Source organism: Methylobacterium sp. NPDC080182, assembly GCF_050281105.1.
In the GTDB taxonomy this organism is placed as follows: Bacteria; Pseudomonadota; Alphaproteobacteria; order Rhizobiales; family Beijerinckiaceae; genus Methylobacterium.
In genome coordinates this window covers 437,833-492,396 of sequence record NZ_JBNNWO010000001.1, presented here as the reverse complement: position 1 = coordinate 492,396, position 54,564 = coordinate 437,833, and the positions used below count along the sequence as shown (strand labels likewise).

Genomic DNA, 54,564 nt, shown 5'->3' with positions numbered 1-54,564 from the left:
ACCGCCCCGCTCTCCTCGTCCCAGCGCAGGATGCGGTCGTTGGGGATGTCGCTCCAGAGCAGGTAGCGTCCGTCGCCGAACCAGACCGGCCCCTCGCACCAGCGGAAGCCGGTCGCGAGGCGCTCGACCGCCGCGTTGAACACCCGGTAGCGGGCGAAGGCGGCGTCGAGAATCTCGACCGCCGGGTCCGGGTAGCGCGGGCTCGGTGTCCACACGGGCAGGTCCCTGTCACTCGCGGCGATCGTCACCGTTCCGGCGCGGGCCGGCAAGGCCCGCCGCGCGGACGCGGGCGCAGCACCGCGGCGGCGCTGCGGCGACGAGGGCCGGAAGCGCCCGGCACGGCGATCCGGGCGCACCATCCTCCACCCCCCAGTGATGGCAGGCGCCGGTTCGACAGCGGGGCGGCCCGGCCCTCGTCCCGGCCCGAACGCTACCGCGCCCCGATTTGTCTGACAAGTGGTACGCGACGGCCAGGCCGCCGCGAAGGGCCGATCCCGGAAGCGTCGGCGCGCACCGCGCCGCGCCTTGCGGGGGAACGGCGGAACCGCTACGGCATTGAGGCCGTGTGGCAGTCGGGGTGTGGCGCAGTCTGGTAGCGCACCTGGTTTGGGACCAGGGGGTCGTAGGTTCGAATCCTATCGCCCCGACCATTCGATCAGGAGCTTGTCGAGTCAGATGCCGAGCGCCCGCATCTTCCGTCCGTCTCGGGACGCCACGCAGTCGGGCCTCGCCCGGACCAAGCAGTGGATCCTGGAGTTCGACCGGACCAGCCCGCGCGAGATCGATCCGCTGATGGGGTGGAACGGGTCCTCGGACATGCTCCAGCAAGTGCGCCTGGAATTCGACACCGAGGAGGAGGCCGTGGCCTACGCGAAGCGCGAGGGGATCGCCTACCGCGTCGAGCAGCCGGCCAAGCCCGTCCAGCGCAAGGGCCTGTCCTACTCGGACAATTTCAAGTTCAACCGCACGGCGCCCTGGACCCATTGAGGCCGTCGCCGCCGCGTCAGGCCTCGCGGCGCGCCTTCCACGCCGGGTAGGGCGAATCGCCCGGCGGACGCAGCTGCGTGACGCGCATCGGCTGCGCATCGAGGGGCTGGCAGAGCTCGGCGTAGATCGACGCGCTGCCGGCGCCGTAGGTCTCGGCCTCCTCGGCCGAGAAGGCGAAGTAGCCCTCCTTGAAGCCGGCCAGGCGCATCGCGGCGTGGCACATCGGGCACGGTCGGCCGCTCGCGTACATCACGCAGTCGCCGAGGTCGCGGCGGCCGAGGAGGCGGCTGGCCTCGCGCAGCGCCACCATCTCGGCATGGGCGCTGGGGTCGTTGGTCGCGTGCACGGTGTTGGCCGCGCGGACCAGCACGGTCCCCTCCCGCACGATGACCGCGCCGTAGGGCGCACCGCCCGCCTCGACATTGGCGGCGGCGAGGGCCACCGCCTCGCCGATATGGTCCTCGTGCGTCGACATGGATGGGCTCGACATGGACGGGCTCGACATGGCTGAGCTTTCCTCCGCTGGCGCGCCAACGCCGCGCGCGGCCGGAAGTTCAGCGCTCCGCGCTCAGAACGCGTAGCGCACCGTGCAGTAGGGCATCGTCTCGGCGAGCAGGGCCTTGAAGCGGGTGAGCCAGCGGCCCTTCCAGCCGGCCCGGTAGCGCAGGTTGGTGCCCCCGCCCTCCGAGACCTTCGCCTCCTGGATGTCCGGCCGCCAGAGCAGGTCCTCGGCCTTCGGGTGCCAGCCGAGATTGACCGCGTGCAGATCCGCGTTGTGGGTCAGCATGATGATCTCGCACTTGAGCTGCGCCTTGGCGGCGTCGGACAGCGTCGCGTCGATCTCGGCGAACAGCGCCCGCCAGTCGGCCTCCCAGCCCTCGTAGAGGATCACGGGCGAGAAGTTGGCGTGGACCTCGTAGCCGGCGGCCACGAACTCGTCGATGGCGGCGATCCGCTCGGCGATCGGGGCGGTGCGCACGTCCACGATCCGGGCGATCCGCGCCGGCATGAGCGAGAAGCGGACGCGCGTCTTGCCCTGCGGATCGTAGGCGAGGAGGTCGCGGTTGACGGCCTTGGTGGCGAAGGAGGCCTTGGCGTTGGGCAGGGTGCGGAACAGCGCGACCAGGGCGCGGACTCCGTCGCTGACCGCCGCGTCGACCGAGAGGTCGCCGTTCTCGCCGATATCGTAGACCCAGTGCTCCGGATCGATCGGGTCCGGCTCCGGCAGGCGCCCCTGGCGGCCGGCGTGGCGGGCGATCGCCGCGCAGGCCTGCTCGAGGTTCACGAACAGCGAGATCGGGTTGGAGAAGCCCTTGCGGCGCGGCACGTAACAGTAGGCGCAGGCCATGGCGCAGCCGTTGGAGGTCGAGGGCGCGATGAAGTGGGCGCTGCGGCCGTTGGGGCGCATGGCGAGGCCCTTCTTCACGCCGAGGACCAGCGTCGAGCGCTTGATCCGCACCCAATCCTCCACCGAGCCGGCGTTGCCGTGGAGTTCCGGGATGTTCCAGTGCGACGGCACGACGATGCGCGCGGCGTCGGGAAAGCGCGCCAGGATGTCCCGGCCCAGCGGGAAGTCGCCGACGGTGGGCTCGTGATAGATCGTCCGGATATCGAGCAGGTCGCGGGTCAGGGCCATGGACGATCCGGGGCCCGGAAGCGGCCCGCGACCCGATATGGTGCGCGGCGACGCGGCCGGAATGCCTTGCGACCCGGAGTCTCTCTTCGCGCGGCGCGCGAAAAGCTCGGGATCGGGCGCGGCGCGCGTTGATCGTTCAACGATATCTTACGATTCGGTGCCATGAGTCCCTCATCTTCGAGTGGACGTGCGATGATCGTTCGGGACCAGGAGAGATCCGAGCCGGGCTCACCCGGCTCCGGTGAATCTCTCGACCCTGCAGATCCGAGGTGGGGCGCGCTGATCCGGCGGGATCAGCTGGAGGCCATGCGCGGGAGCGTGCTGGCGGCCATCCCGGTCAACATGCTGCTCGGCGTGGCGAGCATGCTCGTCGCCTACAGGAGCGGGCACGGCACCGTGGGGGCCATCTGGTTCGCGGCGTCGACCAGCGTCAACCTCCTGCGAATCGCCCTCTGCCGGATCCCCTGCCTCGGCCTGGCGCTGACCGCCGACATGACGCCGAGCCTCGCCGCGGCCGCCGCGCGCTCCGTCGACCGGCACCTGCGCGTCTTCACGGTCGCGGCGTTCCTCTCCGGACTGGTCTGGGCCTGCCAGCCGCTCCTGTGCGACGGCTACACGACCGCCGAGACCCTGTTCTACCTGACCATCACCTGCGGCGTGACCGCGGGGGCGGTGACGCACGGGATCGCGTACGCGCGCATCCCCCTCGCCTTCATCGCCCTGCCGCTGCTGTCCGTCGTGGCCTGCCTCGCCTATGCCGGCGACTTCGACCGGAACTGCCTCGCGGCCTGCGTGCTGCTCTACTTCCTCGCCCTGACGCACACGGCGTTCCGCAGCGAGTCCGTGTTTCGCGAGGCGAGCCGGCTCAAGAACGAGGCTCACGCCCTCGCCCGGTCCCGTGCCGAGGCCCATGCCAGCGCCAGCGCCCTCGTGGACGAGATGCGGTGGCGCGCCACGCACGACGATCTCACCGGCCTGCTGAACCGCGCGGGCTTCCTCCAGGCGACGGAGAACCGGCTCCGCACCGGGACCCTCAGCCTGCTGATGCTCGACCTCGACGGGTTCAAGTTCGTCAACGACGTCTACGGCCACAAGGCGGGCGACCGGGTGCTCGTCGAGGTGGCGCGCCGGCTGAAGGACGCGCTGCCGGAGAACGGTCTCGCGGCCCGGCTGGGCGGCGACGAGTTCGCGGTGCTGTACGATCCCGTGACGTCGGGCGTGCCCGACGACGTCATGGCGGCGAACCTCATCGCCGCGGTGTCCCAGCCGTTCGACGGCTTCGACGCGGGCCGCCTCGGGGTCAGCATCGGCGTCCACGCGAGCGCGGAGCCGAGCTTCACCGAGATGCTGAGCTGCGCCGACGAGGCGCTCTACGCCGCGAAGGCCGCCGGGCGGAACCGCTACCGGGTGTTCGATTCGGGCCTGCGCGAGGGGCTGCAGATGCGGCGGGACCTGGAGCGCGACCTGTCGCAGGCCCTGGTCGAGAACGCCCCGAAGGTCTGGTTCCAGCCGATCTACGCGGCCGATGGCCGGACCCTGGTCGGGCTGGAAGCCCTGATCCGCTGGGAGCATCCGCGGCTCGGCTGGATCGCGCCCCCGGACCTGATCGCCGCCGCCGCGATGGCCGGCCTGACCGAATCGCTGCTCCGCTACATCCTCGAGCAGGTCTGCGCGATGCTGGAGATCCTGCATCGCCGCGGCCTGAGCGGCGTGCGCGTGGCGATGAACGTCTCACCCCGGGAGATGGCGCAGGTCCCCGTGGACGAGATCGTCATCGGGCGCCTGAACCTCCTCGGCCTGCCGCCCACCCTGCTGGAGATCGAGATCACCGAGGAGACGGCCCTCGACATCGGCGCGGTGCAGGGCAAGCTGCAGGCGCTGTCCCGCGCCGGCATCCGGGTCGCCCTGGACGATTTCGGCATCGGCTACTCGTCGCTCTCCTCGCTGCGCCAGCTCAAGGCGGACCGGATCAAGATCGACCGGAGCTTCGTGACCGGCCTCGGGGCGAGCGACGACAAGCGCGGGCTCGTCCTCGCCGTCCTCGGCCTCGGCCGGCTGCTCGGGCTCGACGTGGTGGCGGAAGGCGTCGAATCGGCCGAGGACCTGAACATCCTGCAGGCGATGGGCTGCCCGTTCCTGCAGGGCTACCATCTCGGCCGCCCGATGCCGGTGGAAGATCTGGAAGCCACCCTGCTCAGCACGCGCATCGCCGCGGCCTGAGCCGGTGCCGGCGCGCGGAGCCGTCAGGCCCGCGCGCGCGGCTCAGAACCGCCCGGCATCCGCCGGATCGCGGCACATCAGCCGGCGCGCCGCCGCGCGCCACAGGCGGTCCGGCATCCCGTAGAGCCACACGAGCGCCGCGCACCCGGCGATCGCCAGCAGGAACAGCCAGGCCAGCGCCTCGAGGATGGGCCCCGGCGGCGTTCCGGACTCGGTCCGGTCGTACCAGAGCGGGTCCGTGTCCCAGGGCGGATCGTCGTTGTCCACGGCAGAACCCTCCACCGCGGGTCCGAATGCGGCCCGGGGCGCTCGCGCGGCGGTGACCGGTGAATCGGTCCGCGTCACTCCTCTGCCGGCCCGGTCCGCACACGCCTGACCGGGTCCAGCGCGGTCACGCTACAGGCCCCGCCGCGCGCCCTTCGAATACCCATTTCGGACTACGGCCTTCGACCGGCCGCGCTTTTCCACATCCAACTTTCTCCGCAATTTATTGCTTAGTTTGCGGGCTATGGCATTCTGACCGTCTAAAAGACTGCGTGACCTGCCATGAGATCTGCCAAACGCCTGTGGCGCGAGCGCTGGGCGCTGTGTTCGATGCTGGCCCTGTCGGCCGCCTGCGGGCTGCCGGCGCGGGCGGCGGACATGCGCATCGAGGCCGCCAAGATCACCGGCGGTGATCTCTGGATCATCGGTTACGCCGACGATCCGGGGGTGGAGATCACGCTCGACGGCCAGTTCCCCCACCGGACCGACAGCCGCGGCTATTTCGAGTTTCGCGTCGTCTATCATCCGGCCACCTGCATCGCGACGCTGCGGACGCCGAAACAGACCCGCAGCATCGTGGTCGGCGAGTGCGGCCAGCAGGGGCCGCAGGCGCCCGGGCTCGCCGGCCCGGCCGGCCCGCGCGGCGAGACGGGTCCGCGGGGCGAGGCCGGGCCTCCCGGCGAGCGGGGCGCGATGGGACCGCCCGGGCCGCCCGGACCCCAGGGGCCAGCCGGCGCGGAGGGCGTCGCCGGACCGCCGGGCCCGCCGGGCGAGCGCGGCCCCATCGGCATGGCCGGCGCACCGGGGCTGATGGGTGCCATGGGCCCGCCCGGCCCGCCCGGGCCGCCCGGCGGCACCCGCGGGCAGCCGGCTTCCCCGAGCGCCGCGCCGAAACCGAACCCGTCGGCCGCGCTGGCAGGGCCGGCGCCGAAGCCGCGGCCGCCGGCGCGGGCGCGCCGCGCACCCGAGCCGGAATCCGCGCCCGAGGGACCGCTGGATCTGGAGCCCGACGCCGGCGGCGGCGGGATGGACCGCTACTAGGCGCGGACCGGTGTCGACCGCAGGGCCAGCCGCGGAACGGGCCACCCTGCCCGGCCGGGGGCGACGCGTCGGCTCCCAAGTCTCGCGTGGCTGCACGCCGGCAATAGTCTTTGGAAGAGCGTATTTATGCGACTTAACAACTCAATTCGCTCGCGTGCCGCGCTGTCCGCGCCGGGTGTGTCACCTTAATGCCCCAACGCCGCACATTCCGCCGCCAGACCCGCACCGAGGCGAGCCAAAGCGCCCGGTTTGCGCTAAGCGTGACGGTGGGGCGGGCTTGATCGGAGACGAGCGAAACGCCGTACCTTGGCCGTTTTCGTCTCGGACTTCCGGACCGAAAGAGACCGCAAGGGCTTGTTCATCGTGACACGACGTCCACCAGCGAGTTGCCCGACGTTCCGCCTGGCCGGGATGGTGTCCGGACTCGCGATGCTGGCTGCCATGCCGGCATCGGCCGAGACTCTGGAGAGCGCTCTCGCGAAGGCCTATCAGGGCAATCCGAGCCTGAACGCCAGCCGTGCGGGCGTGCGCGCTATCGACGAGAACGTGGCGATCGCGCAGTCGGGCTACCGGCCGACCGTCAACGTCAACGCCGCGATCGGCGTCCAGTACCTTCAGACGCGCTCGTCCAGCACGGTCGCGACGGCGGCCACCGGCGGCACGGCCGCGACCACCGCCGGATCGGCCCTCGGGACAACGGGCGGCGGCCTGGGCGGAACGGCGGGCGCCGGGACGACCGGGACCGGAACGACCACGGGGATCGGGACGACGGGGATCGGGACCGCGGGCGGCACCACCGGCATCGGAACCTCAGGTGCCGGGGCGGCGGGATCCGCGACCGGCGGCGAGGGCCTGTCCGGCGGCGCGACCTCCGACATCGCGAGCCAGGTCATCACCTCCCGGCGGACGACGCGCACCACCTACCTGCCGAGCTCCGCCAGCCTCAACGTCACGCAGACGATCTTCAACGGTTTCCAGACCGACAACACGGTCCGGCGCGCGGAGTCGCAGGTCTACAGCCAGCGCGAGAGCCTGCGCTTCACCGAGCTGTCGGTTCTGTACAGCGCCGTCCAGGCGTACATGAACGTGCTCAGCAACACGGCGACGCTGGAGCTGAACCGGAACAACGTCGAGGTTCTGGAAGAGCAGCTCCGCCAGACCCGGGACCGCTTCAACGTCGGCGAGGTGACCCGGACCGACGTCGCGCAGGCCGAGGCCCGACTGGCCGGCGCGCGATCGCAGGTCGCCCAGGCCGAATCGACCCTCCGCACGAGCATCGGCGTCTACCGGCAGAACATCGGCGTCGAGCCGCGCCAGCTCGCGCCGGGTCGGCCGCTGGACCGGTTCGTGCCGCGCAGCCTCGATCAGGCGATCGCCGTCGGCCTGCGCGAGCACCCGCAGGTCGTCTCGGCCATCCACAACGTCGACGCGAGCGAGGCCCAGGTGAAAGTCCTGGAAGGCCAGCTCGCCCCGCAGCTCAGCCTGCAGGGCTCGCTCAGCCAGCTCTACGACCAGAACGGACCGAACCAGAGCTTCTTCGTCGGCTTCGTCGGCGGACGGCTCTCGATCCCGATCTACGAGGGCGGCCAGACCTACGCGCAGATCCGGCAGGCCAAGGAGTCGGTCGGCCAGGCCCGCATCCAGGTCGACCAGATCCGCGATCAGGTCCGCGCCCAGATCGTCGATTTCTGGGGCCGGCTCGAGGCCGCCAAGGCGCAGGTCATCGCCGCCCAGGCCCAGGTCCAGGCCAACGAGGTGGCGCTGAACGGCGTGCGCGAGGAAGCGCGCGTCGGCCAGCGCACGACCCTCGACGTGCTCAACGCGCAGCAGGAACTGCTGAACTCCCGGGTGAACCTCATCGTCGCCCAGCGTGACCGGGTCATCTTCTCCTACGGGGTGGTCCAGGCGATCGGACAGTTGACCGCGCGCTTCACGGCGCTCCCGGTCGAATACTACAGCGCCAAGGTTCACTACGATCAGGTCAAGGATCTCTGGTTCGGCCTGCGCACCCCGGACGGTCGCTGACGGCTTTTCCACGGGGAGTGTGTTGTGGGCGCGCTTGCCGTCACGAAACGGCATGGAATACTGATTGAACATCGATCCATTCGGGTCGCTTTCCAGTCTCCCATGCCCGAGTGCGCCTGCCGATGAGTGCAGCAAGCCCCAAGATCCCGGACTCGAAATTCCAGGACAAGGCTGCCGATAAGGCGCACGAGCCTTCGATGGAAGAGATCCTCGCGTCGATCCGGAGGATCATCGCCGACGATCAGGCCGCCAAGCCGGCCGAGGTCGCGGCGCCCGCTCCGGAGCCCGACGACGTGCTCGACCTCGCGGAGGTCGCCGAGCCGGTGATGCGCCCGCGCGTCGTCGAGCCGGAGCCGGAACCCGAGCCGGCCCCGGACCTGCTCGACTTCGACGCGATCGACTTCGAGGACCCGGTGATTGCCGCGCCCGAACCGGAGCCCGAGCCCGAGCCCGAGCCGGCCCCGGAGCCGCCGCCCCCACCGCCTCCGCCCCCGCAGCCCGTGCTCCAGGCCGCCCGCGCGCCCGAGCCGGAGCCCGAGGCCCTGGTCTCTCCGGCCACGGATGCCAGCGTCAGCGGCGCGTTCAACCTGCTGGCCCACACCGTGCTGACGCAGAACGCCCGGACCCTGGAGGATCTCGTCAAGGAGATGCTCCGGCCGATGCTGAAATCCTGGCTCGACGACAACCTCCCGGCCGTGGTCGAGCGCCTCGTGCGCGCCGAGATCGAGCGGGTGTCGCGCGGCCGCTGAGCCGGCGGCCTGGGTACGGCGGCCGCGGGCCGCCGTCCGCGTGTTGACGGGAGCGGCGTGACGGTCGAAAGCGGGGCCACCCCCGTTTGGACAAGCGCCGGCCCGTACCCGCGATGATGGACAAGACCTTCGAGCCCACCTCCGTCGAGGCGCGGATCTCCGCCGCCTGGGCCGAGGCGGACGCCTTCCGTGCCGGCCGGCCCGAGCGCGCCGGGGCCCCGCCGTACTGCATCGTGATCCCGCCGCCGAACGTGACGGGCTCCCTGCACATGGGCCACGCCCTCAACAACACGCTGCAGGACATCCTCTGCCGCTTCGAGCGCATGCGCGGCCGGGACGTGCTCTGGCAGCCGGGGACGGACCATGCCGGCATCGCCACCCAGATGGTGGTCGAGCGGCGGATGATGGAGCGTCAGGAGCCCGGCCGCCGCGAGATCGGCCGCGCGGCCTTCGTCGAGAAGGTCTGGGCCTGGAAGGCGGAATCCGGCGGCGCGATCGTCAACCAGCTGAAGCGTCTCGGCGCCTCCTGCGACTGGTCCCGCGAGCGTTTCACCATGGACGAGGGGCTGAGCCGGGCCGTGCTCAAGACCTTCGTCGACCTGCATCGGCAGGGCCTGATCTATCGCGACAAGCGGCTGGTGAACTGGGACCCGAAGTTCCAGACCGCGATCTCGGACCTGGAGGTCCAGCAGGTCGAGACCAGGGGCCATCTCTGGCACTTCGACTACCCGGTGGTGGACGAGGCCGGCAACGAGACCGGCGCCGTCATCACGGTGGCCACCACCCGCCCCGAGACGATGCTGGGCGACACCGGCATCGCGGTCCATCCCGAGGACGCGCGCTACACCGCGCTCGTCGGCCAGCGCGTGCGCCTGCCGCTGGTCGGGCGGCTGATCCCGATCGTGGCCGACACCTACTCGGATCCCGAGAAGGGCACGGGCGCGGTCAAGATCACGCCCGCCCACGATTTCAACGACTTCGACGTCGGCCGCCGCCACGGGCTCGGCCTGATCAACGTCCTCGACCCCGAGGGCCGGATGCTGCTCGACGGCAACGCCGATTTCCTCGACAGCGTCGCGCCCGAGCCGGAGGCCCTGGCGCTCCACGGCCTCGACCGGGCGCAGGCCCGCAAGGAGGTGGTGGCGCTGATGGAGGCGCGCGGTTGGCTGCGCGCGATCGAGCCGAACACCCACGCGGTCCCGCACGGCGACCGCTCGGGCGTGGTCATCGAGCCCTACCTGACCGACCAGTGGTACGTGAACGTCAAGCCGCTCGCGGAGCGCGCCCTCCAGGCGGTGCGCGACGGGCAGACCAAGTTCGTGCCGGAGAACTACGAGAAGATCTTCTTCCAGTGGCTCACCAACATCGAGCCGTGGTGCATCTCGCGCCAGCTCTGGTGGGGCCACCAGATCCCGGTCTGGTACGACGACGCCGGCGGCATCTTCGTCGCCGAGAGCGAGGCCGAGGCGCAGGCGGCGGCCGACGCGCAGCACGGCCGGCCGGTCGCGCTCACCCGCGACGCGGACGTCCTCGACACGTGGTTCTCCTCGGCGCTCTGGCCGTTCTCGACGCTGGGCTGGCCGGACACGACCCCGGAACTCGCGCGCTTCTACCCGACCAACACCCTGGTGACCGGCAAGGACATCCTGTTCTTCTGGGTCGCCCGGATGATGATGATGGGCCTGCACCTCACCGACCGGGCGCCCTTCGACACGGTCTACCTGCACACCCTGGTGCGGGACGCGTCGGGCGCGAAGATGTCGAAGTCGAAGGGGAACGTCGTCGATCCGCTGGAACTGATCGATCAGGTCGGCGCCGACGTCCTGCGCTTCACCCTCTGCGCGCTGGCCGTCCAGGGCCGCGACATCAAGCTGTCCACCGACCGTGTCCAGGGCTACCGCAACTTCGCGACCAAGCTCTGGAACGCCGCCCGCTTCGCCGAGCTGAACGGCTGCCGCCTGGACCCGGCCTTCGACCCGCGCTCCGCCACCGGCGCGATCAACCGCTGGGCGCTCACCGAGGCGGCCCGCGCGGTCGACGAGGTCGCGGGCGCCCTCGAGGCCTTCCGCTTCAACGACGCGGCGGCGGTGGCCTACCGCTTCGTCTGGAACATCTTCTGCGACTGGTATCTCGAGCTCGCCAAGCCGGTTCTTCAGGGCGAGGGCGTCGATCCGGCGATCCGGGCCGAGACGCAGGCGAGCGTGGCGTTCCTGATCGATCAGGTCGCCAAGCTGCTGCACCCGTTCATGCCGTTCCTCACGGAGGAGCTGTGGGCGATCAAGGGCGCCGACCTGCCGGAGCGCGGCCTGCTGACCCTGGCCGCATGGCCGGACCTCGGCGGCCTCGCCGACGCGGCCGCGGAGGCCGAGGTCGGGTTCGTGGTCGATCTCGTCAGCCAGATCCGCTCGGCGCGGTCCGAGACCAATGTCCCGGCCGGCGCGCAGATCCCGCTGGTCATGGTCGGCGCCGCCCCGGAGGTGAGAGCGCGGGTTGAGGCGTGGCGCGACACGCTCCTGCGCCTCGCCCGGCTGTCGGAGATCACCTTCGCGGAGGCGCCGCCGAAGAACTCGGTGCAGCTCCTGGTGCGCGGCAGCGTCGCCGCGCTGCCCCTTGAAGGCGTGGTTGACCTCGCGGCCGAGGTCGCGCGCCTGAAGAAGGAGCAGGGCAAGGCGCAGGGAGAGATCAAGAAGATCGACGCCAAGCTCGGCAACGCCGACTTCGTGGCCCGGGCGCCCGAGGAGATCATCGAGGAGAACCGGGAGCGCCGCGAGAGCGAGTCGGCGCGGCTGGCGAAGATCGAGGAAGCTCTGGTCCGGCTCAGCGGGGACTGAGCGCCCGTCCGGGAGCGCTCCGACGTGTCAGGCCCGCCCCGGGGGTGACCCGGCCCCGGAGGCTCGCCCGTCAGCGTCGGGTGCCGAGGGTTCCGGTGAACGCCCGCGGCCCGCCCCAACTGGCGGCGGACGCGTCGTTCGGGGTCCAGAAGCCGTCCTGCGACGCGCCCCGCGGATGCAGGGAATAGTCCGGTGGAACGTAGCCGCCCGACTGGTTCCAGTAGCCGGGCCGGAAGTTGGCCGCCGATTTCGCAACGCGCTCATCTCCGGGGCGGCGCGTATCGACGCTGTACGTTCTCTCGGAAACGCTGTGCGGCGCGCGACTTGCGACGACGGGCTTCGCGTCGAAGTAATCACGGTAATCTGCGTACGACTCGACCGCCAGCGCGCCGACAGTCGACCCGAAGACCATGGCGGCCGCCAGCAGCACCTTCATTGTCAATTCCTCTGCCTACACACTCAAATCTGGCGGCACCGAGATTGCGCCGGCCCGCCGAACTGAGCGGTATTTAAGATCGACTCCCGGAAACGGCGGTGCCGGACAGCACGAGCCTGGATCCGGCCCAACCCGCGCCGGGTCGTCGGACCTCCGGTCTCGGTCACGCGCCGCGATCGCGCTGGGGCTCCGCGAGCGCTCGGCTACCTGTCCAAACGGTAATTTGATCGCCACGCCCGGGTCAGGCGCCGCCCCTTAGACAGATCCCATCGACGGCCGCGACCGCCGGCGTCGTCCCGATCAGTCCCGAGAGGTTGAGACCCCCCATGACCGAGACCCGTCCCACTGGCCGCACCTCGCGCCGCGCCCTCGCCTCCGTGGCGGCCGCAGCGCTGATCGCCGGCGGTGCCATCGGCAGCGGCTATCTGCCGGCCGCGACCCCGGCCTACGCGCAGGCTCTGCCCAAGTCGCCGATCGAGGCGCCCGAGCACCCGCCGGGCTCGTTCGCCGGCATCGTCAACAAGGTGAAGCCGGGCGTGGTCTCGGTGAAGGTGAAGCTCGACGACTCGGCGAGCAGCGACGACGACGATGGCCCGAGCCAGGGGCGCAACCTCCAGAACGTGCCGCCGCAGCTGCGCGAGTTCTTCAAGCGATTCGGCCAGAACGGTCCCGGCGGCATGCAGCCCCAGCATCAGGGCCCGCGCGGCGCGGTGGGATCCGGCTTCATCATCTCGGCCGACGGCTACGTGGTCACCAACAACCACGTGGTCGACCATGCCAAGACCGTGCAGGTGACGCTGGACGACGGGCGCACTCTCGACGCCAAGGTCATCGGCAAGGATTCCAAGACGGACGTCGCCCTGCTGAAGATCACCGAGGGCTCGAACTTCCCGTACGTCCAGTTCGGCAAGGCCGCGCCGCAGGTCGGCGACTGGGTGGTGGCGATCGGTAACCCGTTCGGCCTCGGCGGAACCGTGACCGCCGGCATCGTCTCGGCCCGCGGCCGCGACATCGGCGCCGGTCCCTACGACGACTTCCTGCAGATCGACGCGCCCATCAACAAGGGCAACTCGGGCGGCCCGACCTTCAACGTCAACGGCGAGGTGGTCGGCATGAACACCGCCATCGCGTCCCCGTCGGGCGGCAGCGTCGGCCTCGCCTTCGCGATCCCCGCCGAGACCGTTCAGGCGGTGGTCGACCAGCTCCGGACCGACGGCAAGGTCGCCCGCGGCTACCTGGGCGTCCAGATCCAGCCCGTGACGCAGGACATCGCCGAGGGCCTGGGCCTCGACAAGGCCAAGGGCGCCCTCGTCGACCACGCCGAGAACGGCACCCCGGCGGCCAAGGCCGGCCTGAAGGCGGGCGACGTGATCGAGAAGGTCAACGGCGACACGGTGGACAGCGCCCGCGAGCTGTCGCGCAAGATCGCCGGCCTGAAGCCGGGCGCCAAGGTCGAGCTGAGCTACCTTCGCGGCGGCAAGACCGACACCGCCACGGTGACGCTGGGCACGATGCCGACCGACGGCACCAAGATGGCGAGCCGCGACGACGACTCGGGCAACGGCCAGCCGCGGCTCGGCCTGCAGCTCGCCCCGGCCGGCGATGTCGGCCTGTCGGATCAGGGCGTCGCGGTGGTCCAGGTCGATCCCGACGGCCCGGCGGCCGCCAAGGGTATCGAGGCGGGCGACGTGATCCTCGACGTCGGCGGCCAGAGCGTGGCCCGTCCGTCGGATGTGGCGACGCAGATCCGGGCGGCCGAGTCGAGCGGGCGCAAGGCCGTGCTGATGCGGGTGAAGAGCGGCAAGGGCCAGACCCGGTTCGTGGCGGTCTCGCTCAACAAGAAGGCCGGCTGAGGCCGGTTTCTCCCGGCGCGGGGTCCGCCCCGCGCCGTCTCGTGGTGACCTCCGACTCGCGCCGGCCGTACAGGCCGGCGCTTTTTCGTGGCTCGCCTGACCGCGTTCGCGGGTCTCAGCGACCCGGGACCGGTATGCCCAGTCCCGGCCCGAGCCGCGTCCGGCACCGTCCCAGCGCCGCGAAGGCGGCGTTCGAGTCCCGGGCGAGGCGCATCAGGTCTCCCAGCCGCGCCCGGCCGCGCGCGAAGGCGAAGAACACCGCGGCGATGTCGGGTTCGCCGTCCGGCGTGAGCGCCGAGGCCGCGAAAGCCGGGAGGGCCTGGTCGGCCGGATCGCAGATCACCCGCACGGCCGCGAAGGGCAGGCCGTGCCGGCCCGCGAAGGACGCGGCCACGTGCGATTCCATGTCGACGGCCGCGGCGCCGGTGGTGGTCCGCAGGTCCGTCTTGCCGTCGACCGCGAGCACCGCCGTGTCGACGCCCGCCAGATCCGCCGGGATCACCCGCGGCCCGACGCCGGACAGGAGGTTGAGCAGCGTGGCCGACAGGTCGAGATCGGCGGCGCGCCGCCCCTCCTCGCTCACCACGCCGGTGCCCACCACGACGTCGCCTGGCCGGAGCGAGGGATCGAGGCCGCCCGCGATGCCGAAGCTGACAACCGCCCGGCAGCCGGGCTGGCCGCGGGCCTCCAGGAGCTGGCGGAGCCGGTGGGGATTGCCGCCGGCTCCCACGGCCTCGACCCCCGCCCCCGCCGCCATGCGGCGCTCGCGGGCGAGGCCGGTAACGGCCAGGACGGGCGCGGCGGGATCGATCATGGCGCGCTCGTGGACGAGTCCGGCGAGGTCCGCAAGAAGGCGCGAGCGCCGAGGCGGGGTCCGGGCCGGATCCGACGCGGGGGGCGGTTCGTCCGGTCCCGCGGGATCGCTGTCTGAGGAGGCCACGTGTCTCGTACCGGGGCTCGCGGATCGGCTGTCGGGACGGTCGAGCGCGCCGCGATCCGGCGGAGCGGAGCCGGCCCGCCGGGCCGGCCCCAGGACGTCGGCGGACGTCACATGCCGAACTGGACGCGCCGGCTGTTGCCACGCTTGAGGTTGCGGAAGCGCGCCATCGCCCAGAGCGGGAAGAACTTCGGGTAACCATGGTACCGCAGGTAGAAGACCCGCGGGAAGCCCGTGGCGGTGTAGCGCTCCTCCTTCCAGAACCCGTCCGCGCCCTGCGTGCGGGTCAGGAAGTTGATGCCCCGGGTCACGGCCGGGTCGTCGACCGCGCCGGCCGCCATCAGGGCGAGGAGCGCCCAGGCGGTCTGCGAGGCGGTGGACGAGCCGGGCTCGAAGGCCGGGTCGATCTTGTACGAGGAGGCGTCCTCGCCCCAGCCGCCATCCGGGTTCTGGATCCGGATCAGCCAGGACACAGCCTTCTGGATGCGCGGATCGGCGGAGTCGACCCCGGCGGCGTTGAGGGCGCAGAGCACCGACCACGTGCCGTAGATGAAGTTCATGCCCCAGCGGCCGTACCACGAGCCGTCCTCCTCCTGATCATTCAGGAGGTAGTTCACGCCGCGGTCGAGGGCGCGGGAGGTCTCCCGGGTCTCGCCGAGCTGGGACAGCATCCCGACCACGCGGGCGGTCACGTCCGCGGTCGGCGGGTCGAGCAGCGCGCCGTGATCCGAGAACGGGATGTGGTTAAGGTACATGTGGTTGTTGTCGGCGTCGAACGCCGCCCAGCCACCGTCCTCGGATTGCAGACCCTCGACCCATTCCCGGGCGCGGGCGATCGCGGCCTTGTAGTCCGGCATGCCGGCGACGAGGCCGTGCTGATGCATGGCCCGGTCCATCGCCATCACCACCACGGCGGTGTCGTCGAGGTCGGGATAGTGCGCGTTGGCGTACTGGAACGCCCAGCCGCCCGGCCGGACCTTCGGCTTGCGCGCCGCCCAGTCGCCGACGATGTCGAGCACCTGCCGGGGCTTCAGCCAGTCCAGACCGGCGCGGGCCTGGGCCTCGGCCTCGGGGCCGCCGGCCTCGAGCAGCGCGTGGCTCGCGAGCGCCGTGTCCCAGACCGGTGAGACGCAGGGCTGGACGTAGGCCTCGTCGGCCTTCTCGACCACGAGCTTCTCGATGGCGTCGCAGGCCACGCGGACCTGCGGGTGATCGGGCCGGTAGCCCATCACCTCGTACATCAGCACCGAGTTGACCATGGCGGGGAAGATGGCGCCCAGGCCGTCCTCGCCGTTGAGGCGCTCGCTCACCCAGGCGCGGGCCATCTCCATGGCGCGCTGCCGGCTCTTGCGCGGCAGGTGGTTCTCGACCCGCTGCAGCACCCGGTCGATGAAGCCGAAGATCGGCGTCCAGGGCCAGGTGGCGTGGGGCGAGCCCGGCCAGGAGCGGACGCTCTCCGGCGGGGTGACGAACAGCTCCTGCACGCTGATGCCGCGGGGATTGCGCGCCCGGGGCTTGGTCGCCTGGAGCACGAACAGCGGCACCACGGTGGTGCGGGCCCAGTAGCTGATCTTGTCGAGGTGGAACGGGAACCACTTCGGCAGGAACATCACCTCGACGGGCATCACCGGCACGGCGCGCCACGGCACCTCGCCGTAGAGGGCCAGCATGAAGCGGGTGAACACGTTGGCGTTGGCCGCGCCGCCGCGGGACAGGATGCCCTCGCGCGCCCGGCGCATGTGCGGCGCCTCGATGTCGTCGCCGATCATCTTGAGGGCGAAATACGCCTTGACCGTGCAGCTCATGTCGAACGGCCCCTCGTGGACGAGGGCCCATCCGCCGTGCCGCCCCTGGGTGCGGCGGAGGTAATTGCCGATCTTGGCCTCGAGGTCGCCGGGGACCCGCGTGCCGCGGAAATGGTGGAACAGGATGTACTCGGACGGGATCGTGGCATCCGCCTCGAGCTCGAAGCAGATGTGCCCGTCGTCGTGCGCCAGGGCGGTCAGCGCGCGCGTCGCCTGCGCCACGCCGCGCTCGACGTCCTCGAGCGAGATCCCCTGAGTCTTCGAGCGCTGCAGCGCCTCGACTTTGCTAACGGCCTCTCTCATAGTCCTCGCCTCGAACGACCGCCTCGCGGCGGACGCCATGCCTCAAGCTGCGCCGCGCACCTGGGTTCCAGCACGCGCGGCAGATCCCGCACGCAAGGAACGTGCGGCCGTCTGGCCAGAGCGGATCGCTCCCTCGATCGTCGACGGCAGGCCGGTGGCGGTCCAATCGCCTGCCAGGACGAGATTGTCGTAGGCGGTTTCGGCCTTCGGGCGCCGCGCGGCTTCCGCCGGCGTCGCCGCAAAGGTCGCACGCTTCTCCTTTACGATCTGCCAGCTGGGCAGGTCGGGTGCAAGGTTGCACAACTGTGCGATCTCGGCCCAGATCTGCCGCGCGAGGTCTTCGCGGGGCACGTCGAGGAGCCGGTCGGCACCGCTGATCGTGACCGAATACCGGTCCGGATAGGCAAAAAGCCACTCCGTGAGGCTGTTGACGACGCCGAGGACGAGCGGGCTGCCGGGCTTCGGCACCAGCGCGAAATGCGCGTTCACGATAGAGCGGAATTCCACCGGTGCGAGGAGACCGGGCAACACCTCCCGGGCGACCCACGGCGGCAGCGCCAGCACGACGCCGTCCTCCGGACCGAGGGTCTCGGCACCGTCCGAGAACACGAGCTGCCCGACGCGGCTGTCCGCGAGGTCGAGGCCGCGCAGGCGCCGGCCGAGGCGGATCTCGCAGCCGCGGCTCGTGAGGTAGCGGATCGCCGGATCCACGAAGGCGTAGGACAGCCCTTCGACGGCCACGAGCGGGCGGCAGGCCTTGCCGCCCGCCCCCAGGGTCTCGCGCAGGATCCGCGCCGCCAGCCCGACGTCGCTGTCGCGGGGCTCGGTGTTGAGGGCCGCGAGCAGCACCGGGTGCCAGAGGCGCCGGTAGAGCGTGCCCTCGCAGGCCATGTGGGCGCCGATCGTGCCGCCCGCACCCTCCGCCTTGCCGGAGGCCGCGCGCAGGATCCCGAGGGGCGCGAGGTAGTCCCGCGCCCGGGTGCCGGGGACGCGGCGGGCCGGGCTCATGACCCACCAGGGCAGCCGCCCGGCGTTGGGCCGAAGCCGCCAGCGCTCGCCGGTCTTCAGGTCGGCGAAGTCGAACTCCGCCACGTCCGGCCCCACCAGGGCGTCGGCCGGCGCGCCGATCGTCCGGAGGAACCCGAGGGAATCGGCGTTGCCGGACAGGAGCAGGTGGTTGCCGTTGTCGATGGTCAGGCCGAGGGCCGGGTCGTAGTACGAGCGGCAGCGGCCGCCGGCCTGCTTGGCGGCCTCGTGCAGGACCACCCGGGCGCCGGATTCGGCGAGCGCGACGGAAGCGGCGAGGCCGGCGAGGCCGGCGCCGACGACGTGGACGGTGCCCATCAGATCAGGCCGTGCCGGACGACGACGCCCAGCAGCGCGAGCTTGCCGGGCTTCACCCGGGCGCGGGGCATCGCCCAGCCGCGCGCGAGGACCGCCTTGAGGTAGAGGTGATAGGCGGCGGCCATCAGCCGGGCGGCCTTGGTCGCCTTGCGGGGGCTGCGCCGGATGATCTCCCAGGTCGCCTGGTAATGGTCCTCGGCCTCGCGGGCGAGGGAGATGCAGACCTCGCCGATGCGGGGGTGGCCGATCGCCTCTGCCGGCGTCGGGTCGGTGAGGCCGATTGCCCGGAGCTTCTCGCGCGGCAGGTAGAGGCGGCCGCGCTCGGCATCCTCGTCGATGTCGCGCAGGATGTTGGTGAGCTGGAGCGCGCGGCCCTGGTGCCACGCCAGCCGGATGCCGTCCGCCTCCGGCATGCCGAAGATCCGCACCGACAGCCGGCCGACCGCGCTGGCGACCCGGTCGCAGTAGAGGTCGAGGGTCTCGGCGTCGGGGGCGACGATGTCCTCGACGGCGTCCATCGCCATGCCGTCGATGACCGCCTGGAAATCCTCGCGCTTCAGGCCGAATCGGCGCACGGGCTCCACGAGGTCGCGCACCCGCGGGGCCGGGCGGCCGGCGTAGAGCGCGTCGATATCGGCCCGCCAGCGGTCGAGCTCGACCTGCCGGACGGCCCGGGTGCCGCCGTCGTCGGCGACGTCGTCGACGGCGCGGCAGAAGGCGTAGACGGCGTACATCGCCTCCCGCCGCTCCTTCGGCAGCAGGCGCATCGCCGTGTAGAAGGAGGAGCCGGCGGCGGGCAGCGCCGGGGCGGCGCTCGCGTGGTCCTGGGCGGGCGTGGCGGTGGCGGTCACGAGCGGATTCCCTGAGCCGCGGCCCGGACGGTCCGGCCGCGGAAGGGCCGGCGCGCCAGGGTGGCGGCGACGCCGCCCAGCGCCGTCAGCGCGAAGGCGGCCTTGCCGTGATGGACTTTCTCCGAGAGCGGGTCGCGCTCCAGCAGGCCCCGGCTCAGCACGACGGCGAGCCGGTGGATGGCAGCGATCTCCAGAGACAGGCGCAGGTCGTCGATCAGGTCCGGCAGGACCGCGCCCTCGTCGAGGAGGTCCAGGCAGCGCTGCGCCAGTTCGCGGATCGCGGCCCGGAGCTGCGGCGGCGCCTCGGCCTCGCCGAGCATCGCCACGGTGGCGCCGTGGCGGTCGAGGCAATCCTGCGGGAGGTAGACCCGGTCGAGCGCCGCGAAGTCCTTGCCGCAATCCTGGAGGTGGTTGATCACCTGGAGCGCCGCGCAGATGGCGTCGGACGCCCGGTAGACCCGGGCCGGGTCTTCGCCGTGCACGTCGAGGACGTAGCGGCCCACCGGCATCGCCGAGTAGCGGCAGTAGTGGATCAGCTCGTCCCAGTCCGCGTAGCGGTTCTTGCGCGCGTCCATGCGGAACGCGTCGAGGAGTTCCAGGGCGTGCCGGGGCGGCAGGCCGCGGGCCGCGAGCTCGCGCTTCAGCGGCTCGGCCTCGGGATCGGACGGCCCGGCGCCGGTGAGCGCGTCGGCGAGGCGATCGAGCAGCTCGATCTTGCGCTCGGGCGACAGGGCGGCGTGATCGGCCACGTCGTCGCCGGCGCGGACGAAGTTGTAGAACGCCAGGATCGCGCCCCGGTGGCGGGGATGGATCAGGTGCGAGGCGACGGGGAAGTTCTCGTCGCGGTGCCCCTTGCCGGAGCGCGTCGCGGTGGCGGAATCGAGGGTGCTCATGCGAGGTAGCCCGCCTCCCGGAACCACGTGATCGCGTCCGACAGGCCCTCGCGGTACGGCCGGGCCGTGTAGCCGAGTTCGGCGCGCGCCTTCCTGTCCGAGAAGAACATCCGGTAGCGCGACATGCGGATCCCGTCGATCGTCGCGAAGGGCTGCCTGCCGGTGACCCGCGCGGCGAGCTGCGCGAAGAACGCCACCGGATAGACGGCGGCCCGGGGCAGATTCACGGTCGGCGGCTTGCGCCCGACCATGCCGGCGATGTCGGCGAGCATCTGCGAGAGGAACACGTCCTCGCCGCCGAGGATGTAGCGCTCGCCGATGCGGCCCTTGCGCAGCGCCAGGAGGTGTCCCTGGGCCACGTCGTCCACGTGGGCGAGGTTGAGCCCGGTATCGACGAAGGCCGGCATCTTGCCGAGCGCCGCCTCCTGGATGATCCGGCCGGTCGGCGTCGGCTTGACGTCGCGGGGACCGATCGGCGTCGACGGGTTGACGATCACCGCCCGCAGGCCGTCCCGGGCGACCATCTCCTCGACCACCCGCTCGGCCACGACCTTGCTGCGCTTGTAGGCGCCGATCGCGGTCTCGGGCGTCAGCGGCATGGTCTCGTCGGAGGGCGTGACGCCGTCGGCCGGCGGTTTGATCGTCGCGACGCTCGACGTGTAGACGACACGCTCCACGCCGGCCTCGAGCGCCGCGCGCATCATCAGGCGCGTGCCGTCGCGGTTGGTGCGGACGATCTCCTCCATGTCCGGCGCCCAGAGCCGGTAATCGGCCGCGGCGTGGATCAGGTAGCGCTGACCGCGCATCGCCGCCGCCACGGCGGCCGGGTCGCGCATGTCGCCCTCGGCGATCTCCACGTCGGTCCAGGTGAGGTTGCGGCGGGGGCTCGAGGCGCGCACGAGGATGCGCACCGGGAAGCCGGCCCGGCGGAACACGTCGACCAGGGCTGAGCCGAGGAAGCCGCTCGCGCCGGTGATCAGCACGGGACCGACCTCGGACGGGCCGGAAGCTGGGGCCTCTGCCATCGCGGATCTGGAGGATTACCGAAAACCAGTGCGGCCGGGGATCCCCAGCCGCGCCGCGCTTGTGTCATCGAACCGCCCGAGCGGCAAGCTTGAGCGGTGCCGGACAGGGTCGCGCCGCGGCGCGGCACGCGCCCGTGGGCGTGTTCCGCACAACAGGCGGGGCCGTCCCGGCAGGGCCCGGCACGGGACGCGCGGCCCGATCCCCGCGGCCGCGGGGAGTTCGGGCCCGCCACCCAAGCCGCGACCCACGACGCGACCTTGCCACGACCTTGCCAGGTCGCGAAAAACCGACTATGCGCCGCCCCTCGCGTTCGCTCCGGCCGGGGGCTGAACGGACGGTGCCGCTCGCGGCACAGGGCTCTCCCAGATCCCGTCGTCCGGTGTCTCCGCCTTCGATCAACCGCTCGGGCCTGAAAATCGGCTCGAAGGGCTTGGCGCCGAGCGTAGCGCGAGATGAACCGGCCCGAATCAGCCGCCTTCCGGCGGCCGGGCTCCTTTTGACGATGAAAGGCCCGACAATGCCTCTCTACGAGCATGTGCTCTTGGCCCGCCAGGACGTGACGTCCCAGCAGGTCGAGACGATGATCGACACCTACAAGGGTGTGATCGAGCAGAACGGTGGCCGTCTCGAGAAGATCGAGATGTGGGGCGTGAAGTCCCTCGCCTACCGGATCAAGAAGAACCGCAAGGCGCACTTCGCCCTCCTCAACATCGACGCCCCGCCGGCCGCCATCGCCGAGATGGAGCGCCAGATGCAGATCTCCGAGGACGTGCTGCGCTTCATGACCATCCGGGTCGAGGAGCTCGATTCCGAGCCGTCCGCCATGATGCAGAAGCGCGACCGCGACGACCGCAAGGATCGCGAGCGCGGCCGTCGTCGCGATGACGAGGGCTTCGGCGGTGGCGGCTTCGGCGGCGACCGTGGTGACCGCGGCGATCGCGGTGACCGCGGCGAGCGCAGCTTCGGCGGGGAGGGCTAACCCATGGCATTCGGTGCTGGTGCGGGCGGCGGACGCCGTCCCTTCTTCCGTCGTCGCAAGACCTGCCCGTTCTCCGGCGCGAACGCGCCGAAGATCGACTACAAGGACGTCAAGCTCCTGTCCCGCTACGTGTCCGAGCGCGGCAAGATCGTGCCGTCGCGGATCACCGCGGTCTCGGCCAAGAAGCAGCGCGAGCTCGCCCAGGCGATCAAGCGCGCCCGCTTCCTCGGCCTGCTGCCCTACGTGATCAAGTAGGCCATCAGAACCCGCCGGCCCGGCATCTGCCCGGGCCGGCCCTCCCAGAGGGCGGCTCGCGCCGCCCGATCGTTGGGGCGCGTAGCCGCCTCTAACCCTGCCGTACCGGCAGCGGGACAGCGGAATTCATGGCACAGCACATCGGCATCGGTATCGGCGCGGGCCTCGTCTCCGCACTCCTGTTCGGGGTGCTGCTGAAGGCGACGCCGCTCGCGATCCTGCTCTACCTCGTGGCGCCGCTGCCGATCCTGATCGTCGGCCTGGGCTGGAGCCACAAGGCCGCGCTCGCCGCGGCCGCCGCCGGCAGCCTCGCGCTGGTCCTGGTGATCGCGCCCTTCCTGGGACTGGCCTTCGCGGCCTACATCGCCCTGCCCGCCTGGTGGCTCGCCTACCTCGCGCTCCTCGGGCGCGAGACGCCCGCCGGCCTCGAATGGTACCCGACCGGCCGCCTGCTCGGCTGGATCGCCGCCACGGCCGCCCTCGCCTTCATCGCCATCGCGGTCCTGTCGTCGCCGAACCACGCCGCCTTCGACGCGCAGCTGCGCGGGCTCGCCCAGACCCTGGTCCAGACGCGGCTGCCCTCCGCCCGCCCGTCCCCCGAGACCCCGCGCGCAGATGCCCCGCGCGCCGACGCGCCCTCGACCGGCGGCGAGGCGGGCGGCAAGGACGGGGCGGCGACGCCCGGTCCGGCCCCGCAGGCCGACGCCGACCCGGCGGACGTGACGCGGGCCGAGGTGGCGGACGCCCTCGCCCGCGTCGTGCCCGCCTTCGCGGCGAACGGCCTCGCCCTGCTGCTGGCCTTCTACCTCTGGGCGTCGGCCCGGATCGTGAAGATCTCCGGCCGCCTGCCGCGGCCCTGGCCCGACATCCCCTCCACCGCCATGCCGCGCAGCACGCTCGTGGCGGTCGCGGCGGCCGTCGGGATGTGCTTCGCGCCCGGCTATGTCGGCGTGTTCGGGGTCGCGCTGCTCGGCGCGTTCAGCGCCGCCTTCGCCCTCCAGGGACTCGCCGCCTTCCACGACCGCTCCCGCGGCCGGCCGGGGCGCGGGCTCATGCTGTTCGGCATGTACCTGATCCTGTTCGTGACCCAGGGCATCGCCCTGGTCGCCCTGACCCTGTTCGGCCTCGCCGACACAGCCCTCGACCGCCGACGCCCCAAGGGCGATCCGGCGCCGTGAGACCCCGGCCCGCGTGGCCGAACACCTGAAGGAGAAAGACCATGGAAGTGATCCTGCTCGAGCGCGTGGCCAAGCTGGGCCAGATGGGCGAGACCGTGAATGTCCGTCCGGGCTTCGCCCGCAACTTCCTGCTCGCCCGCGGCAAGGCCCTGCGCGCGACGGAAGCCAACAAGAAGCACTTCGAGGCCCAGCGCGCCCAGCTCGAGGCCCGCAACCTCGACCGCAAGAAGGACGCCGAGGTCGTCGCCGAGAAGCTGAACGGCCAGAGCTTCGTCCTCATCCGTCAGTCCGGCGAGACCGGCGTTCTCTACGGCTCGGTCTCGACCCGCGACCTCGCCGAGGTCGTCGCGAAGGAGGGCTTCACGGTCGATCGCGGTCAGTTCACCCTGAACCAGCCGATCAAGACGCTGGGCCTGCACACGGTCCCGGTGGTGCTGCACCCCGAGGTCGAGGTGGAGATCACCGTCAACGTCGCCCGCAGCCCCGAGGAGGCCGAGCGTCAGGCCCGCGGCGAGTCGGTGACCGAGCGCGAGGCGTTCAACCTCGACGACCTCGGCCTCGAGGTCGGTCAGGCGCTGGCCGATGCCGGCGAGGGCGCCGACGACCGCGGCTGATCCCCGTTTGCAGGCTTGACCGGCCGGCCAACCGGCCGGTCAAGCCTGCGGCGGCGTGGCCGAGCCGCGAGGCCGACCCCGCCGTGTATACCGGTGAACACTGGGGATGATGGTCCCCGAGACTTGACACGTTCCAGTTTTGTTCCAGCATGGACGCCCGCCCCTCGCGAGAGTCGGCGGGCGTCCGCTTTTCCGCGCCCCGGCCCGGGAGAACCGGCCGTCGGCTAGGCTTCGGTAACCATACCGGCGCCAAGGTCGTGCGGTGTGATCCTGGCGCGCCCGCCGCGGCGCCTGATACGGAGTCGTCCGCCGATGGCCTTGCCCAATGCGCTCACGGCCAAGCTCGAAGCGGTCCAGGCCGAGTACCGCGTCGCCCCGCACAACATCGACGCGGAGCAGGCGCTGCTGGGCGCGATCCTGGTGAACAACGACGCCTATTACCGGGTGTCGGACTTCCTGCTGGCCGAGCACTTCATGGAGGATGCCCACCAGCAGATCTTCACGGTGGCGGCCTCCCTGATCAAGGCCGGCAAGCTCGCCACGCCCATCACCATGAAGACCTATCTGGGCGACGCCGATTTCGGCGGCCAGACGGTGATGCAGTACCTCGCGCGCCTCGCCGCCGACGCGACGACGGTGATCAACGCCGGCGAGTACGGCCGCACGATCTACGACCTCGCCATCCGCCGCCGGCTGATCACCATCGGCGAGGATCTGGTGAACGGCGCCTACGAGGCGCCGGTGGAGCAGGCGCCCCGGGACCAGATCGAGGAGACCGAGCGCCGGCTCTACGAGCTGGCCGAGGCCGGACGCTACGACGGCGGCTTCCAGAAATTCTCGGACGCGCTGACCGCCGCGGTCGACATGGCCGCCAAGGCCTACCAGCGCGACGGCAAGCTCTCGGGCATCGCGACGGGACTGTCCGACCTCGACGCCAAGATGGGCGGCCTGCAGCCCTCCGATCTGATCATCCTCGCGGGGCGCCCGGCTATGGGCAAGACCTCGCTGGTGACCAACATCGCCTTCAACATCGCCAAGGCCTATCGCGGCGAGAAGCAGCCGGACGGCACGACCCGGACCGTGAACGGCGGCATCGTGGGCTTCTTCTCGCTGGAAATGTCGGCCGAGCAGCTCGCGACCCGCATCATCGCCGAGCAGTCGGGCGTGCCCTCCTACAAGATCCGCCGCGGCGACATCCGTCCGGAAGATTTCTACAAGATCACCGACGCCGCCCGGGACATGCAGACGATCCCGTTCTACATCGACCAGAGCGGCGGCATCTCGATCGCCCAGCTCGCCGCCCGAGCCCGGCGCCTGAAGCGCCAGAAGGGGCTCGACCTGCTGATCGTCGATTACCTCCAGCTGCTGTCGGGCTCCGGCAAGCGCAGCGACAACCGCGTGCAGGAGATGACCGAGATCACCACGGGCATGAAGGCGCTCGCCAAGGAGCTGGCGGTGCCGATCATCGGCCTGTCCCAGCTCTCCCGTCAGGTGGAGAACCGCGACGACAAGCGCCCGCAGCTCGCCGACCTGCGCGAATCGGGCTCGATCGAGCAGGACGCCGACGTCGTCATGTTCGTGTTCCGCGAGGAGTACTACGTCGGGAACAAGAAGCCGCGCGAGGGCACGGAGGAGTTCTTCGCCTGGGAGGCCGAGATGCAGCGCGTCCACGGCAAGGCCGAGGTGATCCTCGGCAAGCAGCGTCACGGCCCCACCGGCACCGTGGAGCTGCAGTTCGACGCGAACATCACCCGGTTCTCGAACCTCGCGCAGACGGACCGGATCCCCGAGCAGATGTGAGCGTCGCGCCGTCATCGCGAGCGCGGCGAGGCGAGCCGGGCCGGCGCGCGATCGCCGAGTGTGGCGCCGGCTGGATTGCTTCGCTGCGCTCGCAAGGACGGTGAGGAGCTTTGCTGACCGGGACTCGGAGCGATGTCCCGGTCGTTCTGGCCTTCGTCGGGAGCCGCGAACCATCGCCAAGCCCGGCCGTTGTGGGAGGGTGTGTCCCGCCGCGGCAGGAGCGACGATGAGCGAGCCGACCCCTCCGAAGATGCCGTACTGGCACGTCTACACCGATGCGGAGGGTGTGAGCCGCCAGGAGCTGTTCCACCTCGAGCGGTTCAAGTTCGAGGGGATCAACCCCGAGACCGCGCCGCAGTGGAACGACAAGATGGACCCGGCGCCGTCGGTCGTGACCTTCACGGTCCTGCCGGTCGGCTGGGTCGGTGAGTGGCACGAGAATCCGCGGCCGCAATGGATCGCCGTCCTGTCGGGCCGCTGGTTCGTCGAGACGATGGACGGCCACCGGGTCGAGATGGGCCCGGGCGAGCTGATGATGGGCGAGGACCAGAACACGAAGGCGCGCGACGGCCGGAAGGGCCACCTGTCCGGCACGGTGGGCGACGAGCCCTGCACGATGATCGTGACCGGGCTCCAGGTCGAGCCGACCGTCAATCAGCCCGGCCGCTTCAAGTAGGGGCGGTTCCATGGACGACTTCGAACTCACGCAGCCGCGCTTCAAGGCCTACATCCTGCCGAACGCGCCGCTGCAGAAGCTCGCGGACGGGTTCCGCTGGACCGAGGGCCCGGTCTGGTTCGGCGACCGCGACGAGCTCCTGTTCTCGGATCTCCCCAACAACCGGGTGATGCGCTGGTCGGAATCCGCCGGCCTGAGCGTCTACCGCGAGGCGAGCGACTTCGAGAACGGTCACGCCCGCGACCGCCAGGGGCGGATGCTGTCCTGCTCGCACCGCGGCCGGCGCATCAATCGGACCGAGCTCGACGGGCGGGTCACCGGCCTGGTCGAGCATTACCGGGGGCGACGCCTGAACTCGCCCAACGACATCGTCTGCAAGTCGGACGGGACGATCTGGTTCTCGGACCCGCCCTACGGCATCCAGACCGACTACGAGGGCGGCAAGCAGGAATCCGAGCTGCCCGCCGCCGTCTACCGCTTCGATCCGCGCGACGGCTCGCTGCGGGTGGTGGCCGACGACTTCCAGGGGCCGAACGGGCTCTGCTTCTCGCCCGACGAGCGCAGGCTCTACATCGTCGAGACCGGGCTGCAGTTCGACACCGATCCGCTCCAGCACGTGCGCGTCTTCGACGTGGCCGAGGACGGAAGCCTGTCGGGCGGCGACGTGTTCTGCCGGATCGCGCCCGGTAACGCCGACGGCATCCGGTGCGACGAGCACGGCAATGTCTGGTCGAGCGCCGGGGACGGGGTCCACTGCATCGACCCCGGCGGCGAGCTGGTCGGCAAGATTTTCGTGCCCGCGACGGTCGCCAACCTCACCTTCGGCGGACGCAACGACAGCCGCCTGTTCCTGTGCGCCTCGCAGGCGCTCTACGCGATCTACGTGAACGTGCGGGGAGCGCCGCTCCTGTGAGCGGCACCGCTCCCGAGGGCGGCGTGCGGGCCCTCGCGGGGTTCGGCCGCACGGTCGCGGACCTCGCCGTCACGGAGGCCTTCTACCAAGACGGGCTCGGCTTCGCGCGGGCCGCCCCGCCGGAGCCGGTTCCCGCCGCGCAGGCGGAGGTGATGGGGCTCGCGGACCGGCGCGCCACCCAGCTGCGCATGCGCCTCGGCGGGCAGACCGTGACCTTCCTGGCGGTCGATCCGCCCGGCGCGCCCTACCCAACCGATCCCGCGGCGACCGACCCGTTCTTCCAGCACCTCGCGATCCCGGTCCGCGACATGGAAGCCGCGGCCGCGCGACTGGCACGCCTCGCCCCGACGCCGATCAGCCGCGGCGGGCCGCAGCGCCTGCCGGCCTCCACGGGGGGGGTGACCGCCTACAAGTTCCGCGACCCCGACGGGCATCCCCTGGAGCTGATCTTCTTCCCCGACGGTCCCGCGGCCGCCCGCTGGCGCGACGCGCCGGGCCTGTTCCTGGGGATCGATCACTCGGCGATCACCGTCACCGACCTCGACGCCACCCTGGCCTTCCTGACCGGCCCCCTCGGGCTGGCGGTGGCGGAGCGCGGCCTGAACCGCGGGCCGGAGCAGGCGCGCCTCGACGGCGTCGACGATCCGCAGGTCGACGTGATCGCCCTGGCGCCGCCGGACCCCTTGCCGCACGTGGAGCTCCTGCATTACCGCACGCCCGCGACAGAGCGGCGGCTCGTCGTCGAGCCCGCCGACCGGGCCGCCACCCGCTACCTGTTCACCGCAGCGGATCCGCGGGCCCTGTCGCGGCGCCTGCGCGAGAGCGGGCGAACGCCGCGGACCTCCGCCGACGGCGCGGCGGCCTACTGCGCCGGCCCGGACGGACACGGCTTCTTGTTCGTGCGCGGCTGAGGCCTCCGTTCCGGGAGCGTGCGCCCGGGCTTGACGCGTCGCCCCTCCGGCGTCCAATCCGGCCGCCCCGGAGGTGAGTTAGATGCCGCTCCTCGCCCTGCCCTTTCCGGCCATCGATCCGGTGGCGATCGCGATCGGGCCGATCACGATCAAATGGTACGCGCTCGCCTACATCGCCGGCCTGATCGGCGGCTGGTACTACGCGCGCCGCCTCGTCATGGCCGACAGCCTCTGGGGCGTGGTGAAGCGCCCGCAGGTCGTCGACATCGACGACCTCGTCGTCTGGGTGGCGCTCGGCGTCGTGCTCGGCGGGCGGATCGGCTACGTGCTGTTCTACAATCTGCCGATGTACATCGCCGATCCGTGGGAGATCCTGGCGATCCGCAACGGCGGCATGTCGTTCCACGGCGGTTTCATCGGGGCCATCCTGGCCTTCGTGCTGTTCGCCCGCGGGAAAGGTCTCAACGCCTACACGCTCCTCGATATCGGCGCCGTGGTGGTGCCGATCGGCCTGTTCTTCGGCCGGATCGCCAATTTCGTGAACGGCGAGCTCTGGGGCCGCGTGGCGCCAGACTTCCCCTACGCGATCGTGTTCCCGAGCGGCGGCCCGCTGCCGCGCCACCCGAGCCAGCTCTACGAGGCCGCCACCGAGGGCCTGCTGCTGTTCATCGTGATGGCGCTCAGCGTCCGCCGGTTCGGGTTCCGCAAGCCCGGGCTCCTCGGCGGCATCTTCGTCCTCGGCTACGCGCTGGCCCGGACCGTCTGCGAGTTCTTCCGCGAGCCGGATCGCCAGCTCGGCTTCCTGTTCGGCGACCATCTCGGTCCGATGGGCGGCGGCGTGACCATGGGCATGCTGCTGTGCGTGCCGATGATGATCGTCGGCCTGACCTACATCGTGCTGGCCGCGACCGGCCGGACACGGCCCCGCCATCCGGTGGAAGCGCCGGCCGCCGAGGCCGCCCGCAAGGCGGCCGTCGAGGCGTGACACCTCTCGGAACCGAGATCGCGGCGCTGATCCGGCAGAACGGGCCGATCGGCGTCGACCGCTACATGGCCCTCTGCCTCGGCCATCCGGTCCACGGCTACTACCGCACCCGCGATCCCCTGGGCGCTCAGGGCGACTTCACCACCGCGCCCGAGATCAGCCAGATGTTCGGCGAACTGCTCGGTGCCTGGACAGCCTACGTCCGCGGCCCGATCGGGTCGCCGGATCCGCTCCTCTTGGTGGAGCTGGGGCCCGGCCGCGGCACGCTGATGGCGGACGCGCTGCGCGCGTTGCGGGCAGCGCTCCCGGGCGTGCGCGTGGCACCGCACCTCGTCGAGACGAGCCCGGTGCTGCGGGCCGCGCAGGCGCGCGCCCTCGCCGGGACCGGTGCCGCGTGGCACGACAGCGTCGAGACGCTGCCCGAGGGGCCTGCGATCATCCTGGCCAACGAGTTCTTCGACTGCCTGCCGGTGCGCCAGTTCGAGCGCCGGCCGTCGGGCTGGCACGAGCGGCAGGTCGGTCTCGATCCGGCGGGCGGCCTCGCTTTCGGCCTGTCGCCGGAGCCGGTCCCGGGCCTCGCGGCGGACGGCCCGGACGGCGCGCTGATGAGCGTGCCGGCGGCCGGCCTCGCGCTGATCCGCGCGCTGGCGCGGCGGCTGTGTTCCGAAGGCGGCGCCCTGCTGACCATCGATTACGGCCATGTCCGCCCGGGCTTCGGCGACACCCTCCAGGCGCTGGCGGGACATCGCTTCGCCGACCCGCTGGCGGAGCCCGGCGAGGCGGACCTGACGCATCACGTCGATTTCGCCGCCCTCGCCCAGGCGGCGCGGGCCGAGGGCGCCGCGATCCACGGCCCCGTCGATCAGGGCGACTTCCTGGCCGCCCTCGGACTCGGGTCCCGTGCCGAGCGTCTGAAGGCACGGGCGAGCCCCGCGCAGGCCGCCGCGATCGACGCTGCGGCCGCGCGCCTGACCGATCCGGCCCGGGGCGGGATGGGAAGCCTGTTCAAGGTGCTGGCGGTGAGCGGCCCGTCCGTCGGGCCGCTCCCGGGATTTCCGGGGCTCTGAGCCGCCGGGTCGATGCGCGGCCCCGTACGGGCCGGCTACTCTCAGCCGAAGGAGCCGAAGCCGGAATCGGTCTGGCTGGCGGGCCGCGGAGTCGGCGGCGCGGGCGGGTTGAGGTCGGTCGGGTCGAAGGCGGCGGGCTCTCCCGTGACGGGGTGGGCAGGCGCGCTCGGAATCCGGGGCTCTTCGGCCTCGGGCGTCTCGGGCAGGGCGTCGGTCTCGATCCCTCGTGACATCGCGATCCTTCTCAAGGCGGGGCCGGATCGGCTCCGTACTGCAATGCAGCAAGAATCTGACGGTTGAACGACATCGTCAAGGGTCCGCCCTTGCGCTATCGGGGCGCGACAGGGGCAAGCGCGAGGCCGACCGTGACCGCAGGCATGTTCATCGAGGCGCCGGAACTCTCCGCCCATGCGGGCGTGCGCCACGCCTTCTTCACCCGCGTCGGCGGGGTCTCCGAGGGCCTGTACGCGTCGCTCAACGGCGGCCTCGGCTCCCAGGACGCGCCGGAGCGCGTCGCCGAGAACCGGGCGCGGATGTGCGCGCAGCTCGGCCTGACGCGGGACCGGCTGGTGAGCCTGTATCAGGTCCACTCGGCCGACGTGGTCACCGTCGAGGCCCCCTTCGCGGCGGAGCGGCCGAAGGCCGACGCCATGGTGACGCGGGTTCCGGGCCTGGCGCTCGGCATCGCCACCGCGGATTGCGGGCCGATCCTGTTCGCGGATCCCGAGAACGGCGTCGTCGGCGCCGCCCATGCCGGCTGGAAGGGTGCGCTCACCGGCGTGATCGGCGCGACCGTGTCGGCGATGGAGGCGCTCGGGGCGCGGCGCAGCCGCATCGTCGCCGTCCTGGGACCGACGATCGGTCAGGCCTCCTACGAGGTCGGTCCGGACTTCGTCGCGCGCTTCGGGAGCGATGCCCCCGGCATGGAGCGCTTCCTCGGCCCCGGCGCGCGGCCGGGGCACGCCCAGTTCGATCTTCCGGGCTTCATCCTGGCCCGGCTCGGCGAGGCCGAGATCGGCGAGGCCACCGCACTCAATCTCTGCACCTACGCCGATCCGGAGCGGTTCTACAGCTACCGGCGGACCACGCATCGCGGCGAGGCGGATTACGGCCGCCTGATCTCCGCGATCACGCTGGTGCCCTGACGAGCCAGTGCGACCTCGGAAAGGGGCTGCGACACTTTGTCGATCCTCGGCCCGAAAAAAAGCGTAGCCGTAAATGAACCTTGGCCATTCGACCGCGTTTAGGGGTCAAGGTGCCGGGGAAAACGGCGGGTTGCCACAAGGGGCCGCGAGAGCGGTCGGCGACACCGCGGAGCGCAAAGCAACCCTGGAACCGCTGGAACGCAGCCAGATCCGGTTCCGCAACCGTCCGCCCGTGGGACGGCGCGGACCACCAGTGAGGACCAGATCATGAAATCCATACTCCGTGTGACCACGGCCCTCGCGGGCGTCGCCTTCGCGGGTTCGGCCTTCGCCGCCGACCTGCCACGCCGCGCCGCCCCGCCGCCGGTGTTCACCCCCGTCCCGGTCTTCACCTGGACCGGCGCCTACTTCGGTATCAACGCCGGCTACGCCTTCGACGCCAGCGACCGCAACACCGGCAACACCTTCGCCGTCCCCTTCCCCTACGCCGCCCCCGGCACCGTCGCCTCCTTCCGCAACCGCAGCCAGGACGGCTTCTCCGGCGGTGGTCAGATCGGCTACAACTACCAGTTTACCCCGGGCTCCGGTGTCGTGATCGGCTTCGAGGCCGACGCCCAGTACCTCGACTTCGGCCGCAGCCGGAACAGCGCCTTCATCTCCGGCGCGCTGGCCCCCGGCTACTACGTCACCGACCCGCGCGGCCTCTCCAGCCTCGACTTCTTCGGCACCGTCCGCGGCCGCCTCGGCTACGCCTTCGACCGCACCCTCGTGTACGGCACCGGCGGCTTCGCCTACGGCTCGGGCAGCGCCGACCGCTCCTTCGGTGGCTTCGCCGGCAACGACAGCTTCCGCACCGGCTGGGCCGCCGGCGGCGGCATCGAGTACGCCCTGCCCACCGACTCGTTCCTGAACTTCTTCCGCTCCTCGGCCGTCACGCTCAAGGTCGAAGGCCTGTACGTCAACCTCGACCGCGGCACCCGCAACCAGGGCGCGTTCGTCATCAACGCCGCCAACAACTTCCCGGTCGTCTACAGCGGCGTCGGCCGCCGCGACGACCAGTTCGCCGTCGTCCGCGCCGGCCTGAACTACAAGTTCGGCACGTTCTAGGATCGCGTCGGCGCGGCCGCGGCCGCGCCCCCCACTCGGCATGCAGGAAGCCCGGCCGGCAGGTCGGGCTTCTCGCGTTTCGGGATAGGCGGATGAAGTTTTCGCAATCCCCCTGACAAAGCGTCGCCGCGCACCCATGTCCTAGCTGCCATGCGGCGCGTTCGGGCCCGCGGGTGAGATTCGAGGAGGACGACTCCATGAACAGCGAAGAACGCGACGTCATTTCGGGAATCTTCCAGCGGCTGGAGCAGGCGCAGACCCAGCCCCGCGACGCGGAGGCGGAGCGCTTCATCGCCGACAAGCTCCGCGCGCAGCCCTACGCGCCCTACGCGATGGCGCAGCTGATCTACGTGCAGGAAGAGGCGATCAAGAGCCTCAACCAGCAGCTGGAGCAAGCTCGTAGCCAGGCGGCTCCGGCCCAGTCCTCCGGGGGCGGCGGCTTCCTGTCGAGCATCTTCGGCGGCGGCAGCCAGCAGCGCCAGGAGCCCCAGCCCGGCTACGGGCAGCCGCGTCCGGGCGGCCAGCCCTGGGGCAATCAGGGCGGCCCGCCGCAGGGTTACCCGCAGCAGGGCTACCCGCAGCAGGGCGGCTACCCGCAGCAGCAGGGCGGCCCGTGGGGCGGCCAGCCCCAGGCGCCGGCGCGCGGCGGCGGCTTCATGGCGACGGCCCTGCCCATGGCGGCCGGCGCTGCGGGCGGCATGCTCCTCGGCAGCGCCCTGTCGAACGCCTTCGCGGGCGGCCATTCGAGCCTCGGCAGCGCCGCGGCCGCCGGTCTCGGCGGCGGGGGCGAGACCGTCGTCAACAACTACTACGGCGACGGCGGCGGCAACCAGGATCTCGGCTCGGCCCTCGACAACAGCGGCGGCGACATGGGCAGCTTCCAGGACGCCGGCTACAGCGATCCGGGCGGTGATTTCGGCGGCGACCTCGGCGGCGGCGACGACAGCGACTGGACCTGATCGTCCCTGAGACGCAGCGGAAGGCCCGGTCGCGTCAGGCGCGGCCGGGCCTTTCTCGTATCCGGAAGGTCCGATCCGCGACCGGGGCCGCGTCGGCCGCTCAGAGGACCTCGACCCGCGTCCCCACCGGCACGCGCTCGTAGAGATCGATGACGTCGTCGTTCATCATGCGGATGCACCCCGACGAGACCGACTGCCCGATCGTGTTGGGCTCGTTCGTCCCGTGGATCCGGTAGAGCGACGATCCCAGGTAGAGGGCGCGGGCGCCCAGCGGGTTCTCCGGGCCGCCGGCCATGTGGCGCGGCAGGTCGGGACGGCGGGCCAGCATCTCGGCCGGCGGCGTCCAGTCCGGCCACTCCGCCTTGCGGCTGACCGTCTTCAGCCCGCTCCAGGCGAAACCGGGGCGGCCGACGCCGATCCCGTAGCGCAGGGCGCGCTGCCCGGCCTGCACCAGGTAGAGATGCTTTCCCGCGGTGTCGATCACGATCGTTCCGGGCTTCTGCCGCCCCGTGAAGGCCACTTCCTGGCGCTGGTACTCCGGCGAGACCGCGCGGCCGATCCGGCCCGGATCTCCCTGGGGCGCACCGTAGGGCTGAGGGGCGCCGGAGGCCTGGCCATAGGGCTGGCCATAGGGCTGGCCGTAAGCCTGCCCGTACGCCTGCCCGTAACCTTGCGCCGGCTCCGGCTCGACCGGCACCAGCTCGCCGGAATAGGCCGCGACGCGCTGCTGCGGCGCCGCGCGCTGCGGCCAGCCGCGCCCGGGCGCGCCGCCGGCACTGCCGGTGACGAGATACTCGATCAGGCCGCCGCCGTAGCCGCCCTCGGCGTAGCGCGCCTGCTGCGCCCGGGCGGGGCCGCACAGCACGAACGCGGCCGCGGCCACCCCCATTCCCAGACGGACTGAACGCCGCATCGTCGCATGCTCCCGAGCCGGTGCCCGTGCTCCCGGCCCGCGAACGATCCCGTCGAATTTTACCGAATCCGGTGAACGAACGTGGTGAATCGCCGGGGCGGCCCGGCCCGTCCCCGGCCCGTCGCGACCAGCGTGAATCGGCGGTTAAGCCCCGCCGGGGCCCTCGGCCCCCGGGCGAAGAGGGCCGGCGGCAAGAAGCTCGGCAGTCACAGTCCGCTAACCGTTATGGTAGACAGTCGCGGCGACGGAACCCGAACGCTCACGCCCGGACGATGACCCAGAAGCGCTATCGCATCGAAGACAGTCTCGGGCTTCCCGCGGCTCCCCCTCCCGGACCCGGGGCGTCCGCCTCGAGCGAGCGCCTGGAGGAGATCTTCAACGCCATCCAGGACTTGCGCCGCGTCACACAGATGAGCGCGAGCGAGACCATCGAGTCGTGCCGCCGCGAGCTGCACGAGGCGCTGGCGATGCGCACCGAGCTCGACGTGATGAAGGAGGCGATCACCCGCACCAAGTCGGAGCTGGCGACGCTGCACCGGACCGAGAACACCGGCAAGGGCATGCGCCGGGCGGCCGACGAGCTCGACGCGGTGGTCGACTCGACGGAGCGCGCCACCACGCAGCTCCTCGGCGCGATCGAGGAGATCGAGAGCCACGCCGGCATGCTCAACGCGGCGACGCTGCCGCCCGGCACGAAGCAGCACGTCGACGTGATCCTCGAGCGCGTGATCACCGCCTACGAGGCCTGCAACTTCCAGGACCTGACCGGCCAGCGGATTACCAAGATCGTCAGCGTGATGAAGTTCATCGAGGAGCATCTCGACCGGCTCATCGCCACGTGGTCGGAACTCGACAGCTTCAAGGAGCTCATCACCGTCATGCCGGTGCCGACGTCCCTGGACGACGAGAGCTCGCTGCTCAACGGGCCCAAGCTCGACCACGACATCGGCCACGTCGACCAGAGCGACATCGACTCGCTGTTCGACTGATCGAGCCGACCGGGCGCGCGATTTTTATCGCCGCCCCGGTCCCCCTGGCGGTCCGGAACGCTTAGATCTGCGGTATGAGCCGCAGAGCCCTCTCAGACCTGCCCCCCGACACCTTCGACGACGGCCGCGACGCCGAGCGGGACGAGGCCGCCGACGAGCCGGAAGCCGGCCTCCCCGACACGGAGGCGCCGGAGATCGATTTCGACTTCGAGCCGGGCGCCGTCCAGGCCGGAACCGAGGTGATCCGCCGGTTCTGGTCGACACTGCCGTCCTCGCCCGGCGTCTACCGGATGTTCGACCATCGCGGCGATGTCCTCTACGTCGGCAAGGCCAAGAACCTGAAGGCGCGGGTCGGCTCCTACGCGCGGGGCCAGGCGCACTCGAACCGCATCGCCCGGATGATCTCGCAGACGGCGGCGATGGAGTTCGTCACCACGGCGACCGAGACCGAGGCGCTCCTCCTCGAGGCCAACCTGATCAAGCAGCTGAAGCCGCGCTTCAACGTGCTGATGCGGGACGACAAGTCGTTCCCCTACATCCTGGTCACCGACGACGGCCCCGCCCCGCAGATCGTCAAGCACCGGGGCGCCCGGCGCCGGAAGGGCAATTATTACGGCCCGTTCGCCAGCGTGTGGGCGGTGAACCGGACGGTGAACGCCCTGCAGCGCGCCTTCCTGCTGCGCACCTGCACCGACAGCTACTACGAGAACCGCACCCGGCCCTGCCTGCTCTACCAGATCAAGCGCTGCTCCGGCCCCTGCACCGGTGAGATCGCCGCGGACGACTACGCGGCCATGGCGGATTCCGCCCGGGCGTTCCTCGCCGGCAAGTCGAACGCCGTGAAGGACCGGATGCGCGCCGAGATGCAGGAGGCGTCCGAGGCGATGGAGTTCGAGCGCGCCGCCCGGTTCCGCGACCGCATCGCCGCCCTGTCGGCGATCCAGGGCGTGCAGGGAGTCAACACCCAGGGCGTCGAGGAGGCGGACGTGTTCGCGCTGGACGAGCAGGCCGGCCAGTTCTGCATCGAGGTGTTCTTCTTCCGGAACTTCCAGAACTGGGGCAACCGCGCCTATTTCCCGAAGGCCGACCGGACGATGACACCCGACGAGGTGCTGGGCTCGTTCATCGGCCAGTTCTACGACGACAAGCCCGCCCCCCGGACCGTGCTGACGAGCCACGCGATCGAGGACGCGGAGCTGGTCGCGGCGGCCCTGTCGAGCCGGGTGGAGTACCGCGTCGAGATTCACAGGCCGAGCCGCGGCGAGCGGAAGAACCTCGTCGACTACGCCCAGCGCAACGCCAAGGAGGCGCTGGCGCGGCGCCTCGCCGACACGGCCTCGCAGGGCAAGCTCCTCGCCGCCCTCGGCCAGGCCTTCGGGCTCGACGGGGCGCCCCGCCGGATCGAGGTGTACGACAACTCGCACATCATGGGCACGAACGCGGTCGGCGGCATGATCGTCGCCGGCCCGACGGGCTTCATGAAGGCGCATTACCGCACGTTCAACATCAAGTCCGAGGATCTGACCCCCGGGGACGATTACGGCATGATGCGCGAGGTGCTGCAGCGGCGCTTCAAGCGGCTCGTGAAGGAGGCGCCGCGCACGGAGCGCGAGGCGGCCGTGGCCGCCGCCGAGGGCGGCGTGCCGGAGCCGGTGCCGGCCGAGGAGAGCGAGGCGTTCCCGGCCTGGCCGGACCTCGTGCTGATCGACGGCGGCAAGGGCCAGCTCGACGCCGCGCGGGCGGCGCTGGATGAGGTCGGCGTGGCGGGCGTGCCGCTCGTCGGCGTCGCCAAGGGCCGCGACCGGGATGCGGGCCGGGAGACGTTTTTCGTGCCCGGCCGGCCACCCTTCAAGCTTCCGCCGCGCGACCCGACGCTCTACTTCGTGCAGCGGCTCCGCGACGAGGCGCACCGCTTCGCCATCGGCAGCCATCGGGCCAAGCGGAAGCGTGAGATGGTGAAGAATCCGTTGGACGAGATCGCCGGCATCGGTCCGAGCCGCAAGCGCGCGCTGCTGCACCACTTCGGGACCGTGAAGGCGATCGAGCGCGCCGCCTTCGAGGATCTGGCCAAGACCCCGGGCGTGAACGCCGCTACCGCGCGGGCGGTCTACGACTTCTTTCATGCCGGCGCCTGAGAACCCGGCCGCGATGGCCGCGGCGGAATCTGAGGCGTTGACGCCCGGGCCCCGCTCTGATTTCACCCCTCCGATGAACGCCGTCCTTCCCCGACGACGGTCGCCGGCCTGGACGCTCGCGAATTGCCTGACCTACGGGCGCCTCGTTGCCGTGCCGGTGATGGTCGCGCTGCTGTTCTGGCCCGAATCCCACACGGCGCGGTGGACGGCGCTGGGGGTGTTCGTCGCGGCCGCGATCACCGACTACCTCGACGGGTACGTCGCCCGCACCTACCACCAGAGCTCGGCGCTCGGCCGGATGCTCGATCCGATCGCCGACAAGCTCCTGGTCTCGGCGTGCCTGCTGATGCTGGCGGCGGACCACACCATCGTCGGCTCGAATATCTGGGCGGCCATCGTGATCCTGTGCCGCGAGGTGCTGGTCTCCGGCCTGCGCGAGTATCTGGCGGAGCTGAAGGTCGGCGTGCCGGTCAGCCGGATCGCGAAGTGGAAGACCACCGTGCAGCTCCTGGCCCTCGGCTTCCTGGTGGCCGGTCCGGCGGGCGAGACGGTGCTCCCGGGAACCGAGCCGATCGGCCTGACGCTCCTGTGGCTCGCCGCCGCGCTCACGCTCTGGACCGGGTGGGACTACATGCGGGCCGGGATCAAGCACGTCATCGACGATCCGCGCTGAGGGATCCGTCTCCGGGACGCGCGGTCCCTGCCCTGTCTCCGGTACGGTGATGCGATGAAGCTCGTCTATTTCGCTTGGGTCCGCGAGCGGATCGGCCGCTCCGAGGAGGAGCTGGCGCCGCCGCCGGAGGTCGCCACCGTCGCCGATCTCGTCGGTTGGCTCCGGGGCCGGGGCGAGGAATACGCCTACGCCTTCGAGGATCCCGGCGTCGTCCGCGCCGCGATCGACCGGGCCCACGCCAAGCCGGACGCGCCGATCGCGGGGGCCCGCGAGATCGCCTTCTTCCCGCCGATGACCGGCGGCTGAGACCCGGCCGCGCCGCGCACGTAGTTCGCCGGGGTTGCTTCGAGTCGGCTTCCGCGGTCATTGGCGCCGTCGCTCCGGCTGCACCTCATGCCGAACGGCGCGCGGGCCGAGCCAAGTTCTCTACGGGTTCGGCCCGCCTCAGGACGCGACACGCCGCGGAACGCCCAAGCTGGCATTGCCGTTATCCGCTACCGAAATCGGTATTGGAGTTTCAGCATGCGCATGACCTTGCTCGCGACCGCCGCCCTGTTGAGCCTCGGCGCCGCCGCGCAGGCCCAGACCACGGTGATCGAGCGCGACCGCCCGGCCGTCGTCGTCGACCGCCCGGCCTCCGAGTCGAAGTCCGTGACCGTCCACGACCACGGCGACGGCTGCGTCACCAAGACGGTGCGCAAGGAGAACGACATGGGCGACTCGAAGACCGTCAAGAAGGAGACCTGCGACTGAGGCAGGGGAGCGGGCCGGGCCGAAGCCGTCGACGCCTCCGCCCGGCCGATCCTTTGCCCGGCCGCTTCGTTGCCCGGCGCCGGTCCTAGCGCCAGCCCGCGTCGATGAAGTACGCGTGGGCCGTGCACATCCGGGCATCGTCCGAGGCCAGGAACAGGACCAGCGCGGCGACGTCCGCCGGCTGGATCCGACCGTCCAGGCACTGCGCGGCGACGATCTCCGCCTCGCCCTCCGGCGAGTACCATCGCTCCTGGCGGGGCGTCTGAACGTTGCCCGGCACGATCGCCGCCACCCGGATGTTGTCGCGGCCGAGGTCGCGGGCGAGCGCCCGGGTCATGCCCTCGATCGCCGCCTTGGCAGTCTGGTAGAGCGGCATCTCCGTCAGCCCGAGATGCCAGCTGATCGATCCGAAATTGAGGATCACGCCACCGCCGGCGCGGCGCATGGGTGGGACCGCCGCCTGGGCCGCGAAGAACAGGTGGCGCAGATTCACCGCCATCCGGTCGTCCCAGTAGGAGGGCGTCACGTCCGCGAGAGCGTGGCGGTCGTCGTTGCCGGCATTGTTGATCAGGACGTCGAGCCCGCCGAGGGCCGTGTCGGCCTCGGCCACCAGCGCGCGGACCGCCTCGATATCGGTCAGGTCGCAGCGCCGGTAGAGCGGGGCGTGCGCGGCGCCGGGCGCGAGGCGCGCCACCACGGCGCGGGCCGCGTCGTCCGCGATATCGCAGAACAGGACGCGGGCGCCCTGCCCGACGGAGGCCTCCACCAGCCCCTCGCCGATGCCCGAGGCACCGCCGGTCACGAGGACGCGCTTGCCGGCGAGGCTGGGATACCGCGCGCGCTGATCGCCCGTCGCCGTCATCGACCCTCCTCGACGTGGCTCGCCCGGCCGGAATTTGTCCGAGTTTATCACGGTGGCCACCCGCGGCAACGGCGGCGCGGCCGTCCCCCATTCGCGAAACGTTAACGGTTCGCGAATGAGATCGCCGGGTCTTCTAGAAAGGAACACCCGATGCCCCTGCGCCTGGAACTCAAGCCGTTCGAGCGGCTGATCATCAACGGCGCGCTGCTCCGCAACGGCGACCGTCGCTCGACCTTCCTGATCGAGACGCAGTGCAAGTTCCTGCGGGAGAGCGAGATCATCACGGAGAGCGAGGCCGACACGGCCTGCAAGCGTCTCCACCTGACGCTGACGGTTATCTACCTCGCCGACGACCCGACGCAGGGCATCGACCTGTTCTTCCGGCAGGCCACGGACTTGCTGGGACTCGCGCCGGCCGCCGCCGGGCAGATCGCCGCGATCGCCCAGGCCGTCGAGGCCGGCGAGTATTACCGGTCGCTCAAGCTGAGCCGCAAGCTCGTCGAGTGGGAGGCGGCCGGCGCCGAATCGCCGGCCGAGGTGCCGGACGCCGCGGCGGCTCGCTGAGCGGTACGCGGCCTCAGCCGGGATTGCCCTGCAGGCCGGCGGCGATGTGATTGTTGATCGACACCAGCGTGGCGATCTTCTCTGGCGTGGGAGCGATCATCGTGTCGATGCAGCTCTGGAGCACGAACACGCCCAGGCGTCCGACGCCCTGCTTCACGTCGGCGGGGAGCGGGTTCTCCGCGGACGTCGCCTCGGAGGTCAGCAGCGTCCAGACCCGCTGGTTGAACGACAGGGCCTCGTTGATGCGCCCGGCGTCGCCGCTGGTGAGCCCCTGGCTGGCGCCGATCAGCTTCTGCGCTGCCTTGAGCAGCACGGCGGATTCGGCTTCGCGGGGCGACAGCGCGCTGTGGGAGGTCTTGGCGTAGGCGTTGGCGGCGTAGTTCATCGGCGGTCCAGCCCCGTCGTCGGGCCTGCCACTGAGGCAAGCTAGCGCGTAGCTGTCGCAGATCAGGAGTTAAAAGCGCGTGAGCGCCGCATCCGCCATGATGCCGCCGGGTTGGTTATCGACGACGCTGTGCGGCCGAAAGGAACCGGCCCCCGGACCCCAACCCCGATGTTGAATTTCGTTCTCGGAACTGTTGCCGGCGGCCTGATCGCCTGCGTGCTGACCATCGCGGCGGCACGGCAACCCGAAGTGCAGTCCCGACTGGGCCTCGTGCCGGTGGCGCCGGCGACCCTGGCGGCGGTCACGAAACCGGCCGAACCCGATTGCGGCCGGAGGACGGAGCCGACCCCGAAGATCGGCTCCCAGGAGATGCTGTTCAACCGCCAGAGATTCTGGTCGGTCGCACCCTAATCAGAACGTACCGATCAGCATGAGCAGCATCGTCGTGGCGACGGTGGTGCTGACGAAACCGCACAGGGCGGCCGCGAAGGACGGACCGGTGCGGGTGACGGTGGGCTCGATGTCGTTCGAGAGCGTGGCGGGGGTCATCGGCGCAGAACCTTCTCGGCGACCAGCGTCGCGCGTATCGGGGTGATGCTTCAGGAACGGGACGGCCGAGGTGCGATCGCGCACCCGGTCAGTCGCAGCGGTTGATTTTCTTGGCGATCCGCAGACCCCGCAGCTCGCTGCGGAGGTCGATGGCCACGACGCCCTCTCCGCATCGCTCGAACGCGTCGCGGGCATCGTCGTAGCGGTCGCCCACCTCGTCGAGCGTGTCGCAGACGCGGTCATGGTTGCCCAGGCGGGCTTCCTGACGCGCCTGGAAGCGCAGGGCGTTCGCCTCGTCGACCTTGCGCTGGGCTTCGATGCAGGACGGCAGGGCCGACGCGGCGGAAGTCAGGGCGAGGCCTGCCAGGAGGCTGGCGAGGCAGCGGGTCAGAGTGACCGACTTGGCACTCACGGGAACACTCACACACGGTTTGTGATGGCAGATCCGCGGGCGGTCCTGCCGGGCTTCTCGGAGCGGCTCAGGTCCACTCCTTCTCTGTCCGCTGAAACAGTGAAGCTGACGTGAAAGTTCCGCCCCGAATCACCGCTTCCGGCGCAGTCGGGAGGTCAGGATTGCGGAGAGTGGCACGGGGGCCGCACCCATCGGATCGACGCCGACATCGTACTGCTTCGGCATCGGCTTGAGCTTGCCGTGGCTGTGGCCGTGGAGGTTCAGCGCGCCCCGGCTCATGCCGTTCCAGGTACGGAACGCGTAGTGGCAGAGCACCACCATCCGCCCCTCGACGGCGAGTTCCGCGTAGTGCCGGACCGACGCCCAGCCGGGCGCCGTGAGCGTGTCCGGCCCGTCGTTGTTGCCGGCGATCAGGTGCTTCTCGCCGTTCAGTCCGGCGAGGATCGCGCGGATCCGGTCACCGCTCGGGCCGAGGGCGAAATCGCCGAGGTGCCAGACCGTGTCGCCGGGCGCGACCGTCGCGTTCCAGGCCGCGATCAGCCCGGCATCGTGGGCCTCGAGATCCGGGTAGGGCCGGTGGTCGAAGCGCAGCGCCCGCGGATCGCCGAAATGCGTGTCGCCCGTGAAGAAGATGGTCACCGGTCCGCTCCGCCTCGCCTCAGCGCCTTCCTGGGCGCCTTCCTCGACGCTTTCCTCGGCGCCTCGCCCGGCAACGCCGCCGGACTGCCGCCGAAAGCGGCGCGCGGCCGCGTTGTTCCCGCCGGCCCGCGTCCGCCTGGCGCGTTGACGGCTCGCGCGCCAGGGTCGAAGCCTCGTCGGGCGAGGCGCGAGCGGAGGGGCACGGGGCATGCTGGGAACGTTGGGGTTCGCGTTCCTGGCCGGCCTGCTCTCGGTGCTCTCGCCCTGCGTGCTGCCGCTGATCCCCATCGTGCTCGGCACGGCGGCGGCCGAGCATCGCCTGGGTCCGGTGGCTCTGGCGGCCGGGCTCGCCATCGCCTTCACGGCCATCGGGCTGTTCGTCGCGACGATCGGCTTCACCGTCGGGCTCGACGGCGACGTGTTCCGGCGCACCGGCGCGGTGCTCCTGGTGCTCCTGGGCGCCGTGCTGATGCTGCCGCGGCTCCAGGCCCGGGTCGCGACGGCGGCCGGCCCGGTCGGCGCCTGGGTGGAGGACCGTTTCGGCGGCGTCGGCTCCGGGGGATTGCCCGGCCAGTTCGCCGTGGGCCTGCTGCTCGGCGCGGCCTGGAGCCCCTGCGTGGGACCGACCCTGGGGGCGGCCTCGCTCATGGCGGCGCGGGGCGAGCATCTCGGGGGCGTCGCCCTGACCATGCTGGCCTTCGGGATCGGCGCCGCGGCCCCGCTGATGCTCCTGGGCCTCGTCTCCCGCGAGGCGCTGCTGCGCTGGCGCGGCGGCCTCGCCGCGGCCGGCCGGGCCGCGAAGGCCGCGCTCGGCGCCGTGATGGTCGTGCTCGGGCTGCTGGTGCTGACGGGCCTCGACAAGCGGGTCGAGGCCGCGGCCGTCGCGGCCTCGCCGGACTGGCTCAACGCGGTGACGACGCGCTACTGACTCCGCGAAGACCCGGCGAAGACCCCGCGAAGACCCCAGGTTATCCGGAACGGAGTTCGGCCATGAGCGATGCCCCCCGCCTGACCAGTCTCGCCCACGGCGGCGGCTGCGGCTGCAAGCTCGATCCGGCCACCCTGCGCCAGCTCCTCGCCCAGCAGCCGGCGGCGGGCCCGTTCGAGCGGCTCCTCGTCGGCAACGAGACCGCGGACGACGCGGCGGTGTGGGAGCTGGAGGACGGCACCTGCCTCATCGCCACCACGGACTTCTTCACCCCGATGGTGGACGACCCCGTCGATTTCGGCCGGATCGCCGCGACGAACGCCATCTCGGACGTCTACGCCATGGGCGGCCGGCCGCTGTTCGCGCTGGCGATCCTCGGGATGCCGCTCGGCAAGATCGACCCCGAGGTGGTCGCGCGGATCCTGCGCGGCGGCGCGGAGCAATGCGCGGCGGCCGGCATCCCGGTGGCGGGCGGCCACTCGATCGACGCGCCGGAGCCGATCTACGGTCTGGCGGTGATCGGGACCTGCCGCCGCGAGGCGGTGCGGCGCAACGCCGACGCGGTGGCCGGGGACGCCGTCCTGCTCACCAAGGCCCTCGGGGTCGGGGTCTACTCGGCGGCGATCAAGCGGGCGACCCTCGACGAGGCGGGCTACCGCGACTTCATCGCGACCACGACGCTGCTCAACCGGATCGGGACCGATCTCGCCGCCGAGCCCGCCGTGCACGCCCTGACCGACGTGACCGGATTCGGCATCCTGGGGCACGGCCTGGAGATCGCCCGCGGCGCCGGCCTCACGCTCACCCTCGAGGCCGACGCCCTTCCCCTGCTGCCGCAGGCGGAGGCGCTGGCGCGCGCGGGCGCGGTCACCGGCGCCTCGCACCGCAACTGGGCGGCGTTCGGCGAGGCGGTTGACCTGCCGGCCGACTTCCCCGAGTGGCGCCGCCATCTCCTGACCGATCCGCAGACCTCGGGCGGGCTGCTGGTGACCTGCTCGGCCGACCGGGCCGACGCGATCCTGGCGCGCATCCGGGCGGCCGGCTACCCGGCGGCGGCCTGGATCGGCCGGATCGAGGCCGGTCCGGCGCGGATCCGCGTGTCGGCCTGACGGGCCGCCCGCCCCGAGAGGCAATCTTCAACCTTCCCGTCCACTCTGCCGCCCCGCACGAGACCCGAGCCGCCGCCAGAGCCGCCGTGACCGACGCCGCAGACATGTCATCGCCCGCCCACGGCGTCGCCGGCTGGCCGTTCGGGCGCAGCGCCGGCGCGCCGGCCCGTCCCGCGTCGCTCCCCGACGGGCGTCCGTGGCCGCGGATCCGCGTCGTCACGGTGGCCGGCGCGGGTGCCGCGCTCGCCGAGACCATCGCGTCGGTCCTGCGCCAGGGCTACCCGGAACTGCGGCACGACCTGCTCGACCCGGCGGCCGGCCGCGCCGCGGCGGCGCGCATCCTGTCGGTTCCCGATCCGGAGCACCTGTTCTGGCTCCGCGCCGGCGACCTGCTCGCGCCCGGTGCGCTGACCGCCCTGGCGCTGGAGGCCGCGCTCACCGGCGCCGACGCGGTGGCGGGGCTGCGCGTCCTGTTCGACGACATCGTCCGCGGCCTCGACGGCCCCGGGGCCGCGGACGGCGGGATCCTCTGGCGGCGGGACGCCCTCGCGCACGCGATCATCGACGCCGACGGGACGCTCGACGCCGCCTCCGCCTGGTCGGCGATCCCCGCCGATCGGCGGAGCCTGATCGGCCGCCCGATCCTGGTCCACAGGCTCGACGCGCCGCCGCCCCCGCCCGCCGCCGGCCTGTCGATCGTGTCGCTGACCGGGACCGGAACCCGCGGGGGCGCGGGCGTGGCCCAGCGCCGCCTCGCCGAGGCGCTGACGCTCGCGGGCCACCGGGTCGCGGAGGTGACGCTGAGCGGACGCCCGGAGGCCGCCGAGTGGCGCGACGACTTCCCGCGGGCGGAGGCCGCGGTCGCGGCGGCCGCCCCCGATCTCGTCCTCGCCGGCAACCTGCACGGCGCCACCCGCAGCCTCGACGTCGTCGGCCGCCTGGCGCGGCGCGGTCCGGTCGGCCTCGTGCTGCACGACCTCTTCCCCCTGACGGGCCGGTGCGCCCACCCCCGCGACTGCGGGCGCGCCGCGTCCGGCTGCGACGCCGCCTGCCCCGGCCCGGACGAGTACCCGGAGCTGGCGCCCGGCCGGATCGCCGGGATGCACGAGCGCAAGCGCGCGGTGCTCGCCGGCGCCGCGCCCGGATCCCCGACGCGACCCTCCGCGCCCTGGCTGCTGGCCAATTCCGACTGGACGCTGGCGCGGGCGCGCGAACTCGCCCCGCCCGGCAGCGTGATCGAGCCCGTGCGGCTGGCCTTCCCGACCGCCGTGTTCCGGCCCGGCGATCGCGCGGCGCTGCGCGGCACGCTCGGCCTGCCGGCCGACGACGTCCTGATCCTCGTCTCCTCGGTCATCGTCGACGGGCCCGACAAGGGCTTCGCCGATCTCCGGGCCGCGCTCCAGGCCGTGGCGGGCCCGGGCGTCGGCGTGGTGGCGGTCGGCCGGCTCGACGACCCGGCCCGGCTCGGCGTCGCGAACCTGTACGCGCCCGGCCTCATCGCCGACGAGGCGCTCCTGGCCGCGTGGTACGGGGCCTGCGACCTCCACGTCACCGCCAGCCGTCACGAGACCCTCGGGCAGACGCCGATCGAGGCCGGCCTGTGCGGGGTGCCGACGCTCGCCTACCGCACCTCCGGCCTGACCTCGGCCGTGATCGACGGCGTGTCGGGCCGCCTCGTACCGGTGCGGCCGGGCGCCCTCGCCGAGGCGCTGGCGGCGCTGGTCGGCGACAGCGAGGCGCGCGCGCGGCTCGGCGCCTTCGCGCGCATCGCCCTGGAGAGCCGCTACAGCCCGGCCGCCTCCGCGCTGTCGCTGGACGCGGTCTTCCGGCGTCACGGGCTGCCGAGCGCGCCGACGGGCCCGCGCTTCGCCCCCGGGATGCTCGGGCACTTCCCCTTCGCGGCAAACCTGCGGGCGGGCGCGGCCGGCACCGTCCCGGCGGTCTCGCGCCCGCTCGTGCGTCGGCTGCGGCGGGCCAAGCAGATGGTCTTCGGGCGTCGGATGCCGCTCCTCGTGCGCCGGTGCCTCTACCTCGCCGGCGCGCTGCGCCGGAGCCACACGTGACGGCCCGCGGCGACAGGGCCGGCGATACGGTGGGCGGCGTGGCCGGCGACGTGGCCGACGACGTGGCCGGCGACAATGCGGGCGGCGCGCGGGCGGCGCCGACTCGGCGGCGGATCTACCTCGATCAGACCCATCTGCGCGCCCACGTGACGGGGATCGAGCGAGTCACCCTCGACCTGTTCGCCCCGGACCGGCTCGCCCCGCACGCGGTGCGGCCGGTGACCGCGGGCTCCCTGCCCGGCATGGTCGCCGCGCAGCAGCTCGGCCTGCCGGCGCGGGCGCTGATGGATCGGGACGCCCTGTTCCTGTTCCCGGGCTTCCCGCCCGGGCCGCTCTGCGCCGTCGCGGCGTCGCGCTGCCTGCTCTACGTCCACGACACCTTCCTGCTCACGCGGACGGAGGATCTGAGCCTTCGCAGCCGGCTCTACATGAGCCCCAGCTTCGCCCTGGCCCTGCGCTGGTGCCCGAACCTGTTCGTCAACAGCCGCACCACCGGGGCGGACGTGCGCGCGCTCTGCGCCCGACGCGCCCGCGTCGCCCTGCTGCGCCCCCCCGTCCGCGACGCCTTCGGGCTCGCGCACCTGCCGGGACCGGCTGCCTACGCGCCGGGCCGGCCGCTGCGCATCCTCGCCATCGGCACCATCGAGCCGCGCAAGAACTATCCGGCGACCCTCGCGCTGACGGCGGCGCTCATCCGTGCCGGTATCCCGGCGGAGCTCCACCTCGTCGGCCGGGTCGGCTGGGGACAGCACGCCTTCCTGGACGCACCGCCGCCGTTCCTGCACCGCCACGGGTACCTCGCCGACGCCGAGCTGCGCGCCCTCGCGGGGTCGTGCCACCTGCTGGTCTCCACCTCCAAGGCGGAGGGCCTCGGCCTGCCGCTGCTGGAGGTCCAGCACGGCGGCCTTCCGGTGGTGGCGCCGGACGACCCGGTGTTCCGGGAGGTCCTGGGGGCGTCGGCCCTGCTGATCCGGCCGGAGGAGCCCGACGCGGCCGCGGGCGCCCTCGCCGGCTGGATCCGCGACGGCGCCCTGGCCCGCGCCGCCGGAATGAGTCGGGCCAACGTGGCGCGCTGGAACGCGATCGCGGCCGAGGACGGCGCGCGCTTCCTGCGCTTCCTGGCCGGCGATCCCGCGGCTTACGATGCGCTGGAGTCAATTGTCGCACACTCGGGCACCGCCTGAGGCGACCTGCGTAGTCCCCAACAAATCGGGAACTTTTCACGCCCGATTGTCGTGACAGTCAGGACTGCATCTGTAAGCGATATCTGCCAGCTTCCTGAAGCAAGTGCCGCATCGGGGCGACACTACTGGTCCGGTATGTTGATTGCTGGGCTCCCGAAGAAGGCAGCGCCTCGGGCGGGCACCTGTTCCAGATCGGCACGGAGCTGGTCAGAAAGGGAACGGGCGACGGGGCGGGTGACGGGCGGCGGTCTCCGCCGAGGCAGGTCAGGGAGCGAGGCGTATGTTCGACTTCTCGACGCGGATGAGCGGCGAACGGCCCGTGCGGATGGTGCTGCCGCAGGTCGCGCCGCCGACGGACGGCCGCGTGATCCTGCGGCGGCTGTGGCGCGGCAGCGGCTTCATCGTGCTGGGCGGCCTGTTCATGGTCGCCGTCGCGGTGGCGCTCCTCGGCCTGATCCCGCCCCGCTACACGTCGAGCATCCAGATCCTGGTGGATCCGAGCGACCTGCGCGTCGTCGAGAACGACGTGAACGCGCGCCAGCCCCAGGCCGACAGCGGCGTGTCGATCGCCGAGAGCCAGGTGCGGGTGATCCAGTCCGACAGCGTCCTGCGCCGGGTGATCACCAAGCTCCACCTCGACCAGGACGACGAGTTCGTGCTGCCGGACGGCAACAACCCGACCCTCACCTGGATCAAGGGCGCGCTGGGCATGCTGCCCCCGCCGGCGAGCCGCGACCCGGTCTTCACAGCCCTCGACACGCTGCAGAATCGGCTCACTGTCCGGCGGGCCGAGCGGACCTTCGTGATCGACGTCTCCGTTCAGTCGCGCGATCCCGAGAAGGCCGCCCGCATCGCCAACGCCGTCGGCGACGCCTACTTCGCCGAGGAGGCAGCGGCCCGGACCGAGACCGCGCGGCGCGCCTCCGACGCCCTGGCGGGCCGGCTCAACAGCCTCAAGCGCGACGTCGAGCAGGCCGAGAGCGCCGTGGTGCGCTACCGCGAGGATCACAAGCTCGTGGCCGCCAGCGGCCGCCTGCTCACCGACCAGCAGCTCGGCGACCTGAACCAGCAGCTCGTCACCGCCTCGATCAAGACCGCTGAGGCCAAGTCGCGCCTGGAGCAGGCGCGCCGCATGCGCTCGTCGGATCCCAGCACCGCCCTGCCGGAGATGCTGCAGAGCCTGGAGATGCAGGCCCTGCGGCAGCAATACGCCACCCTGTCCCGCAACACCGCGGAGCTCGCCACCCGCCTCGGCGAGCGCCACCCGGCCATGGCCGAGCAGTACGCGCAGCAGCGCGACCTGCAGCGCCTGATCCAGCGCGAGAAGGAGCGGATCATCGAGACGACCCAGAAGGATTACGACCGCGCCGCCGCCAGCGAGGCGGCGATCCGGGCCAATCTCGACCGGGTGAAGAACGAGACCGCGTCCAGCGACCGGGCCTATGTCGGCCTGCGCGAGCTGGAGCGGACCCTCGACGCCCGCCGCGGCATCTACGAGGCCTATCTGAAGCGGGCCCGCGAGGCGAGCGAGCAGGAGAGGCTCAACACCACTAACGTCCGGATCATCTCGGCCGCGGTGCCGGCGCGCCAGCGGACCTTCCCGCCCTCGCCCAAGATCGTCCTGCCGGTGGCGCTCGTCCTCGGCCTGCTGCTCGGCGGCGGCATCGCCCTGATGCTGGGCGCCGACAGCGATCGTCGCCGCAAACTGCGCGCCGCCACCCGGCCGGCCGCGAGCTTCCGGGCCGCCGATGCGTGACATCGGCGAGATCAGCCTCTACCTGAGCGCTATGGATCCGGTCCTCGGGGAGGCACACACGGTGAGCGCCCCGGCCCCCGCGGCGTCCGGATCGCCGCAGACGGGCGCGACCGTCGAACTCTTCGGCTACCGGTTTCACACCGGTCCCGCCGCGACCCTCGTGGCCGACGTCGCGGCCCGGCGTGACGGCCGCCCGCGCATGATCGTGACGGCGAACGTCGATCACATCGTCCAGCTCAGCGAGAACGCGCCGTTCCGCGAGGCCTACGCGCGCGCCGCGGCCCGGACCCTCGACGGGATGCCGCTGGTCTGGCTGGCCCGGAAGGCGTGCGGCCAGCCCGTTCACCGGATCACCGGCCACGACCTCCTGGGCTGCGTCCTGGCCGACCCGCCGGCCTTCGCGCGGCGGGTCTTCTTCGTCTCCGCCCGACAGGACGCGGCGGACGCGCTGGCGACCCGGCTGCAGGCAGCGGGCCTTCCGCCCGGCGCCGTGGCGAGCGCCGTGCCACCCTTCGGCTTCGAGCACGACGCGGCCTACAGCCGCGCCCTGGCGGAGCGGATCCGCGCCCACGGGACGACGCTGCTGGTGATGGGCGTCGGCGCGCCCAAATCCGAGATCTGGGTGGATCGCCACGGGCAGACGCTCGGCGAGCCGGTAGTCTTCTGCGTCGGCGACGCCCTCAACGTCGCCGCCGGGTTCCTGCCGCGCGCCCCGCGGCTGATGCAGCGCCTCGGGCTCGAGTGGATCTACCGGTTCCTGCAGGCGCCGCGCCGGCTGTTCCGGCGCTACTTCATCAAGTCGTGGCGCTTCATCGGCCTCGCCGCGCGCGACCAGTTCCGGCGGCGCGCCGGCTGACCTCAGCGCCGCTCCGCGAACAGGTCCGGCCGCCGCAATTGGAGCGCGAAGAGCAGCGTCAGCGACTTCATGTCGGTGATCGCGCCGCGGCGGCCCATGGCGGCCAGTTCCGGCAGCGGGATCTCGTGGACCGCCACGGCCTCGCCCTCGGCGGCGAGACCGCCGCCGGTGCCGGTCCGGTCGGCCTCGCCGTAGGCGGCGAGGAACAGGTCCATCCGCTCCGTGGAGATCCCCGGCATCGACCAGGCGCTGGCGACGAAGTCGAGGGCGCTGAGGCGCAGGCCCGTCTCCTCCATCGCCTCGCGCCGCGCCTCGTCCTCGGAGGCGCCCTCGTCGAGGAGGCCGGCCGGCACCTCGATGTGGCTCGGCGGCCCGCCCGAGTAGAGGACCGGCGCCCGGAACTGCGAGACGAGCGTGGCGACCCGCCGCTCCGGATCGTAGGGGAGCACCGCGACCGCCCGGCCGTGATCCTCCATCTCCCGGGTGATGCGGCTCCCGTCCTCCTGCATCACCTCGGCGACGAGGTAGCGCGCCCAGCCGTCATGTACGAGGCGCACGCCCCCGATCCGTGGTGCCATTCCGATCTCGCCCTGCTCCTGGAGCCCGACGGATCGTTCAGGAATGCGGCGGCCTTGCGGACACGGTGATGCGGAAGCGCAGGCGCCCCGCGGGCGGCCCCTCCAGACGCTCGGCGGCGTCGAGGCGGGCGCCCTCCTCGCGCACGAGGTTGGGGATATCGAGGGCGGCCAGGGGGTCGGTGCAGGTCACCACCAGCGTCCGGCCGGCGGCGAGGCCGCGCAGCGCCTTCCGGGTGCGCAGGACCGGGAGCGGGCATTTCAGGCCGCTCAGGTCGAGATCGACGCAGTCCGGATCCTCGTCCCGCACGCCGGAAGCTCCCGAACCGGCGCGGATGCCGGCCCGGCGGTCTTAGGCACCGCGGCGGCCCGGCGCCAGCGGCGTCCTCACCACACGTGATAGCCGAAGGCGGGTCCGGAATAGCTGTCTGGCGCCGTCCAGACATAGCGGGGACCGTTGTAGCCGTACTCGAAGCCGCGGCTCGGGACCGGCGCGTAGGCGTAACCGTAGCCGAACGGCGCGGGATAGCCGTACTCGCCGTAATAGCTGTACTGCGGCCGCCCCCGCGCCGCCACGGTGCCGGCGATCCGGCCGCCGGCCCCGTGATGCCAGCGCCCCGGGGCCGGCCCAGCGCCCTCCAACCGCGCCAGGTCGGCCGCTCGCGCCGTGCTCGAGGCCACCGGAACGGAAGCCATCCCGGCGAGGATGACGGCGATGATGCGGGTCATGATGCGGCTTCTCCCCGAGCGCTACGTCCTGTCGGAACGTTCCATTAGCACGTTCCAACGGCGATTCGCGCGGGCTGCGGGAGCCAATCAGCCGGGTGCTAGAAGACGCATTCCGTGAAGGCCGGACGCACGCAGGCGCCCCAGCGCCCCTCGTAGTCGGCGAGGAGATCCTCGGCCCGCGTCCGCCCGGCCGCGACGACGGCCTCGAGCGGCTGCAGGTAGATCACCTCGTCCCGGCCCTCGGCGTCGCGGCGGCCCCGGGCCCGGAGGCCCGCGCGGGCGATCGCCAGGGCCTCGGCGGCGACGGCCCCGAGCGTGGTGTTGGCCACCGGCGTCGCGAGCCCCAGGCGCGGCGCCGTGGCGCGCGCGGCCTCGCGGTTGGCGAGGCTCCACCCCTTCACGAGGTCGAGGGCCGCGTCGAGGGCCGAGTCGTCGTAGAGGAGACCGGTCCAGAAGGCGGCCTGGGCGGCGATCATGCCGGGGCCGCCGACATCGGCGCCGCGCATCTCCAGGAAGCGCTTGAGCCGCACCTCGGGGAAGGCCGTGGAGGCGTGGTTGGCCCAGTCCGAGACCGTGGCGAACTCGCCCGGCAGCTGCGGGAGCTTGCCGGCCATCAGGTCGCGGAACGAGGCGCCCGACACGTCGTGGTAGGTGTCGCCTCGCTTGACGAAGTACATCGGCATGTCGAGCAGCCAGTCGACGTAGGCCTCGTAGCCGAACCCCGCGTCGAAGGCGAAGGGCAGCATCCCGGTCCGGTGGGCATCCGTGTCGCGCCAGATCTCGGACCGGCGCGACAGGAAGCCGTTCGGCCGGCCGTCGGTGAAGGGCGAGTTGGCGAAGAGCGCGGTCGCGACCGGCTGCAGCGCCAGGGACGCGCGCATCTTGCGCACCATGTCGGCCTCGGAGGCGAAGTCGAGGTTCACCTGCACGGTGGCGGTGCGCAGCATCATGTCGAGACCGAGGGACCCGACCTTCGGCATGTAGCCGGCCATGATCCGGTAGCGGCTCTTGGGCATGACCGGGGTCTCGTCCCGGCGCCATTTCGGGCTCATGCCCAGCGTCAGGAAGCCGATGCCCAGGGGATCGGCCACTCGCTTCGTGGCGGCGAGGTGCGTGGCGAGTTCCGCCGCCGTGGCGTGCACGTCGGGGAGCGCCGCGCCGGACAGCTCGAACTGGCCGCCGGGCTCGATCGAGATCGCGCCGCCCGCCTCCGCCGACAGGCCGATGATGTTGCCGAGATCGAGGATCGGCTCCCAGCCGGTCTCGCGGGCGAGCCCCTCCAGGAGCGCCCGGATGCCGCGGTCACCCTCGTAGGGAACCGGCGCCCGGGTCTCCCGATAGAACGGGATCTTCTCGTGCTCGGTGCCGATCGCGAAGCGCGCGCGCGGCTTCTCGCCCGCCGCGAACCATTCGATCAGTTCGGCGCGCGTGGTGAGCGGCGTGGTGTCGTTGCTGTCGCGCGCCATGCGCTGCCTGCCCGTGCGTCTGACGTGTGCCTGGGAACGGGCGCGCCGGACTGCTCCGGCGGATCCACCCGGTACAAACCCGCTCTCGCGAGCGGGATCCGGGCGGACACCCGCCCCCGACCCCGATGAGCACGCGGCGCAGGCGGCGTCCGATCCGGGACATAATCGAGCCGCCGTGAACCCACAACGCGGCGGTCTCGACCGGCGCGCCGCTTCACGTCTGATCCGGGGAAACAATCGACCGGCGCGGTCCTTCCATGTGCGCGGGCGCACATGGATCGGGGCGGCGCGCGTCAGCGCGCGTCGCCGAGCACCGCCTGCACCAGCGTCAGCACGGCGACGGCGGCGGTGTCGGCCCGCAGGATGCGCGGCCCCAGGGAGAGCGCCACGGTGTTCGGCCGCGCCCGGATCAGCGCCCGCTCCTCCTCGGAGAAGCCGCCTTCGGGACCGACCAGCACGGCGAGCGGAGGGGGCGCCAGCGGGTCGCCGGCCGCCCGCAGGGCCGCCACCGGGTCGCGCACGGGCGCGTCCTCGTCGCAGAACACGAGGAGCCGCCCGGGCGCGAGGCCCGCGAGTGCGGCCGGCAGGCGCTCGGGCTCCGGACAATCGGGAATCGCCAGGATCCCGCACTGCTCGGCGGCCTCGACCGCGTTGGCCCGCAGCCGGTCCATGTTCACGCGATCGCCCTGCGTGAACCGGGTGATGACCGGTCGGATCGTCCCGGCCCCCATCTCCACCGCCTTCTGCGCGAGATAGTCGAGGCGCGCGCTCTTCAGCGGGGCGAACAGGTAGTGAAGGTCGGCGGGCGCGGGCTGCGGACGCGTCTGCGCGGCGACGTGCAGGTCGGCGCCCTTGCGCCCGGTCTGGACCAGATGGGCGCGCCACTCGCCGTGGCGGCCGTTGAAGACCAGGACCGGATCGTCCGGCCCCCGGCGCAGCACGTTGAGCAGGTAGTTCGCCTGAGCCCGGTCGAGGGGCAGAATCACCCCCGCCGCGAGATCGGCCGCGACGTGGAGGCGCGGAGCGGTGAAGTCATAGGCCGGCATGGCGGCGTGGTCGCGCGGGCCGGCGGGCCTGTCAACGCGGGGACCGCGACCGAAAGTGTTGCCGAATGGTTACGAGCCCCGGTTTTCGGCAGCCAGTCCACCGGTGCATGGCGCAGCCGGTTTGCCGCTCGAATGACGCCACAATCCTATGGCGAACCCAACGGAACGGAAGAGAGCCGGCCGCTCGC

56 protein-coding genes and 1 tRNA gene (1 of these 57 only partly in view) are annotated in these 54,564 nt (G+C 71.9%); 34 read left to right on the top strand and 23 right to left on the bottom strand.

Features of this window, described 5'->3' with window-relative positions; all coding sequences use genetic code 11:
- Positions 1-215: the start of an SMP-30/gluconolactonase/LRE family protein gene (locus tag ACQKQD_RS02490; RefSeq protein ID WP_056531771.1), read on the bottom strand. It extends 724 nt beyond the left edge of the window; the window shows 215 of its 939 coding nt (coding positions 1-215); the start codon lies at positions 213-215; its stop codon lies beyond the left edge, outside the window.
- Between the two features lie 358 nt (positions 216-573).
- Between ACQKQD_RS02490 and ACQKQD_RS02485 the strand changes: the two genes are divergently transcribed.
- Positions 574-650 (top strand) — tRNA-Pro (locus ACQKQD_RS02485).
- A gap of 25 nt (positions 651-675) precedes the next feature.
- Positions 676-987 carry an ETC complex I subunit gene (locus ACQKQD_RS02480; RefSeq protein ID WP_020090615.1) on the top strand — a complete coding sequence of 104 codons (312 nt, stop codon included), beginning with the start codon at positions 676-678 and terminating at the stop codon, positions 985-987.
- 16 nt (positions 988-1,003) lie between these two features.
- Here the strand turns inward: ACQKQD_RS02480 and ACQKQD_RS02475 are convergent, their stop codons facing one another.
- Positions 1,004-1,462 carry a nucleoside deaminase gene (locus tag ACQKQD_RS02475; protein WP_091925371.1) on the bottom strand — a complete coding sequence of 153 codons (459 nt, stop codon included), beginning with the start codon at positions 1,460-1,462 and terminating at the stop codon, positions 1,004-1,006.
- 93 nt (positions 1,463-1,555) lie between these two features.
- Positions 1,556-2,623 (bottom strand): spore photoproduct lyase family protein, encoded by a 1,068-nt coding sequence (locus ACQKQD_RS02470; protein ID WP_020090617.1) that lies wholly within the window; start codon positions 2,621-2,623, stop codon positions 1,556-1,558.
- Positions 2,624-2,929: 306 nt separating this feature from the next.
- Between ACQKQD_RS02470 and ACQKQD_RS02465 the strand changes: the two genes are divergently transcribed.
- A complete protein-coding gene (locus ACQKQD_RS02465; protein WP_427507386.1) occupies positions 2,930-4,843 on the top strand; it encodes a putative bifunctional diguanylate cyclase/phosphodiesterase in 1,914 nt (637 codons plus the stop codon).
- A gap of 42 nt (positions 4,844-4,885) precedes the next feature.
- Here the strand turns inward: ACQKQD_RS02465 and ACQKQD_RS02460 are convergent, their stop codons facing one another.
- Positions 4,886-5,110 (bottom strand): hypothetical protein, encoded by a 225-nt coding sequence (locus tag ACQKQD_RS02460; protein ID WP_427507385.1) that lies wholly within the window; start codon positions 5,108-5,110, stop codon positions 4,886-4,888.
- Between the two features lie 279 nt (positions 5,111-5,389).
- Between ACQKQD_RS02460 and ACQKQD_RS02455 the strand changes: the two genes are divergently transcribed.
- From ACQKQD_RS02455 to ACQKQD_RS02440, 4 genes are all read left to right on the top strand, one after another.
- Positions 5,390-6,148 carry a collagen-like protein gene (locus tag ACQKQD_RS02455; RefSeq protein ID WP_244534804.1) on the top strand — a complete coding sequence of 253 codons (759 nt, stop codon included), beginning with the start codon at positions 5,390-5,392 and terminating at the stop codon, positions 6,146-6,148.
- A 411-nt stretch (positions 6,149-6,559) separates the two neighbouring features.
- Positions 6,560-8,173, top strand: a complete 1,614-nt coding sequence (locus ACQKQD_RS02450) for a TolC family outer membrane protein (RefSeq protein ID WP_020090621.1) — start codon at positions 6,560-6,562, stop codon at positions 8,171-8,173.
- 197 nt (positions 8,174-8,370) lie between these two features.
- On the top strand, positions 8,371-8,922 hold the full coding sequence (locus tag ACQKQD_RS02445) for a DUF2497 domain-containing protein (protein ID WP_331299340.1): 552 nt from the start codon (positions 8,371-8,373) through the stop codon (positions 8,920-8,922).
- 113 nt (positions 8,923-9,035) lie between these two features.
- Positions 9,036-11,753: a valine--tRNA ligase gene (locus ACQKQD_RS02440; RefSeq protein WP_427507384.1), complete on the top strand. Its 2,718-nt coding sequence runs from the start codon at positions 9,036-9,038 to the stop codon at positions 11,751-11,753.
- Positions 11,754-11,823: 70 nt separating this feature from the next.
- Here ACQKQD_RS02440 and ACQKQD_RS02435 read toward each other — a convergent pair whose 3' ends face one another.
- On the bottom strand, positions 11,824-12,189 hold the full coding sequence (locus tag ACQKQD_RS02435) for a hypothetical protein (RefSeq protein WP_427507383.1): 366 nt from the start codon (positions 12,187-12,189) through the stop codon (positions 11,824-11,826).
- A gap of 326 nt (positions 12,190-12,515) precedes the next feature.
- Here ACQKQD_RS02435 and ACQKQD_RS02430 point away from each other — a divergent pair, with 326 nt between their 5' ends.
- The gene (locus ACQKQD_RS02430) at positions 12,516-14,042 is read left to right on the top strand and encodes a Do family serine endopeptidase (protein WP_020090625.1); all 1,527 of its coding nucleotides are present in this window, start codon (positions 12,516-12,518) and stop codon (positions 14,040-14,042) included.
- 115 nt (positions 14,043-14,157) lie between these two features.
- On the opposite strand, the gene ACQKQD_RS02425 is transcribed toward ACQKQD_RS02430, so the two are convergent.
- From ACQKQD_RS02425 to hpnA, 6 genes are all read right to left on the bottom strand, one after another.
- Positions 14,158-14,856 (bottom strand): phosphorylase, encoded by a 699-nt coding sequence (locus ACQKQD_RS02425; protein ID WP_020090626.1) that lies wholly within the window; start codon positions 14,854-14,856, stop codon positions 14,158-14,160.
- 233 nt (positions 14,857-15,089) lie between these two features.
- Complete coding sequence (gene shc / locus ACQKQD_RS02420; protein ID WP_020090627.1) at positions 15,090-17,087, bottom strand: squalene--hopene cyclase; 1,998 nt, start codon at positions 17,085-17,087, stop codon at positions 15,090-15,092.
- A gap of 42 nt (positions 17,088-17,129) precedes the next feature.
- Positions 17,130-18,431 (bottom strand): hydroxysqualene dehydroxylase HpnE, encoded by a 1,302-nt coding sequence (gene hpnE / locus ACQKQD_RS02415; RefSeq protein WP_091977740.1) that lies wholly within the window; start codon positions 18,429-18,431, stop codon positions 17,130-17,132.
- A complete protein-coding gene (hpnD, locus tag ACQKQD_RS02410; protein ID WP_020090629.1) occupies positions 18,431-19,282 on the bottom strand; it encodes a presqualene diphosphate synthase HpnD in 852 nt (283 codons plus the stop codon). The genes hpnE and hpnD overlap by 1 nt, the downstream gene beginning before the upstream one ends.
- Positions 19,279-20,175 (bottom strand): squalene synthase HpnC, encoded by an 897-nt coding sequence (gene hpnC / locus ACQKQD_RS02405; protein WP_056531744.1) that lies wholly within the window; start codon positions 20,173-20,175, stop codon positions 19,279-19,281. Before hpnC ends, hpnD begins: the two co-directional genes overlap by 4 nt.
- A complete protein-coding gene (hpnA, locus tag ACQKQD_RS02400; RefSeq protein WP_026604540.1) occupies positions 20,172-21,200 on the bottom strand; it encodes a hopanoid-associated sugar epimerase in 1,029 nt (342 codons plus the stop codon). Before hpnA ends, hpnC begins: the two co-directional genes overlap by 4 nt.
- 518 nt (positions 21,201-21,718) lie before the next feature.
- On the opposite strand from hpnA, the gene rpsF reads away from it, so the two are divergent.
- From rpsF to ACQKQD_RS02350, 10 genes are all read left to right on the top strand, one after another.
- Complete coding sequence (gene rpsF / locus ACQKQD_RS02395; RefSeq protein ID WP_020090632.1) at positions 21,719-22,180, top strand: 30S ribosomal protein S6; 462 nt, start codon at positions 21,719-21,721, stop codon at positions 22,178-22,180.
- A gap of 3 nt (positions 22,181-22,183) precedes the next feature.
- Positions 22,184-22,435 (top strand): 30S ribosomal protein S18, encoded by a 252-nt coding sequence (gene rpsR / locus ACQKQD_RS02390; protein WP_007561044.1) that lies wholly within the window; start codon positions 22,184-22,186, stop codon positions 22,433-22,435.
- A gap of 128 nt (positions 22,436-22,563) precedes the next feature.
- Positions 22,564-23,613 (top strand): DUF2232 domain-containing protein, encoded by a 1,050-nt coding sequence (locus ACQKQD_RS02385; protein ID WP_020090633.1) that lies wholly within the window; start codon positions 22,564-22,566, stop codon positions 23,611-23,613.
- A gap of 41 nt (positions 23,614-23,654) precedes the next feature.
- Positions 23,655-24,227: a 50S ribosomal protein L9 gene (gene rplI / locus ACQKQD_RS02380; RefSeq protein ID WP_020090634.1), complete on the top strand. Its 573-nt coding sequence runs from the start codon at positions 23,655-23,657 to the stop codon at positions 24,225-24,227.
- Positions 24,228-24,539: 312 nt separating this feature from the next.
- Positions 24,540-26,027: a replicative DNA helicase gene (locus ACQKQD_RS02375; RefSeq protein ID WP_020090635.1), complete on the top strand. Its 1,488-nt coding sequence runs from the start codon at positions 24,540-24,542 to the stop codon at positions 26,025-26,027.
- A gap of 226 nt (positions 26,028-26,253) precedes the next feature.
- Entirely contained in the window at positions 26,254-26,703 is a 450-nt protein-coding gene (locus tag ACQKQD_RS02370; RefSeq protein ID WP_020090636.1) for a cupin domain-containing protein, read from the top strand.
- 10 nt (positions 26,704-26,713) lie between these two features.
- Positions 26,714-27,616 (top strand): SMP-30/gluconolactonase/LRE family protein, encoded by a 903-nt coding sequence (locus tag ACQKQD_RS02365; RefSeq protein ID WP_091679136.1) that lies wholly within the window; start codon positions 26,714-26,716, stop codon positions 27,614-27,616.
- A complete protein-coding gene (locus ACQKQD_RS02360; protein WP_100250678.1) occupies positions 27,613-28,527 on the top strand; it encodes a VOC family protein in 915 nt (304 codons plus the stop codon). The genes ACQKQD_RS02365 and ACQKQD_RS02360 overlap by 4 nt, the downstream gene beginning before the upstream one ends.
- 82 nt (positions 28,528-28,609) lie before the next feature.
- Positions 28,610-29,512 (top strand): prolipoprotein diacylglyceryl transferase, encoded by a 903-nt coding sequence (lgt, locus tag ACQKQD_RS02355; protein ID WP_427507382.1) that lies wholly within the window; start codon positions 28,610-28,612, stop codon positions 29,510-29,512.
- Positions 29,509-30,579, top strand: a complete 1,071-nt coding sequence (locus ACQKQD_RS02350) for a class I SAM-dependent methyltransferase (protein ID WP_427507381.1) — start codon at positions 29,509-29,511, stop codon at positions 30,577-30,579. The genes lgt and ACQKQD_RS02350 overlap by 4 nt, the downstream gene beginning before the upstream one ends.
- 41 nt (positions 30,580-30,620) lie before the next feature.
- Here ACQKQD_RS02350 and ACQKQD_RS02345 read toward each other — a convergent pair whose 3' ends face one another.
- Positions 30,621-30,812, bottom strand: coding sequence for a hypothetical protein (locus ACQKQD_RS02345; RefSeq protein WP_012322302.1), 192 nt, complete (start codon positions 30,810-30,812; stop codon positions 30,621-30,623).
- A gap of 144 nt (positions 30,813-30,956) precedes the next feature.
- Here ACQKQD_RS02345 and pgeF point away from each other — a divergent pair, with 144 nt between their 5' ends.
- From pgeF to ACQKQD_RS02330, 3 genes are all read left to right on the top strand, one after another.
- Entirely contained in the window at positions 30,957-31,724 is a 768-nt protein-coding gene (gene pgeF, locus ACQKQD_RS02340) for a peptidoglycan editing factor PgeF (protein WP_427507464.1), read from the top strand.
- 267 nt (positions 31,725-31,991) lie between these two features.
- Positions 31,992-32,831 (top strand): outer membrane protein, encoded by an 840-nt coding sequence (locus ACQKQD_RS02335; RefSeq protein ID WP_427507380.1) that lies wholly within the window; start codon positions 31,992-31,994, stop codon positions 32,829-32,831.
- Between the two features lie 197 nt (positions 32,832-33,028).
- Entirely contained in the window at positions 33,029-33,790 is a 762-nt protein-coding gene (locus ACQKQD_RS02330; RefSeq protein WP_091679149.1) for a DUF2076 domain-containing protein, read from the top strand.
- Between the two features lie 100 nt (positions 33,791-33,890).
- Here the strand turns inward: ACQKQD_RS02330 and ACQKQD_RS02325 are convergent, their stop codons facing one another.
- On the bottom strand, positions 33,891-34,703 hold the full coding sequence (locus ACQKQD_RS02325; protein WP_427507379.1) for a L,D-transpeptidase: 813 nt from the start codon (positions 34,701-34,703) through the stop codon (positions 33,891-33,893).
- Positions 34,704-34,975: 272 nt separating this feature from the next.
- Here ACQKQD_RS02325 and ACQKQD_RS02320 point away from each other — a divergent pair, with 272 nt between their 5' ends.
- The 5 genes from ACQKQD_RS02320 to ACQKQD_RS02300 all read left to right on the top strand — a co-directional run bounded on the left by ACQKQD_RS02320 (position 34,976) and on the right by ACQKQD_RS02300 (position 39,253).
- Positions 34,976-35,692 (top strand): protein phosphatase CheZ, encoded by a 717-nt coding sequence (locus ACQKQD_RS02320; RefSeq protein ID WP_020090645.1) that lies wholly within the window; start codon positions 34,976-34,978, stop codon positions 35,690-35,692.
- A 74-nt stretch (positions 35,693-35,766) separates the two neighbouring features.
- Positions 35,767-37,827, top strand: a complete 2,061-nt coding sequence (gene uvrC / locus ACQKQD_RS02315) for an excinuclease ABC subunit UvrC (RefSeq protein ID WP_427507378.1) — start codon at positions 35,767-35,769, stop codon at positions 37,825-37,827.
- Between the two features lie 73 nt (positions 37,828-37,900).
- Positions 37,901-38,500, top strand: coding sequence for a CDP-diacylglycerol--glycerol-3-phosphate 3-phosphatidyltransferase (gene pgsA / locus ACQKQD_RS02310; RefSeq protein WP_020090647.1), 600 nt, complete (start codon positions 37,901-37,903; stop codon positions 38,498-38,500).
- Between the two features lie 54 nt (positions 38,501-38,554).
- Positions 38,555-38,806, top strand: a complete 252-nt coding sequence (gene moaD, locus ACQKQD_RS02305) for a molybdopterin converting factor subunit 1 (RefSeq protein WP_029357972.1) — start codon at positions 38,555-38,557, stop codon at positions 38,804-38,806.
- A 216-nt stretch (positions 38,807-39,022) separates the two neighbouring features.
- Positions 39,023-39,253: a hypothetical protein gene (locus ACQKQD_RS02300; protein WP_020090649.1), complete on the top strand. Its 231-nt coding sequence runs from the start codon at positions 39,023-39,025 to the stop codon at positions 39,251-39,253.
- 85 nt (positions 39,254-39,338) lie between these two features.
- Here the strand turns inward: ACQKQD_RS02300 and ACQKQD_RS02295 are convergent, their stop codons facing one another.
- Entirely contained in the window at positions 39,339-40,115 is a 777-nt protein-coding gene (locus ACQKQD_RS02295) for an SDR family NAD(P)-dependent oxidoreductase (protein ID WP_427507377.1), read from the bottom strand.
- 150 nt (positions 40,116-40,265) lie between these two features.
- Between ACQKQD_RS02295 and ACQKQD_RS02290 the strand changes: the two genes are divergently transcribed.
- Positions 40,266-40,679 carry a flagellar biosynthesis repressor FlbT gene (locus ACQKQD_RS02290; protein ID WP_056531717.1) on the top strand — a complete coding sequence of 138 codons (414 nt, stop codon included), beginning with the start codon at positions 40,266-40,268 and terminating at the stop codon, positions 40,677-40,679.
- A gap of 13 nt (positions 40,680-40,692) precedes the next feature.
- Here ACQKQD_RS02290 and flaF read toward each other — a convergent pair whose 3' ends face one another.
- Positions 40,693-41,064, bottom strand: a complete 372-nt coding sequence (flaF, locus tag ACQKQD_RS02285; RefSeq protein ID WP_091679159.1) for a flagellar biosynthesis regulator FlaF — start codon at positions 41,062-41,064, stop codon at positions 40,693-40,695.
- Between the two features lie 168 nt (positions 41,065-41,232).
- On the opposite strand from flaF, the gene ACQKQD_RS02280 reads away from it, so the two are divergent.
- The gene (locus tag ACQKQD_RS02280; RefSeq protein ID WP_020090653.1) at positions 41,233-41,475 is read left to right on the top strand and encodes a hypothetical protein; all 243 of its coding nucleotides are present in this window, start codon (positions 41,233-41,235) and stop codon (positions 41,473-41,475) included.
- Here ACQKQD_RS02280 and ACQKQD_RS02275 read toward each other — a convergent pair whose 3' ends face one another.
- The 3 genes from ACQKQD_RS02275 to ACQKQD_RS02265 all read right to left on the bottom strand — a co-directional run bounded on the left by ACQKQD_RS02275 (position 41,476) and on the right by ACQKQD_RS02265 (position 42,664).
- Positions 41,476-41,613 carry a hypothetical protein gene (locus ACQKQD_RS02275; protein WP_020090654.1) on the bottom strand — a complete coding sequence of 46 codons (138 nt, stop codon included), beginning with the start codon at positions 41,611-41,613 and terminating at the stop codon, positions 41,476-41,478.
- 88 nt (positions 41,614-41,701) lie between these two features.
- Positions 41,702-42,025 carry a hypothetical protein gene (locus ACQKQD_RS02270; RefSeq protein WP_012322287.1) on the bottom strand — a complete coding sequence of 108 codons (324 nt, stop codon included), beginning with the start codon at positions 42,023-42,025 and terminating at the stop codon, positions 41,702-41,704.
- A 129-nt stretch (positions 42,026-42,154) separates the two neighbouring features.
- Positions 42,155-42,664: a hypothetical protein gene (locus ACQKQD_RS02265; protein ID WP_056531711.1), complete on the bottom strand. Its 510-nt coding sequence runs from the start codon at positions 42,662-42,664 to the stop codon at positions 42,155-42,157.
- A 208-nt stretch (positions 42,665-42,872) separates the two neighbouring features.
- On the opposite strand from ACQKQD_RS02265, the gene ACQKQD_RS02260 reads away from it, so the two are divergent.
- The 6 genes from ACQKQD_RS02260 to ACQKQD_RS02235 all read left to right on the top strand — a co-directional run bounded on the left by ACQKQD_RS02260 (position 42,873) and on the right by ACQKQD_RS02235 (position 50,560).
- Positions 42,873-43,592 (top strand): cytochrome c biogenesis CcdA family protein, encoded by a 720-nt coding sequence (locus ACQKQD_RS02260; RefSeq protein WP_427507376.1) that lies wholly within the window; start codon positions 42,873-42,875, stop codon positions 43,590-43,592.
- 62 nt (positions 43,593-43,654) lie between these two features.
- Entirely contained in the window at positions 43,655-44,701 is a 1,047-nt protein-coding gene (gene selD / locus ACQKQD_RS02255; protein WP_427507375.1) for a selenide, water dikinase SelD, read from the top strand.
- Positions 44,702-44,787: 86 nt separating this feature from the next.
- Positions 44,788-46,764 (top strand): glycosyltransferase, encoded by a 1,977-nt coding sequence (locus tag ACQKQD_RS02250; RefSeq protein WP_427507374.1) that lies wholly within the window; start codon positions 44,788-44,790, stop codon positions 46,762-46,764.
- Positions 46,761-47,948: a glycosyltransferase gene (locus ACQKQD_RS02245; RefSeq protein ID WP_427507373.1), complete on the top strand. Its 1,188-nt coding sequence runs from the start codon at positions 46,761-46,763 to the stop codon at positions 47,946-47,948. The genes ACQKQD_RS02250 and ACQKQD_RS02245 overlap by 4 nt, the downstream gene beginning before the upstream one ends.
- A 280-nt stretch (positions 47,949-48,228) precedes the next feature.
- Complete coding sequence (locus tag ACQKQD_RS02240; protein WP_427507372.1) at positions 48,229-49,704, top strand: GumC family protein; 1,476 nt, start codon at positions 48,229-48,231, stop codon at positions 49,702-49,704.
- Positions 49,697-50,560 (top strand): WecB/TagA/CpsF family glycosyltransferase, encoded by an 864-nt coding sequence (locus ACQKQD_RS02235; protein WP_427507371.1) that lies wholly within the window; start codon positions 49,697-49,699, stop codon positions 50,558-50,560. The genes ACQKQD_RS02240 and ACQKQD_RS02235 overlap by 8 nt, the downstream gene beginning before the upstream one ends.
- Before the next feature lie 2 nt (positions 50,561-50,562).
- On the opposite strand, the gene ACQKQD_RS02230 is transcribed toward ACQKQD_RS02235, so the two are convergent.
- From ACQKQD_RS02230 to ACQKQD_RS02210, 5 genes are all read right to left on the bottom strand, one after another.
- Entirely contained in the window at positions 50,563-51,138 is a 576-nt protein-coding gene (locus ACQKQD_RS02230; protein WP_026604542.1) for an NUDIX domain-containing protein, read from the bottom strand.
- A 37-nt stretch (positions 51,139-51,175) separates the two neighbouring features.
- The gene (locus ACQKQD_RS02225; RefSeq protein ID WP_020090664.1) at positions 51,176-51,445 is read right to left on the bottom strand and encodes a sulfurtransferase TusA family protein; all 270 of its coding nucleotides are present in this window, start codon (positions 51,443-51,445) and stop codon (positions 51,176-51,178) included.
- A 77-nt stretch (positions 51,446-51,522) separates the two neighbouring features.
- Positions 51,523-51,864: a hypothetical protein gene (locus ACQKQD_RS02220; protein WP_427507370.1), complete on the bottom strand. Its 342-nt coding sequence runs from the start codon at positions 51,862-51,864 to the stop codon at positions 51,523-51,525.
- A gap of 98 nt (positions 51,865-51,962) precedes the next feature.
- Entirely contained in the window at positions 51,963-53,330 is a 1,368-nt protein-coding gene (locus ACQKQD_RS02215; protein ID WP_427507369.1) for a glutamate--cysteine ligase, read from the bottom strand.
- Positions 53,331-53,623: 293 nt separating this feature from the next.
- Entirely contained in the window at positions 53,624-54,376 is a 753-nt protein-coding gene (locus tag ACQKQD_RS02210; protein WP_020090667.1) for a 16S rRNA (uracil(1498)-N(3))-methyltransferase, read from the bottom strand.
- Positions 54,377-54,564: the final 188 nt, after the last annotated feature.

Excerpts from the sequence above, each read along its gene's own strand:
- ACQKQD_RS02480 (WP_020090615.1), top strand. The coding sequence starts at position 676 with ATGCCGAGCGCCCGCATCTTCCGTCCGTCTCGGGACGCCACGCAGTCG.
- ACQKQD_RS02475 (WP_091925371.1), bottom strand. The coding sequence starts at position 1,462 with ATGTCGACGCACGAGGACCATATCGGCGAGGCGGTGGCCCTCGCCGCC.
- ACQKQD_RS02470 (WP_020090617.1), bottom strand. The coding sequence starts at position 2,623 with ATGGCCCTGACCCGCGACCTGCTCGATATCCGGACGATCTATCACGAG.
- ACQKQD_RS02465 (WP_427507386.1), top strand. The coding sequence starts at position 2,930 with ATGCGCGGGAGCGTGCTGGCGGCCATCCCGGTCAACATGCTGCTCGGC.
- ACQKQD_RS02455 (WP_244534804.1), top strand. The coding sequence starts at position 5,390 with ATGAGATCTGCCAAACGCCTGTGGCGCGAGCGCTGGGCGCTGTGTTCG.
- ACQKQD_RS02450 (WP_020090621.1), top strand. The coding sequence starts at position 6,560 with ATGGTGTCCGGACTCGCGATGCTGGCTGCCATGCCGGCATCGGCCGAG.
- ACQKQD_RS02445 (WP_331299340.1), top strand. The coding sequence starts at position 8,371 with ATGGAAGAGATCCTCGCGTCGATCCGGAGGATCATCGCCGACGATCAG.
- ACQKQD_RS02440 (WP_427507384.1), top strand. The coding sequence starts at position 9,036 with ATGATGGACAAGACCTTCGAGCCCACCTCCGTCGAGGCGCGGATCTCC.
- ACQKQD_RS02435 (WP_427507383.1), bottom strand. The coding sequence starts at position 12,189 with ATGAAGGTGCTGCTGGCGGCCGCCATGGTCTTCGGGTCGACTGTCGGC.
- ACQKQD_RS02430 (WP_020090625.1), top strand. The coding sequence starts at position 12,516 with ATGACCGAGACCCGTCCCACTGGCCGCACCTCGCGCCGCGCCCTCGCC.
- ACQKQD_RS02425 (WP_020090626.1), bottom strand. The coding sequence starts at position 14,856 with ATGATCGATCCCGCCGCGCCCGTCCTGGCCGTTACCGGCCTCGCCCGC.
- shc (WP_020090627.1), bottom strand. The coding sequence starts at position 17,087 with ATGAGAGAGGCCGTTAGCAAAGTCGAGGCGCTGCAGCGCTCGAAGACT.
- hpnE (WP_091977740.1), bottom strand. The coding sequence starts at position 18,431 with ATGGGCACCGTCCACGTCGTCGGCGCCGGCCTCGCCGGCCTCGCCGCT.
- hpnC (WP_056531744.1), bottom strand. The coding sequence starts at position 20,175 with ATGAGCACCCTCGATTCCGCCACCGCGACGCGCTCCGGCAAGGGGCAC.
- hpnA (WP_026604540.1), bottom strand. The coding sequence starts at position 21,200 with ATGGCAGAGGCCCCAGCTTCCGGCCCGTCCGAGGTCGGTCCCGTGCTG.
- rpsF (WP_020090632.1), top strand. The coding sequence starts at position 21,719 with ATGCCTCTCTACGAGCATGTGCTCTTGGCCCGCCAGGACGTGACGTCC.
- rpsR (WP_007561044.1), top strand. The coding sequence starts at position 22,184 with ATGGCATTCGGTGCTGGTGCGGGCGGCGGACGCCGTCCCTTCTTCCGT.
- ACQKQD_RS02385 (WP_020090633.1), top strand. The coding sequence starts at position 22,564 with ATGGCACAGCACATCGGCATCGGTATCGGCGCGGGCCTCGTCTCCGCA.
- rplI (WP_020090634.1), top strand. The coding sequence starts at position 23,655 with ATGGAAGTGATCCTGCTCGAGCGCGTGGCCAAGCTGGGCCAGATGGGC.
- ACQKQD_RS02375 (WP_020090635.1), top strand. The coding sequence starts at position 24,540 with ATGGCCTTGCCCAATGCGCTCACGGCCAAGCTCGAAGCGGTCCAGGCC.
- ACQKQD_RS02370 (WP_020090636.1), top strand. The coding sequence starts at position 26,254 with ATGAGCGAGCCGACCCCTCCGAAGATGCCGTACTGGCACGTCTACACC.
- ACQKQD_RS02365 (WP_091679136.1), top strand. The coding sequence starts at position 26,714 with ATGGACGACTTCGAACTCACGCAGCCGCGCTTCAAGGCCTACATCCTG.
- lgt (WP_427507382.1), top strand. The coding sequence starts at position 28,610 with ATGCCGCTCCTCGCCCTGCCCTTTCCGGCCATCGATCCGGTGGCGATC.
- ACQKQD_RS02345 (WP_012322302.1), bottom strand. The coding sequence starts at position 30,812 with ATGTCACGAGGGATCGAGACCGACGCCCTGCCCGAGACGCCCGAGGCC.
- pgeF (WP_427507464.1), top strand. The coding sequence starts at position 30,957 with ATGTTCATCGAGGCGCCGGAACTCTCCGCCCATGCGGGCGTGCGCCAC.
- ACQKQD_RS02335 (WP_427507380.1), top strand. The coding sequence starts at position 31,992 with ATGAAATCCATACTCCGTGTGACCACGGCCCTCGCGGGCGTCGCCTTC.
- ACQKQD_RS02330 (WP_091679149.1), top strand. The coding sequence starts at position 33,029 with ATGAACAGCGAAGAACGCGACGTCATTTCGGGAATCTTCCAGCGGCTG.
- ACQKQD_RS02325 (WP_427507379.1), bottom strand. The coding sequence starts at position 34,703 with ATGCGGCGTTCAGTCCGTCTGGGAATGGGGGTGGCCGCGGCCGCGTTC.
- ACQKQD_RS02320 (WP_020090645.1), top strand. The coding sequence starts at position 34,976 with ATGACCCAGAAGCGCTATCGCATCGAAGACAGTCTCGGGCTTCCCGCG.
- uvrC (WP_427507378.1), top strand. The coding sequence starts at position 35,767 with ATGAGCCGCAGAGCCCTCTCAGACCTGCCCCCCGACACCTTCGACGAC.
- pgsA (WP_020090647.1), top strand. The coding sequence starts at position 37,901 with ATGAACGCCGTCCTTCCCCGACGACGGTCGCCGGCCTGGACGCTCGCG.
- moaD (WP_029357972.1), top strand. The coding sequence starts at position 38,555 with ATGAAGCTCGTCTATTTCGCTTGGGTCCGCGAGCGGATCGGCCGCTCC.
- ACQKQD_RS02300 (WP_020090649.1), top strand. The coding sequence starts at position 39,023 with ATGCGCATGACCTTGCTCGCGACCGCCGCCCTGTTGAGCCTCGGCGCC.
- ACQKQD_RS02295 (WP_427507377.1), bottom strand. The coding sequence starts at position 40,115 with ATGACGGCGACGGGCGATCAGCGCGCGCGGTATCCCAGCCTCGCCGGC.
- ACQKQD_RS02290 (WP_056531717.1), top strand. The coding sequence starts at position 40,266 with ATGCCCCTGCGCCTGGAACTCAAGCCGTTCGAGCGGCTGATCATCAAC.
- flaF (WP_091679159.1), bottom strand. The coding sequence starts at position 41,064 with ATGAACTACGCCGCCAACGCCTACGCCAAGACCTCCCACAGCGCGCTG.
- ACQKQD_RS02280 (WP_020090653.1), top strand. The coding sequence starts at position 41,233 with ATGTTGAATTTCGTTCTCGGAACTGTTGCCGGCGGCCTGATCGCCTGC.
- ACQKQD_RS02275 (WP_020090654.1), bottom strand. The coding sequence starts at position 41,613 with ATGACCCCCGCCACGCTCTCGAACGACATCGAGCCCACCGTCACCCGC.
- ACQKQD_RS02260 (WP_427507376.1), top strand. The coding sequence starts at position 42,873 with ATGCTGGGAACGTTGGGGTTCGCGTTCCTGGCCGGCCTGCTCTCGGTG.
- selD (WP_427507375.1), top strand. The coding sequence starts at position 43,655 with ATGAGCGATGCCCCCCGCCTGACCAGTCTCGCCCACGGCGGCGGCTGC.
- ACQKQD_RS02240 (WP_427507372.1), top strand. The coding sequence starts at position 48,229 with ATGTTCGACTTCTCGACGCGGATGAGCGGCGAACGGCCCGTGCGGATG.
- ACQKQD_RS02235 (WP_427507371.1), top strand. The coding sequence starts at position 49,697 with ATGCGTGACATCGGCGAGATCAGCCTCTACCTGAGCGCTATGGATCCG.
- ACQKQD_RS02230 (WP_026604542.1), bottom strand. The coding sequence starts at position 51,138 with ATGGCACCACGGATCGGGGGCGTGCGCCTCGTACATGACGGCTGGGCG.
- ACQKQD_RS02220 (WP_427507370.1), bottom strand. The coding sequence starts at position 51,864 with ATGACCCGCATCATCGCCGTCATCCTCGCCGGGATGGCTTCCGTTCCG.
- ACQKQD_RS02215 (WP_427507369.1), bottom strand. The coding sequence starts at position 53,330 with ATGGCGCGCGACAGCAACGACACCACGCCGCTCACCACGCGCGCCGAA.
- ACQKQD_RS02210 (WP_020090667.1), bottom strand. The coding sequence starts at position 54,376 with ATGCCGGCCTATGACTTCACCGCTCCGCGCCTCCACGTCGCGGCCGAT.